Here is a 57399-nt window from a genome sequence, read left to right as displayed (position 1 = left end):
GGGCGAGGTGGCCCCGGCCCGCACGTTGGCGGCGGAACGGGCGATGGCGGCCGTCGCCGTGATGCCGCCGAAGAAGGGGGCCAGAATGTTGCCAAGCCCCTGCCCCACCAGCTCGCCGTTGGAGCTATGTTTGCGACCCGTCATGCCATCCAGCACCACGGCGCAGAGCAAGGATTCGATGGCACCCAGCATGGCCATGGAGAAGGCGGCGGGCAGCAGCCGCTCGATGGCGGCCAGGTTCCACTCCACCGGCGCCCCGTCCGGTCCCGGCAGGGCCCAGGGCATCACCAGGGTCGGCGCTATGGGGGGGATCCCCATCCCCTGGGTGCCATCGGCCAGGGTGTAGCTGAACTTGCTGCCTATGGTGGCCACGTCCACCCCGAACTGATGCAGGCCAAAGCCCAGGCCCACCCCCACCAGCACGGCGGGCAGGTGGCCCGGCACCGGCAGGCGCAACCTGGGCCAGAGCAACAGCACCGCCAGGGTGGCCACCCCAACCAGGGTGTCTCCCCACTGCCAGCTGGGCAGGGCGTGAGCCAGCGCCTGCACCTTACCGACATAGGTCTCAGGCATCTCGGGTACCTGCAGGCCGAAGAAGTCCTTGATCTGCAGGGTGGCGATCACGATGGCAATGCCGCCGGTGAAGCCCAGAGTGACCGAAGGCGGAATGTACTCGATGAGGCGCCCGAGCCGCGCCATCCCCATGGCCACCAGGAAGCAGCCCGAGATCAGGGTGGCCATCAAGAGTCCCCCCACCCCGAATTGCTGGGACACCGGGTAGAGGATCACCACGAAGGCGGCGGTAGGGCCCGAGATGGAGAAACGGGAGCCCCCGGTCACGGCGATCACGATGCCGGCGATGATGGCGGTGTAGAGGCCGTGCTGGGGCGGCACGCCGCTGGCGATGGCCAGCGCCATGGCCAGCGGGATGGCGATGATGCCGACCGTGATGCCGGCGATGAGGTCGCGGCCGAAACGCGCCACGCCATAGGGTTCGTCGATGCAGGATTGGCGCAATGCGATAGCCAGCTTCACGCCTTGTAAGGAAGCTTGATTGTGCATGTCTAGGGTAATACCAGAAGAAGGAGACAAAGGCCGGGGTGAACCGGCACCCGATCATCATCAAGGGCCGGCAGAGCTGTCGACGCGGCGATGGTATCCTGAGCAACCATACCCGAGCCGGCCCGATAATTCGATGGGCGGGATCAAGAAATGGACATGAGCGCGCAATATTGTCGCCTATCCCCTGTATTTGCGCGCCGTTTCCCGCCAACTGCGGCCGCCATCCGTGCTGTTTCTCCCAAGAAAAACCCTGACCTGCACCTCTGGATGAAGGAGGGGACGCACAGGCGTGCATGTTCCCGCAAGGGCATCTCAAGCTGCTGATTGTGCTGAAAATAGTCCACAGCGACCAAGTTTTGGACAAACAGGCCAAAAAGCCATTTTTTACGCAAGCCATCGGGTTGACACCCGTCCCTCAGGCCATTAATATCCGCCCCGTCTCGACGAGACAGGCAATTCCTCCTTAGTTCAGTCGGTAGAACGGCGGACTGTTAATCCGTATGTCACTGGTTCAAGTCCAGTAGGAGGAGCCAATTCCCTCGTAGTTCAGTCGGTAGAACGGCGGACTGTTAATCCGTATGTCACAGGTTCAAGTCCTGTCGAGGGAGCCATCTTCCAAAGCCCAGCCTTATGGCTGGGCTTTTTCATTTCCCCTGCCCCGCCTCGGGGCAAGGGAGCTCGCCTCCCGATGCGCTCGTCCCTTGCCGTCGGGTCCTGCCGCCACAAGATGGCGCAGGCATACCCTCCATGGGGTACCACTCTGGTGCACCCTCGGCCATCCACTGATGACAGAAGAGTCATCCATATGATTTTTCTATAAAAAATTAATGATACAGGCCTCGGCAGCGACTCAATTGGCTGGCACACCCCTTGCAATTCCTGAGATCAGGGACGTCACAAGGAGTTGCCTATGCTGCCCATCAAGCCCCCCGGACCCGGTTGTTACGACGAGATGCTGCTCGCCAACAACCAGTTTCGCGATCATTACCACGCCTACCTGTCGTGGCTGCACCAGACCGACGAGAAGAGCATAGAGCGCAAGCGTGAGGAGGCCGATCTGCTGTTTCGCCGGGTCGGCATCACCTTCAACGTCTACGGGGATGGGGACGGCGCCGAGCGCCTCATCCCGTTCGACAGCATTCCCCGCATCATTCCCGCCCGGGAGTGGCAACATCTGGACAAGGGGATCCGCCAGCGCGTCACCGCCCTCAATGCCTTCCTGCACGACATCTATCACGATCAGCGCATCCTGAAGGCGGGAGTGATCCCGGCCGCCCAGATCCTCACCAATGCTCAGTACCAGCCCTGCATGCAGGGGGTCGACCTGCACCGGGACACCTATGTCCACATCACCGGGGTCGACATCATCCGCAACCACGACGGTGAGTACTATGTGCTGGAGGACAACCTGCGCACCCCCTCCGGGGTCTCCTACATGCTGGAGAACCGCAAGATGATGATGCGCCTCTTCCCGGAGCTGTTTCACAACCAGCCCATCGCGCCGGTGGAGCGCTACCCGGCCCTGTTGCTCCAGACCCTGCGCGAGAGCAGCCCTGTGGACAACCCCTGCGTGGTGGTGATGACCCCGGGGCGCTTCAACAGCGCCTACTTCGAGCACAGCTTCCTCGCCCAGCAGATGGGGGTAGAGCTGGTGGAGAGCGCGGATCTGGTGGTCAAGGATGGTCAGGTGCTGATGCGCACCACCACGGGGCTGAAAAGGGTGGATGTCATCTATCGCCGCATCGACGACGACTTCCTGGATCCCCTGGCCTTCAACCCGGACTCCCTCATCGGCGTGCCCGGGCTGCTGTCGGTCTACCGCGCCGGCGGCGTGGTGCTGGCCAACGCCATCGGTACCGGGGTGGCGGATGACAAGTCCATCTACCCCTATGTGCCGGAGATGATCCGCTTCTATCTGGGGGAAGATCCCATTCTCAACAACGTGCCCACCTGGCAGTGCCGCGAGCCGGCGGCCCTCTCCCACGTGCTGGCCAATCTGGAGGAGCTGGTGGTCAAGGAGGTCCATGGCGCCGGTGGCTACGGCATGCTCATCGGCCCCTGCGCCAGTCGCGAGGAGCTGGCCCGTTTTCGAGAGCTGCTCAAGGCTCGGCCGGACAACTACATCGCCCAGCCGACCCTCTCCCTCTCCACCTGCCCGACCTTCGTCGACGCCGGCATCGCCCCCCGCCACATCGACCTGCGCCCCTTCGTCCTCACGGGGCAGGAGCTGCGCCTGGTACCGGGCGGCCTGACCCGGGTCGCCCTGACCGAAGGCTCCCTGGTGGTCAACTCCTCCCAGGGCGGTGGCACCAAGGACACCTGGGTCATGGAGGGCAGCCCATGCTGAGCCGCACCGCAAGTGAACTTTACTGGATGTCCCGCCATCTGGAGCGGGCGGAGAACACGGCGCGCATGCTGGACGTCACCCAGACCATGTCGCTGATGCCCTCCATCGACGCCGATCACAGCGAGCTGGTGGCGCCTCTCACCATCAGTGGCACCCACGAGCCCTTCCTGGCGCGCTACGGCCAGGTGAACATGGAGAACCTGCTGCAATTTTTCTGCTTCGACGAGGAGAACCCGGTCAGCATCTTCAGCTGTCTGCGCATGGCCAGGGACAACGCCCACGCGGTGCGGGGCAAGATCCCGGGTGAGGTGTGGGAGAGCATCAACGCCGCCTGGATAGAGATCCGTCGGCGGCGCCAGGCGGGCCTCTCCAGCGGCCAGGCCCAGGAGTTCTTCGACTGGATCAAGGAGCGCTCCCACCAGTTTCGCGGCGCCACCCATGGCACCATCATGCGCGGTGACGTGCTCTGGTTCCTGCGCCTTGGCACCTTCATCGAGCGGGCCGACAACACGGCGCGCATCCTGACCGTGAAGTATCAGGTGATCCGGGAGGACGAGGACAGCGTGCGCGAGTTCTACCGCTGGAACGCCCTGCTGCGCTCGGTGGGCGCTTACGAGGCCCACCAGACCCTCTACAAGACGCTCTCCCACGCCTCCATCGCCGAACTGCTGATCCTGCGCAACGAGGTGCCGCGCTCCTTGCGGGCCTGCCTCGACGAGATGGAGCTGATCCTGGCCCAGATCGAGGGCAACGCCGGTCAGACGCCACGGCGTCTCACCACCATACTCAACGCCCATCTGACCTATGGCACCATCGACGATGTCTTTGCCCTCGGCATGCAGGCGTACCTGAGGGATTTCCTCAGCGACATCGGCGCCATCGGCCAGAGCATCCACGCCGCCTACCTGGAGGTATTATGAGACTCATCATCGATCACCAGACCCGCTACCACTATGCCGACGTGGTGCGCCGCAGCACCCAGTACCTGCGCCTGACCCCCCACAGCACGGCCCGCCAGCAGATCCTCTCCTGGGAGCTGGAGCTGCCGGGGGAGGCCACCTGCACCACGGACGGTTACGGCAATATACTGCACGTGCTGAGCCTGGAGTCCCCCCACGAGGGGATCCTGATCCGCGCCCGTGGGGAGGTGGAGATCCGAGACGACGCCCCGGAGGATGAAGAAAGCTCTCTCATCTCCCCCCTGAGCTACCTGAGGCCCACCGCCCTCACCCGCCCGACCCCGGCCCTGCAGGATCTCGCGAAGGCCTGCCTGCCAGAGGAGCCGACCCTGGCCGACTTGCAGAGCCTGATGGCACGCATCCTGGTGCTGATGCCCTATCAGCCCGGCAGCACGGACGCCACCTTCAGCGCCGACGAGGCCCTCGCGTCGGGCAACGGCGTCTGTCAGGACCACACCCATGTCTTCCTGACCTGCTGCCGCCACGCCGGCCTGCCGGCGCGGTACGTGAGCGGTTACCTCTACAGCCAGGACAGCAGCCACGTGGCGATGCACGCCTGGGCCGAGGTGTGGATCGAGGAGCGCTGGCACACCTTCGACGTGACCAACCTCACCAGCTCCACCAGCGAGCACCTCAAGCTCGCGGTCGGCATGGATTATCTGGATGCCTGTCCGGTGCGCGGCGTGCGCTATGGCGGCGGGTGCGAACAGTTGCAGAGCCAGGCGCAGGTGACCCGCCTGGATGGACAGCAGCAATGAGAGCCGGGATCTCGGCCGCGGGGGCCTGCCCATGACCTATTGCGTTGCCATGTGCCTGCAAGACGGCATGGTGTTTGCGTCCGATTCGCGCACCAATGCGGGGGTGGATCACATCGCCACCTTCCGCAAGCTGCACCTCTTCACCGGGGAAGACAGGGTGCTGGTGCTGCAAAGCGCGGGCAATCTGGCCACCACCCAGAGCGTCATCAGCCTGCTGACACAGGGGCAGGAGCTGCTTGCCCTCCCCAGCCTCTACGAGGCTGCCGCCCTCATCGGCCAGACCATACGCACCGTCATCAGCCGGGATGGGGGTCAGCAGCAGGGCCATATCAACTTCGGCTGCAACATGCTGCTGGGGGGGCAGATCCGGGGGGAGCGCCACCGCCTTTTCCACATTTATCCGGAGGGCAACTTCATCGAGGCGAGCGCCGACACCCCCTACTTCCAGATTGGTGAGAGCAAGTACGGCAAACCCATCCTCGATCGCATCATCCACCATGAGACGCCGCTTCAGACCGCCCTGCAGTGCGCCCTCATCTCCATCGACTCGACCCTGCGCAGCAATCTGTCGGTGGGCTTGCCCCTGGACGCCCTGGTTTATGCCGAGGGAAGCTTCTCGGCGGCACACCTGCACCGCATCACCGAACAGAACCCCCACTTCGTGGCGCTGCGAAAGGCCTGGGGCGAGGGGTTGCAGCAGCTGTTCCGGGGCCTCCCCACCCTCCCCCTCTGAGCCGGGCGGGGAGCGCCCAGGCGCTTTCCCGCTCCTTTCTTTCCGGATATTCTGGCTGCCTTCCTTTTCGATGGAGTTTCCCATGCGCCGCTTCAACGTCATGCTCAACGGCAGCCGATTGATGATGTTCCCCTTCTATGTCTGCATCCTGATCTGTGTCGCCCTCCTGATGGTGAAGTTCGCCATGCAGCTCTATGTGCTGTGCCGCGACATCATCGACATCCACTACCTGGATCTCATCACGGGGGTGCTCACCCTGGTGGACTTCGTGCTGGTGGCCCAGATGCTGATCCTGGTGGCCATCTGCGGCTACGTGCAGTTCATCAAGACCCCGGAGCAGCGGGCGGCCCTGGGCGACAACTGGCTCAGCAAGATCAACTTCGCGTCCCTCAAGCTCATCGTCATCAACTCCCTGGTCACCATCGCAGGCATCGAGGTGCTCAAGGCCTTTCTCGACGACGGCACCGGCAACGAGACTGAGATGAAGTGGTCGGTCATCGTGTTTCTGGCCTTCTCCACCGCGGCGCTTATCTATGCGGTGACCGAGCGGCTGGCGGATCACAAATAGGGCCCCATTTCATTCAGGATCTATTCATCAAGGGTCGAATTGATAACTCTTTTCATTACCCTTCCCCCATTGTAAACTTGCCCGCCCCGGGTTGAAGCGCCCGGGTGCTGGAGCACCCATGACGAGTCTTTCCCTCTCACCGCGACAATGCTGGCAATGGCTGGCCTACCACCATCAGGCCGCCGAGGGCGCCCTCTACCTGATGTTTTTCTCCGGTCTGCTGCTGTGGGAACCCCTGACGCCGACCTGGTCCCTGGCGCGCTGGAACCTGTTTTTGCACGTCGCCCTCTCGCTCACCCTGTTTCCCCTGCTGTTTGGCGCCTTCTGGCTCTCCCATCGCAGCCTGCTGCGCAAGAGCCGCAAGCCTTTCCTGCGCACCACGGGGCGCATCATCGAAGCCTTGCTGCTGGTGTGCCTTGCCAGCGGCCTGCTGCTGGTGCTGCACGGCACCCCGGGGGATAGCCTCGGCAACCTTGCCAGCTGGGCCCACTGGCTGAGCGCGCTCGCGTTGACGCCCCTGGTGCTGCGCCACGCCTGGCGCTGGACCATACTGACATGGCGCACCTGATCTTATGTTGAAGCTGTTGTTATCCCTGATGTTGGCTGCCCTGCTGCTGGGGACCGCCTCGGCCCAGGAGATGGGCAGCGCCATGCTTGCCTATGACGAGGGGAGCGCTCCGCGCCTCGTCACCGCCAACCAGAGTGCCGGCTCCGTCACCCTGCTTGAACGCGACAGCGGCAAACGGCTCAAGGAGGTGCAATTGGGGGGGGATCTGCGCCAGCTGGCCCGCGCCGATGACGGCACCCTGCTGGTCACCGATTACAGCGGCGATCGCCTGCTGCTCTTGGACGAAGATCTCGACCTGGAAAAGGCGATCCCCACCGGCCATAGACCCTATGGCGTCATCTTCGACCCCAGGCGGCGCTGGTTCTGGGTCACGCTGTTCGAGGCAGGCCGCCTTCAGGCCTATGACACCACGGGCAAGCTGCAGCTGGATGCAAAAACCGCCGAGACTCCCCGCGGGCTGGCACTGACCGACGACGATCGCCTGCTGCTCACCCACGCCATGACCGGCCAGCTCGCCATCTATGATCTCGCCAAGCTTGGCAGCGGCGCCAAGGGTACCTCTCTGCTAGAGAGCGTCCTGCCCAAGCCCAGGCTCATCACCCTGGCGGAAACCCACAGCGATACCCCAAGCGACTCCCAGGGCTTGCCGCGCCTGCTGGACGGCATCGCCCTCTCTCCCGATGGCAGCGAAGCCTGGCTGCCCCACGTGCTCTGGAGTTTCGACCACCCCTTCCAGTTTCAGAGCACCGTCTTCCCGGCGGTTTCCATCATCGATCTCGATGAAGAGAAGGAGCGGGTCGATGAAAGAAAACAGCTCTTCTTGCAGATCAATCTGCCCAGCGTCGGCAACCGCAGCCAGATCGTCTCCAACCCCTTCGCGGCGCGCTTCGCCGCCGATGGCAAGCGGGTCTATCTGACCCTTGCGGGCTCGGAAGATCTGCTGGTGTTCGACCTCTCCCGCAGCGGCAAATCCAACAACAACCGCCACCGCCGCAAGAAGTTTCAGGGCGGCGCCAAGGCGACCCAGCTCTTGCGTCACCTGCCAGGCCAGAATCCGCGCGACTTGCTTGTCGATGGCGACCACATCCTGGTCCACAACGTCATGGGGCAGGATCTCACCCGTCTCAATAGCGGCGGCAGCGGCCCCTTCGCCCGGGTCACCGTGGATGTGCCCCATTTCGCCAAACTGGTGGAGACGGATCCCCGCTCCGAAGCGCTCAAGCGCGGCGAGCGGTTGTTCAACCTCGGCAACACCACGGCCAACAGTCGCTTCCCCATGGCGGGGGACAACTGGATGAGCTGCAACTCCTGCCATCTGGACGGGTTCAACTTCACCAACCGTCATCTGATGGCGGCTCATCGCCAGCAGAACGGCGACAACGCCATCAACGGCCACGCCAACCTTGCCAACATGGTGGCGGGGGACTTTGTCGGCGAATACCTGCGCATGACCCAGCAGACCCAGGGCGGCATGGGCCACGACACCCGCGATGGCGCAGAACTGGTCGACCCCGCGAGGCCCCAGCCCGAGGTGAAGGCGATGATGGAGGAGTTGCACGCCTTCGTCACCGCCGATGGCAACCTCCCCTATCTTGCCAACTGGCTCAGGCTCGATGCCCCGCGCTCGGATCCCGCCAAGGCGCCGACCACCCATCCTCGCGAGTGGCTCAACTCCGCCTCCTGCCAGAACTGCCACAGCCAAGCGTTCGAGGACTGGAGCGAGAGCAACCACAGACTGATGGGCAACTCCCACCCCTACTACAAGGTGGTGCAGGCGCTGGCCCGGGAGACCGAGGGCGAGGCCTTCGGCCAGTGGTGCCAGGGCTGTCACATGCCCCAGCAGGTGCTGAACGGCCAGACTGATCTGCCCAAGGGCTCCCATATGCTGGAGCGGGGCGGTGCCTCGCTGATCGCGGCCCACCAGGCAGGCGAACCCGTGGTGGAAGAAGGCACCGGCTGCGTGCTCTGCCATCGCATCACCAAAGTGGAAGACGCGGGCGGCAACAGCGCCTTTACCGTGAATCTGAAAGACCGCGAGAGCTATGTGTTCGAGGATGCCCCGGGGGGCAGCCTCCAGCACTGGCTGGCAGAGCGGCAGATCAACGCCCGCCCCGACATGCACAAGGCCTCCTACCAGAAGGAGTTCTATCAGGACGCGGCCCTGTGCAAGTCCTGCCACAACGAGTTTGCCCCGGGCAGCGGCGCCAATATCGTCAACACCTGGGACGAGTGGGAAAGCTCCAGCTTCGCGAAAGCGGAGGATCCCGCCAAGCGGCGCAGCTGCATCGACTGCCATATGAACCCGGAGCCCGGCAATGGCGGCGCCCCGGTGGCAGGCCAGTCCACCGAGAACGGCACAATGAAAGCGCGGCTCTATCGCCACAACTTCACCGGCGCCCAGCACCAGCTGGTGGGGCTGAGGAATGCAACACTCGAGCAGGAGAGCCTGGCGCTCTTGCGATCCAGCGCCACCCTCTCGGCCCGCATTGAAAACCAGAGCGGCCAGCCCGCGCTGGTGGTGCGGATCGCCAACGTCGGCGCAGGCCACGCCCTGCCCACCGGGGTGGCCGATTTCCGTGAACTCTGGCTGGAGCTGACCGTCACCGACGCCAGCGGCAAGCTGGTGCTTGAAAGCGGCCAGCCGGTAGATGGCGCCGTGCCCGACGATGCGCGGCTGTTTCGCAAGGTGTTCGGCGACGCCGAGGGCAAGCCGGTGGGGCTCAAGTTCTGGCGCTATGCCAAACTGCTGGAAGACACCCGCATTCCGGCCGATGGCTGGCGTGATGAAGCCTGGCCGCTGCCCGCAGATGCCCAGGGGCCCTTCAAGGCCGATATCAGACTCAATTTCCGCACCTACCCCAAGTGGGTCAGTGATGCGGTGCGCGCCGCCGAGCCGAACTTGCCGGCGCCACCCATAGTGCAACTCAATCGGCTGCAACTGACCCTGCAGCCCCTCCCCGTCACGCCCGATACGGAGCCTCAATCCTGATGTTCGCAAGTTTTCTCATTACCCTGCGCGAGGGGCTGGAAGCCTTCCTGCTGGTCGGCATCTGCCTCTCCTACCTCGCCAAGCTGGGGGCGAGCCGCTACAACAAGCTCATCTATCTGGGGGTGGGGCTGGGACTGGTCGCCTCCCTTGTGGTCGCCTTCCTGTTCCAGGTGGTGGTGAGCCAGTTCGAGAGCGAGCGTTACAACCACCTCTTGATGGCGGGGATCCTGATGTTTGCCACCCTGGTGCTCACCTACATGGCGGTCTGGATGCAGAAGCAGGCCAAGTCCCAGGTGGGGGCCATGACGGCGCGCATCGATGCCGCCATCGACGGTGGCAACCTGTTTGGTCTGGTGCTGCTCGCCTTCCTTGCTGTGATGCGCGAAGGCTTTGAAACCGTGCTCTTCTTCTCGGCCCTGGTCTACTCCGGGCAAGGGGTGGATCTGCACGAGGGGCTGGTGGGCGCACTGGCGGGACTGCTGGTCTCTGTGGCGCTGGTGTGGGGGCTGCTGCGCTCCACCCGCAAGGTGGCGCTGGCCCCCTTCTTCCGCTGGACAGGCCTGCTCATCATCATCATCGCCGCTGGGCTGCTGTCGTCCGCCATCAACATGTTGCAGGCGGCGGACGTCATCACCTTCTGGACGACGCCCGTGTTCAACATCAGCCACATCCTCGACGATCAGGGGGTCTTCGGCACCTTCCTGCGCGCCCTGTTTGGTTACAATGCCTCGCCGGCCGGCCTGCAGTTGCTGACCTGGGGCGCCTATCTGGCCATCTTCGTCACCCTCTGGCATCGCAGTTATCGCCCGCAGGGGAGCGCCGCCCCGGCCAGGGGGTGAGCCCAGGGGGAGGCCCCTGTTCGGGGCCGCGCCCTGGCGCGGTCCCCTTAGCTATCAAGCCGTTTCGGAACACTCATGAACGACAACAAGAAGAAGATTGCGGTGCTGGGGGCCGGTCCCGCCGGTCTGATGGCCGCCTGGCGCCTGCGCCAGGCCGGTTTTGCGGTCACCCTGTTCGAGCAGGAGAGCGTGGTGGGGGGCATGTGCGCCACCCAGACCTTCAAGGGGCGCGACGGCGAGTATCGCTTCGACTACGGCGGCCACCGCTTCATCACCAAGAACCCCGAGCTGCTCGCCTTTATCGACGAGCTGATGGGGGACGATCTGCTCCACGCGATGCGCAAGAGCGTGATCCGCTTTGGCGGGCGCACCTATGACTACCCCTTGAACCTGCCGAACCTCCTCAAGACGGCGCCGCTGGCCCTGATGGCCGGGGCGGTGAAGGACTTGCTGCTGTTGCCCTTTGCCAAAAAGCCCACCGATTTTGCCAAGGCGAGCTTTGCCGAGTGGATCCAGAGCCACTTCGGCCGCACCCTCTACCGCCAGTTCTTCGAGGGCTATACGGCGAAGCTCTGGGGCATCAACCCGGACAAGCTCTCCGCCGACTGGGCCGGCCAGCGCATCAGCCTCATCGATCTCAAAGACGTGGCGCGCCGCCTACTCCCAAGACGCAGCGGCAGCATGTCGGTGCGCACCTATGCCCGCAAGTACCGCTACCCCAAATACGGCTTCGGCCAGATCTTCACCACCCTGGGGGAGCGGCTGGTGACAGAGGGGGCCCTGCTCAAGACCGGCGCCACCATCACCCGCCTCGAGCAGGTCGATGGCCGCATTGAACGGGTCTATTGGAAACAAGATGACGTTGAGCAGAGCGAGCAATTTGATCAGGTGATCTCCACCCTGCCGCTGCCGCTCACCTGCCGGCATCTGGGCTTGCCGTGCGATCTGCACTACCGGTCGCTCCGCTTCGTCAATATGCCCCTCAAACAGGAGAACCTGTCGGACAACACCTGGCAGTACCTCTCCGACTCCCATATTCTGGCCACCCGTCTGCAGGAGCCGCGCCGGCGCAGCCCCTTTATGGCGCCCCAGGGGCAAACATCCGTGATGCTGGAGATCCCCTGCAATCCGGGAGATACCACCTGGCAGGCGTCGCTGGCCGAGCTGCGCAGCCGGGTCACCGCCGATCTCGCCAGCCTCGGTGTCGATACCCAGAAACTTGGCGATGAGACCTTCGAGGCCCACAGCGAGTACGCCTATCCGCTGATGGATCTCGGCTATCAGGCCCGTCGCAACGAAGCCATCCAGTCGCTGATGCCGATAGGCAACCTCATCATGACCGGCCGTCAGGGGACATTCCGCTACATCTTCACCGACACCGCCATGGAGATGGGGATGATGGCCGCCGACATGGTGATCGACGGGGTGGACAGACGCCACGCCATCTTCAATCATCGCAACGAAAACACCGTGATCGAAACCCAGAGCGTGGCCTGAGGCCTACGCCGTAAGCCAACCCCCTCCCGGCCTCCCCCTTCGAAAGGGGGAGGTGCTTTACCGACATTGTCGGCAAGGCGATCTGCTCCCTCCCCTGACAAGGGGAGGGTCGGGGTGGGGTCCAACGGATCAGGACTGGCGCCATGCCGCCAGGACAAATCAACAAGGAGAACAGGATGACCATACGCCACGGCTTGATCGCCCTCGCGTTGCTGACGGGCCCGCTGCTGACCCTCAACGGGCAGGCGCAGGCTTACTCCTACGCCGCCGCCGGCAAGGAGCCGCTGATCGATGCGCGCGAGGAACTGCTTGGCGCCGCCACTGACGGCAAGGATGCCAGCACCACCTTGAGCGACATCGCCGAGGAGCTGACCTATCTGGAAGAGCACCACAAGGTGGAGCTGCAAGCACCCTTGGCTGCCGCCATCAAGGCCAAAGACGCCGCGGCGACCGCGGCCCTGCTCAACCGGGCCTACAAGGCCGAAATAGAGCGCCGCCTCGAAGGGGCCAGCCAGAATCTTGGCGACTACCAGACCGCCAAGGTGCTGGTGGTCAAGAGCAAGCGCTTCCTGGACCTCATCCTCCCCTCCCTCGGTGAAGGGGATCGCAAGGCCGCCGATCAGGCGCTGGCCAGGGTGCTGGATGCCATCGGCAATCCGGGGGTGTTCGGGGTGGGCGCCAAGCCCGCCGATGCCACCGCTTTCGCCGAGGCCGAGAAAACCCTGATGGCCGTGCTGGCGCCGCTTTGATGACCAACTGCCCATCATTGCGCCATCTCGCTGTGACAAACGGTGGGTTTCGCTTCGCTCTACCCACCCTACGCACTTTGATGACCTCTCATTGATGACGACGGCCCCCCTCATCCCCGACCCTTCTCCCGCAAGGGGGGAAGGGGGGCGTCACCACGGCCGATTGCGCTTCCCCATTCGCCCCTGCCTGCTGCTTCTGCTGCAAGGGGTCTGGCTCGGCTGGCTGCTGGCCTTCCCGGTGGCCCTCGATTCCGACGACGCCCTGAACTTCGCCCACGGGGTGGTGCGCTTCAGCGTGCTGGAGTTCTCCCCCCACTTTCCGGGCTACCCCGCCTTTATCTGGCTGGCGCGGCTGATCAATCTGGCGGTGGACAATCCGACCCGCGCGGTGCTGTGGGCCAGCCTCTTGGGCACAGCCCTGATAGCGCCGCTCGCCGCCTGGCTGGCGGTGAGATTGTGGCAACGGCCAAGCCTGCTGGCGCCGGTCTGGCTGCTAGTGCTGGCCCTGCCGCTCACCCCGACGCTGGCGCTCTCCGGCCTCTCGGACGGGCCGGCGCTCGCCGCCTGGCTGGGCGCGCTCTTGGCCTTGCAGCAGCGCAGAATTGCGCTGGCGGGTCTGTTACTGGGCCTCATGCTGGCGCTGCGTCCCTCCTACTTCGTGCTGGCCCTGCTGCCCCTTTGGCTCGGGATGGCGCAGCAGGGAACGCGCGTCAGGTTTGTGCTTCCCATCGCGCTGGTGGGGCTCGCCTGCCTGCTGTTTGTCTGGCAAGCCGATGGCTGGGCCTATTTCAGCGAGGGACGCCGCTTTACCGACGGTCACTTTACCCTGTGGGGCAACACGGCGGCAGCCCACGGCGATCGGCGGCTAAGCTGGACGAACACCTTCAACGATCAGCTGACTCCGCTCTGGCCCCTGATGATGGGGGCCTTGCTGGTTCTACCGCTCTGGCAGCGCTCAAAAGGCAAGACTGCCGCCCTCTTCCCCTGCTGGACCCTCTACTGGCTTGCCCTGCTGCTCTGGACCCTGTTTGGCCAGAACCCGGACAATCCCCGCCATCTGGCGCCCATTACCCTGTTCGGCCTTGTGCTGCTGGCGGGCAGGCTGCCACACCGGGGCGAGCTGCCGGCAATGGCGGGAGCCCTGTTGCTGCTCTGCACCACACTCACAGCGCCAGCGCCGCCCGCCATGGTGCAGGCCGCACGGCTGGCCGAGCAGGCATGCCCGGCCCTGGTGACCCAGTGGGGGGTGAGGTTGCTGCGCGAAACCACGGCCCTGCCGGTCACCGACGGCTGGTACCAGGGGGATGCCAGGCTTGCGCTCACACGAGGGGCCTGTCGCCTCAGCCGCCGCCCTCTGGCGGCAGGGGATCTGCCCGGCTCTTATGACGCCGTCTGGTTTGTCCCCCGTTTTCACGCCGAGCCCGGCCTCTGGCTCGCCATCCCGCGTCCATAGCCCGCCGGGCGGCGCATCCTGGTGTCATCCGGCTCGACTACACTCACTGCGCATGGGAGAGGCGGGGAGAAGAGGCATGCAGGTAGGCAAGGAGTGGGGACTGGCAGCCCTGGTGCTGACACTGGCCAGCGCACTGCTGATGCTGCCGCTCTGGTTGCAGGGGGGCAGCCAGGGGCACGATCTGTTTCATCATCTGCTCTCCGGCCACTATTTTGCCCGCCAGCTCTGGCAGGGGGAGCTCTATCCCCGCTGGCTGATGGCCATGAACGGCGGCTTCGGCAGTCCCACCTTCTTCTTCTATCCCCCGCTCCCCTACTACGCCAGCGCCCTGTTTGCCGGCCCGCTTGCCCCCGCCCAGCAGGCCGTCTACCCCCTGCTCGGCAGCGCCACCCTGGCGCTGCTGCTCTCCGGCATGTTTGCCTATCTGTGGCTGCGTGCCACCACTTCCCCTGGCCGGGCCCTGGCGGTGAGCCTGCTCTACCTGATCCTGCCCTATCACGTCGCCATGGATCTCTATGCCCGCTTCGCCCTGGCGGAGTTCTGGGCCTTCGCCTGGGCCCCCCTCATCCTGCTTGGCCAGGATCTCGCCCATCGCGGCCGACGCCAGGGGCTCCCCCTGCTGATCCTGGGGCTGGCGCTGCTGGCCTTCTCCCACCTGCCCAGCCTGCTGCTGATGATGGGGCTGGTCAGCTTGCGCGCCCTCTGGTTCGCCTGGCGCACCCGTGCCCTGCGTCCCTGCTGGCTCGCCCTCTGCGCCCAGGGGCTGGCGCTCTGCATGGCGGCCGCCCTGCTGCTGCCCGCCCTGGCGGATCAGGGAGCCATTTCCATGGAGCTGATGCGCGGCGGCATGTTCGACTATAGGCGCAACTTCCTCGACCGTTTGCCCTCGGGCTGGGGAGACTGGCGCTTTCGCGGCCACCTGGCGTGGCAGAGCGTGCTGACCATGGCCCTGCTGCTGCTCGCCTGGGCCGCCGCCCGGGAGCCACGTCACCCCGAGATCGCCTGCTGGGGGGCGATCGGGGTCGCCGCCTTCCTGATGATGCTGCCCCCGAGCCAACCGCTCTGGAGCCTGCTGCCCCCCCTGCAGCGGGTGCAGTTTCCCTGGCGGCTGAACCTTGTCCTTGCCCTCGCCACGGTCGCCGTGGTGGCCCTGGGCACCCCGTCCCATCGCCCCTGGCAGGGGCTCTGGTGGGGCCTGCTCCTGCTGACGCTTCTCTCCACCCTGGCCTACGTGCGCCACGCCCCCCTCACCCAGGCCCCCACCCGGACGGCCATGGCGTTCGAGTTCGACAGCAAGCGCAGCGCCCGGGAATACAGGCCGAGGCAGGTCCCGGGGGGCATGTTCGCCCCGACCCTGCTGGCCTGGAAGGAGGAGTTCCAGCCCCCGGTGAGCGCCGAGCCTCCGGGGGCCCGCTGGGAGCTGGATCGCTGGCAGCCCAGGGAGCTGGCCCTCAGGGTGACGGCCAGGGTGCCGACCCGGCTCGTCCTGCACCAGTACCATTACCCCGGCTGGCAGGCCTGGCTGGACGAGCGCCTGATGCTGACGGTGAGCGCCAATCCCCAGGGTCTGATGCAGGTCTGGGTACCGGCGGGCAGCCACAGCCTCACGCTGAGGCTTGCGGCCCGCTGGCCGGAGCGGGCGGGCAATGCCCTCTCGCTGCTCGGGTGGCTGGCCTGGATCCTGCTGCTCTGCCGGCCCGCCCCCCGGGCGGCGCCGGGGCAGGATGAGCCTGCCCAAGCCCGCCAAAGCTGATAGACTGATCACCTGCTCCCTTGGCCTCTTGCCCACGACACGGATACTCTATGCCTCAAGCCAGCTCCCTCTCCCCCCGTTTTCTCTTCATTCTGCTCGGTGCCCTGGCGGGCCTGACCCCGCTCGCGGTGGACATGTACCTGCCCGCCATTCCAGCCATCGCCCGGGATCTGGCCACCAGCATCGACGGCGCCCAGCTCACCATCAGCGCCTTCCTCGGGGGCTTTGCCATCGGCCAGCTGTTCTACGGGCCGCTCGCCGACAGCTTCGGCCGCAAGCCGGTGATCCTGGCGGGCCTGACGATGTTTGCCGTGGCCTCGGTGGGCTGCGCCATGGCCGACTCCCTGCCCGAACTGCTCGCCTGGCGCATGCTGCAGGCCGCCGGCGGAGCGGCGGGATCCGTGGTGGTCAACGCCCTGCTGCGCGACCTTTTCGAGAAGGATGCGTTTTCCCGGGCCATGTCCTTCGTCATCCTGGTGATGACGCTCGCCCCCCTGGTAGCCCCCGTGGTGGGGGGCTACATCAGCGCTCACGCCGACTGGCGGGTGATCTTCTGGCTGCTGGTGGGGATCAGCCTGCTCATCTGCGTGGTGATGCAGTGGAAGATAGAGGAGACCCTCAAGCCCGAGCACAAGCAGCCCCTGCGGCTCGGCCAGGTGCTTGGCAACTACTGGGGCGTGCTCTCCCACCGCGGCGCCATGGGCTATGTGCTGTGCGGCGCCCTGTCGAGTTCGGGCATGTTCGCCTTCCTGAGCGCCTCCCCTTACGTCTATATCGAGTATTTCAAGGTGCCGACCGAGCACTACGGCTGGCTGTTCGGCCTCAACATCCTGCTGATGATGGTGGTCACCTTCGTCAACAGCCGCCTGGTGAAAGGGGTGGGCGCCGAGCGCATGCTGCAATACGGTCTGACGGTGCTGCCGCTGGCCGGGGCCCTGCTCATCTACAACGCCTGGAGCCAGACCGGAGGCCTGTGGGGCATCGTCATCCCGGTGGTGCTCTTCGTCGGTCACATCAGCCTGGTGGGGGCCAACGCCATGACCGGCCTGATGGGCCACTTCCCCCAGTCTGCGGGCACCGCCTCGGCGCTGGCGGGCACCCTGCGCTTCGGCATCGGTGCCCTGGTGGGCGTGCTGGTCAACCTCAATCCGCCCGAGTCCCCGCTGCCCATGGCCGTCGCCATCGCCGGCTGCGGTCTGGGCTCGGCGCTTTGCTACTGGCTGCTGACCGGCAAGGGCCGCGCCTGAGGCGGCGTCGCTGCAGTCCCAAAAAGAAGCCCTGTCCATGGACAGGGCTTCTTGCATGGAGGCGGGCTGACCTTCAGGGGTCCGGCGGCAACCCGCTACGCACCAGGATCTCGCTCTCCAGCCCATCCAGGCTCACCTGGTTCTTCTTGCGCCAGTAGGCTGCGATCCCCTCCTGCCCCTGGCGGGCCGACCAATTGGCGAGATCCTCCCTGTCCCCCTGATAGTCAAACAGGGGCACCGACATGCCGCAGGAGGCCTGGACCCGTTCAATGTCCAGCAGGAAGATCTGGCGAGCCGCGACGCTTGGGGGAAAGCGTGCCAGCGCTGCCGCCCAGTCGCCGTCCCCCCGGTGCAGCACCCGTGCCCGGCCATAGGCCCGCAGAATAAGCGGCGCCCCCTCGAAGGCGCAGAACATCACCGTCATGCGCGGATTGTGCAGCACATGGGCCGCCGACTCGTTGCCGCTGCCGGTCAGATTGAGCCAGGACAGGGTGTTGGCATCGAGGACGCGCAGCGAGTCCCCGCCCTTGGGGGAGACGTTGACCGTGCCCTCGCCCGCCGCCGTGCCGACGAAGAAGATCTTCTGCGCCTCGATGAAGGCCACATGGCGCGGCGAGAGTCCCCCGAACAGTTGTCCCATCTTCCCTCCTCAAATCCCTCAGAACAGGGCGCTGTTGAGCCACAGGTGCGCCCCTATGCCGACCATATAGCCAAGCAGAATGGCGGGCAACCACTTGAGATGGCCGACGAAGGTATACATGCCCCTGGCCTGCCCCATCAGGGCCACCCCGGCGGCGGAGCCGATGGAGAGCAGGCTGCCCCCCACCCCGGTGGTCAGGGTCACCAGCAGCCACTGCCCCGTGCTCATCTGCGGCTCCATGGACAGCACCGAGAACATCACCGGAATGTTGTCGATGAGGGAGGAGAGCAGGCCGATGGCCACGTTCGCCAGGGTCGGATCGCCCCCCTGATAGAGGAGCTGGGAGGCGAGCGCCAGATAGCCCATGAAGCCGAGGCCGCCGACGCACATCACCACGCCGTAGAAGAAGAGCAATGTGTCCCACTCCGCCTTGGCGATCTTGTTGAACACATCGAACGGCACTATGGAGCCGAGGCGCAGCAGCCTGGCCTCGTCGCCGGTGCGCTCGTACAGCGCCCGTTCGCGAGCCAGGGAGACGGGCTGGGTCTTGCGCAGGTAGAAGCCGAAAAACTGCAGGTAGCCGAGCCCCGTCATCATGCCGAGCACGGGGGGCAGCGCCAGGAAGTGATGGCAGGCGACGGCGGTCACTATGGTGAGGAGAAAGAGCAGCACTATGGTGAGGGCCCCGCGCCTGAGCACCAGGGCCTCTCCGGACATGGCGGGCACCAGGCGCGGCACCATCAGGCTCATCAGGCTGGCCGGCACCAGAAAGTTGAGCAGGGCGGGGAGGAAGAGCAGCAGAAACTGCGTGAAGGAGACCTTGCCCGCCTGCCACACCATCAGGGTGGTGATGTCGCCAAAGGGGCTGAAGGCTCCGCCCGCATTGGCCGCCACCACTATGTTGATGCAGGCCAGGTTGATGAAGCGGCGCTCCCCGTTGGCCACGTTGAGCACCACGGAGCACATCAGCAGCGCCGTGGTGAGGTTGTCCACCACGGGGGAGATGAAAAAGGCGAGAAAACCGGTGAGCCAGAAGAGCGTGCGCAGGCTGAAGCCCGCCTGCACCAGGCGCACCCGCAGCACGGCGAACAGCAGCCTGTCCTCCATGGCGTTCACATAGGTCATGGCCACCAGCAAAAAGAGCATCAGCTCGGCATACTCCAGCAGCGTCTGCCGAAAGCCCGCCTGCGCCAGCGGGCTCAGCCCCTGCCCCGCGTAGACCAGGCCGATGACTATCCAGATGATGCCGGCGGCCACCAGCACGGGCTTGGATTTGCGCAGCTTCAGGTACTCTTCGGCCATCACCAGGGCATAGGCCAGGGCGAAGAGGGCGAGGGCAAAGAGGCCGATGGCGGTGTGCGTCAGGTTGAGGGGACCGCCTTCAGCGAAGGCGGGGGCACAGAACAGGGCCAACCCGGGCAGGGGGGCGAGGCGCAGGAGTCCAGACATGGGTGCTTCTCTTGAGAACCGTCTGGCATTGAGGCTAGCAGCACAGAGGGAAGCCGCCCTCCCCCTGCCATCTGACCTGCCCAGGGCGGGCGCTCACATCAAGGGAGCGAGGCCCGGCACCGGGCCCCGTCGTCAGGAGGCCTTCTTGCCAAAGCCGGACTGCTTGAGGGTGTAGCCTGCGCTGTTTTGCCAGGCATCCAGGCCGCTTCGGTTGTTGCCCGCCACCAGGCTGGCGGCCAGGCTCGGGCTGTTGAACAGCTGATCGGCGGTGAAGACGAAGCCCCCTTCGGGGCGAGGGCTGAGTACCCCCTTGCCCAGGAGCTCCTGACGCAGCTCGATCACCGCCTCGCGCAGGGAGGCGGCATCCTCGCCGTTGGCGGTGGAGCCCGCCTGCACCATGAAGCCGGGGTTCTGCCGCTTGCCCACCGGATAACCGTGAGCCTCGGCCCCCTTGCCGTTGAAGTGGTAGAGCTCGCGCTCCCCCGGCTTGTTGTCGGAGAGCGCCTTTTGCAGGGTCATCAGCTCGTTGTAGATATCGATGGGAACCACGGCAGCCTGCTTGACGCCCTTGCTGTCGACGATAAAACTGACTTGCTTGTGTAACATCCTTGCTCATCCTGTGACCCATGGAGGGCCCTATTCTAACCACCACAGGCGAGCGGGATCCAGCGAGGATCCTCATCCCTTTTGCAGGCGCGATCACTAACTGGCATAGTGACTGACATTGTGAAAGCCATTGGCCATCAACCGGTTATCCCATGCTTAGCCTGCGCAACCTCAGTAAACGCTTCGCCAGCGGCGGCGAGACGCTCCCCCTGTTTGCGGGGCTGGATCTCCAGCTCGCCGCCGGGGAAACCTGCCTGCTGCTGGGGCAAAGCGGCTGTGGCAAGTCCACGCTGCTCAACCTCATCGCCGGCCTCATCCCCCCGGACGAGGGGGAGATCTGGCTGGGACAGACCCGTCTCGACACCCAGCCTGCGGACGAGCGGGCCCGGCTGCGCGGACGCCATTTCGGCATCGTCTATCAGGATTTCAACCTGCTGCCGACCCTGACCGTGGAGGAGAACCTGCGCCTGCCCCTGGAGATCAACCACCTGCCCCGGGACGACGCACACCTCGATGCCCTGCTCGAGCGCCTTGGCATGAGCCACAAGCGCCACGCCTGGCCGGAGCAGCTCTCCGGCGGCCAGCGCCAGCGGGTGGCGCTGGCCCGGGCCCTCATGCACAGACCCCGGTGGCTGCTCGCTGACGAACCCACCGGGAGTCTAGACGAGCACAACGCCGAGCAGGTGATGGCCCTGATGATGGCGGCGGTGCGCGATACCGGCGCAGGCCTCCTGCTGGTGAGCCACAACCCGGGCTATGGCGCCCTGGCGGATCGGGTGCTGCGCCTGGAGGGGGGCCGGCTGGTCGAGATCAAGGGGCACCGCCATGAGTGACGCCCGCCGCCCGGGGGCGCCATGCTGCCGCTGAAGGCGCTGCTGCGCCTCTATCGCGCCCACCCCTGGCTGCTGCTGATGAGCCTGGCCGGGCTCACCCTCGGGGTCACCCTGGTGGTGGCCATCGAGCTGCTCAACCACAGCGCCCGCACCAACTTCGTCGCCGCCCGCAGCCAGCTCGCCGGGGAGGCCAACTACCGGCTGGCGCCCCGGGGCGGGCTGGATGAGCGGCTCTACGTGCACCTGGTGCGAAGCCAGTCGGGCCTTGATGCCATGCCAGAGCTGCACGCCTGGCTCAAGGACGCGCAGGGGCGCAGCTTCCAGCTCCTGGGGATGGATCTCTTCAACCCCGGCCCCTTGCGCCGACTCTTTGGCGAGCAGCCGACACGCGAACCCGATTTTTCCTTGAGCCGCGCCGACAGCGTCTGGCTTTCGGCCCCCGAGGCCAGACGTCTCGGCTGGCAGCCGGGCCAGTCGCGGACCTTTGTGCTGGGCGACGAGTCGACGCGCCCCCTCACCCTCACCCTGGCGGGCACCTTCGAGCCCGGCGCCATCCCCATGGAGCGGCTGCTGGTGACCGACATCGGCCTCGCCCAGCCCCTGCTTGGCAAGGCCGGAAGGCTGGATCGCATCGTCTTCAAGCTGAGCGACGCGCAGGCCAATGCCTTACAAAGTGCCTTGCAGGCCGCGCAGGGATCCGAGTTCACCCATCAGCCGCTCTGGCTCGAACCCATCAGCCCGGCCCTCGATGCAAGCCAGCTCGGCGATGCCCTGGCCCTCAACCTCACGGCCCTCTCCCTGCTCGCCATGGCGGTGGGACTGTTTCTGGTGTTCAACGCTCAGCGCTTCGTGCAGAGCGTGCGCCGCCCCCAGCTGGCCCAGCTCATCATCCTGGGCATGCCGCCGCGCCGGGTGCTTGGCTGGCTCATCCTGGAGCTTGTTATCCTCGCCACCCTCGGCATCCTGCTCGGGCTGCTGCTGGGGAGCCTGCTGGCCCTGACCCTGATGGGGCAGCTCACCCAGGCGCTGGCCGACCTTTATGGCCCCAACCCCATCGATATGCTGCGCCTCTCCCCGACCAGCCTCATCAAGGCGTTGCTGATAGGCCTGGCTGGCGCCCTTGCCGCCAACCTCCCCGGCTGGTGGCAGTTGCTGCGCCAATCCCCCCTGGCGCTTCGGGAAGGCAACAGCCGCCCGCCGGCTCACCCCTGGCAACGCCGGGGGCTGGCCATCGCCATCCTGCTGCTGTGCGCCCTCTGCCTCTTGTTGCCGCAAACGGGGCTCGGCGGCGCCCTCTTCGTCGCCGGCGGCTGGCTGCTGGCCATGGCGCTCGCCCTGCCCGATGTGCTGCGCGCCGTGCTGGGACGGCTGAGATCCCGCCCCGGCGGCCCCCTTACCGCCCGGCTCGCGGTGGCCGAGACCCAATACCATCTGGATCGCACCGCCATCGCGGTGATGGCGCTGCAACTCGCCATCGCGGCGGCCATCGGCATCGGGGTCATGGTGTCGAGCTTTCGCTCGAGCGTGGAGATCTGGCTCGGCCAGCGTCTGGCCGCCGATCTCTATGTCAGCGCCCCCAGAGGGGTGGCGGGCAACCGCGGCGCCCTGGGCGAGCAGACTCTCAACACCATTCTTGCTGCGCCAGACGTGCGCGCCGCCTCCCGCCGCGCCGTGCATCCCGCCCGCTGGCAGGGGCAGCCCATTGAGTGGGCACAGATGGACTTTATCCCCGAGCTCAAAACCGCCTATCCGCTGCTGGCCGGGCGCTGGCCCGCCGCCCCCGACGAGGTGCTGGCGAGCGAACCGCTGACGGTGCGCCTAGGGGTCAGGGTGGGGCAGACACTCGAAGTCACCGGCGAACAGGGCCCAAGGGCACTCACCGTCACCGGTGTCTATCAGGATTACGGCAGCGACAAGGGGCAGATACTGCACGCCTTCGAGGACGGGGCCGTGCAATCCCTCGCCCTCTTTAGCAACCAACCGGAGCGCCTCGCCGATCGCCTGCGGGCGCAGTTTGGTGAGGGGGTGAACCTCCTGCCCGCCCCCGCCATCCACGCCGCAGCCCTTAAGGTGTTCGACCAGACCTTTGTGGTGACCGAGCTGCTGAAATTGCTGATCCTGGGGATCGCCTTCGTCGGCATCGGCTCGGCCTTCATGGTGCTGGGGCTGGCCCGGCGCGGCGAGTTGCAGACCCTGCAGAGCCTTGGCCTGAGCCCCCGCCACTGCCGCCGGTTACTGGTGTGGCAGGGGGCGGGATTGGGGCTGCTCACCGCGCTGTTGGCCCTGCCGGTGGGCTATGGCCTTGCCTGGGTGCTCATCGAGGTGGTCAACCCCCGCGCCTTTGGCTGGCGGCTGGCCTTCGAGGCCGCCCCCCTGCACGCCGTCACGGCGCTCCTGCTCGCTCCCGTCTTTGGCGCGTTCGCCTCCTGGTACGCCGCAAGGAGAGTGGTATGAAAACATTCAACATCTGCTCGCTGGCGCTGATCTGCACCCTGTATGGCACCGGGATCAGTGCCAACGATCTGGGCGCCATCCTGGGTGGCAGCAGCGATCACTTCAAAAAGGCCCTGCCGGGTCAGTCCATCCGCCTGCCCGCGGATCACGGCGCCCACCCCGACTACCGCTCCGAGTGGTGGTATCTCACCGGCAACCTGAAAGACGAGCAGGGACGCGGCTACGGCATGCAGTGGACCCTGTTCAGGCAAGGCATCGAGCAGGAGATAAAATCCGACAACCCCTGGCTCACACCCCAGCTCTGGCTGGCCCAGTTCGCCATCACGGATGTGAGCAAAGGCAGCCACCAGCAGGACGAGCGCACCAGCCGCCAGGGGCCGGGCCTCGCCGGTGCCAGCGGCGGTGAGTATTGGCTGAAAGAGTGGGTGCTGGCCTCCCAAGGGGAAGCGCTCTTTCCCGCCACCCTCAAGGTGCAAAGCAAGGCGGGAGATCTTGATGTGAAGGTGAGCGCCGCCAAGCCGGCGGTGCTACAGGGCGAAGCGGGTTACAGCGAGAAGAGCCCGGGCAACGCCTCCTTCTACTACTCCTACCCGCGCCTGACCATAACCGGCACCCTGACCCTGGATGGGGAGACCCGCAACGTCAGCGGTGAGGGTTGGTTTGATCACGAGTGGAGCAGCTCGGTATTGGCCGAGTGGCAATCGGGCTGGGACTGGTTTTCGCTGCAATTTGACGATGGCCGCGAGCTGATGCTGTTTCGCCTGCGCACCAAATCGGGCCGCACTGAGCCCGAGAACCGCTACGGCATCCTGATCGAGCGGGACGGCAGCAGCCGGGTGCTGAACCCAGAGCAGATCCACCTCACCCCCGGCAAGACCTGGCGCGGCCCCAAGGGGCAGCCCTACCCCATCGAGTGGCAGCTGGCAGCCGCCGATTTGAATCTCGTCATCAAGGCCCGCCAACCCAATCAGGCCATGACGGGGCGTTTTGACTACTGGGAAGGGGCGGTCTCCGTCTCGGGAGACGCCAAGGGCGTCGGTTATCTGGAGATGACGGGGTATTGAACCCAAGGCCTCCCCCATTTTCTCGCTGCGTCTCTTTTTTGTGTTGCGGGGCGAAGTCTACGCCCCGTTACCATCTCTACGGTTTGGTTCTGAGACAGCCTCCCAATAACAGCCATCACCAAATTTCCTGCCCCCTCCAATTTCTGATCCCCATCAAAAATACTCACCAAACCACACCCAAAGTAAAACGTTTTGCTCAACATAGACTGCTGCACTTGGTACCCTGTCCATGCGACCCTCATAGCCCTAAAGGCAGCCAGGGAGCGGCGATGGTTCGTACCTCTTCAATCGGTTAACCGCAGCACAACGGAGGCTATATTCCGTGCGGTAGCCGTGTGATTTAATGAGTAATGAAATAGGACTGGACACCAGTAAACATCTTTGTCTGATAGTTAGGCAGGGGGTCATATATCCACAACATCAAGATTGAATGTGGTATACGATATAAAAATCACAGTGAGACCTTTCTCTATATAGAAAGCATCTAGGGACACAAGAATAAAAAATCACTTTCTTTGTCAATCCCTCGAACATTAACACAGTCAATTCAACATTCGACACCCAGGGAAGAAAATGAAAGGAAAAATTACTCAATGGAATGATGACAAGGGCTTTGGATTTATTACGCCAGAAGATGGTTCAGAAAAAACATTCTTTCATATTTCTGCTGTAAGCCCCAAAGACAGAAGGCCACAGATTAATGACGAGGTATTGTTTGAGACTGAAACCGATAGTCAGCGACGAGTGAGAGCTACAGAAGTTTACTATGAAGGTTGGACTCTTCGTCCTATCACACAGCCTTCCAAACAAAGCCATCGTGCTAAGGGAGGGTCAAGTGATAAAAAAATCATCCTTGAACCAGTCAGAAAAACACCTCTGGATTATGTTTTTTTAATCCTGGCTATAGTTTTGATAACGTTAGCTGGCTTTAACTATTTTAAAGAAAAAGACCTTACAACATCACTTCCAATTGCATTTTTTGCAATAATACCACTGGCTCTATTTAGTCGTCCAAAAAAACCTTCAAACAAATTTTTTACCTGTTCTCGCTGTCGCTGCAATGCTCCGTTTGACAATCGCACCATTCGTGCTTGGAATACGGGCACAATAAAACTCTATTGCTCAAATTGCCATGCTGAATGGTTGAATAACCGAGAAAACACAAGTAATAATTTCCACTCATCATCAAGCCGGGGTAGCGGCTGCCTTGGTGTTCTAGCAATGATGATCGTTATTCCAGTAGGGTTAGTGTCTATTGCATCCTGGCTGAGTTGAACATTACATAATGAGAACTTGGTGTGAAGCAGCTAGCGGCCATAGGCGTTAAAAATAGACGTCAGACTCTTGCTCCTATTTTTCCAACAAAGAAAGCCCCGTCAGAACTTGTTCTGCCGGGGCTTTCTTTATCTCGCCGCCTGATCCACCAGATAAAGGATGCTGTGATAGGGAATGCCGGCGTGCTGGCTGAGCCCCATTTCGCAGGTGCGGCTGTTGCTGAAACCCTGACGGCAATCGCTGGGCACCTGGGCTGGCAGGCTGGCAAGCGCCGCGGCGTTGAGCTCCGGGGTCATCAGCCCCTTGTCGCCGGCAAAGCCGCAGCACTGGATATGCTCAGGGATTATCACCTCACGGGCGCAGGCGCGGGCCACCGCCAGCATCGTCTCCCCCAGCCCCATGCGCCGGCTGCTGCAGGTGATATGGAGCATGACGGTCTCGTCGATGGGGGTCAGCTCAAGGTGGGGTAGCAGGTGTTCCAGCACAAAGGCGGAGGGCTCGAACACCCGAAGCCCCTTGCCGAGCGCCCCCGACAGCAGTCGCTGCACGCAGGGGCTGGTATCGAGCAGCACGGGCCAGCGCCCCTGCTCGCTTGCCTGCCACAGCGCCGCCACCAGCTCACTGCGCTTGGCGGCAGCCACCTCGACCATCCCCTTGCTGTCATAGGGCATGCCGCAGCAGAGCCCCTCAACTCTCACCGGCACTATCACCCGGCAACCCGCCTTCTTGAGCAGGGATAACACCACGTCCGGCAGTGACGGGGCATCCTCCTGCTGGCCGAATACCCGGCTGGCGCACGACGGCAGATAGACCACGGCGCGCTCGATGGATCCATCATTGCTCCCCTCCCCTTGCGACCACCGGTAGCGGCTCGGGCCCGGCAGGGTCGGCAGCCAGGCGGGTGTGCGCTGGCCGCTCAGATGGCGAACCCCGTTCACCAATCCGGCCAGCGCTTTGTCCCCCAACAGCTTGCCGGCAATCCTTTTGAGGCCGAGGGCTCCGCGAGCCGTGCGGGTGACGCCGGCGAAGTGATCGGCGCTCCAGCGGGCGATGGGCACGAAGCGCCGGTATTTGTCAGTGCGCAGCTTCTTGATGAGCGCACCGGTATTGATGCCGACCGGGCAGCGATCGGCGCAGAGCCCGGTGGCGGCGCAGGTGTCGATGCCCTGATAGTCAAACAGCCGGGCCAGCTGGTTGGAGGGCTCATCGGCACGATTGCGGCGGGCCAGTTCGCGGTAAAGCACGATGCGCTGGCGCGGCGAGAGCGACAGGGTGCGCGAGGGGCAGACCGCCTCGCAAAAGCCGCACTCGATGCACGGATCGACGATAGCATCGCTCGCCGGCATGGGCTTGAGGTGGGCCAGATGGGCCTTGGGGTCGTCGTTGATGATGACGCCGGGATTGAGCAGGCCATCGGGGTCGAGCAGCGCCTTGATGCGGCGCATCAGCGCCATCCCCTCCGGCCCCCATTCCAGCTCCACATAGGGGGCCATGTTGCGGCCGGTGCCGTGCTCGGCCTTGAGCGACCCGCCAAAGCGCACGGCGACGAGTTCGGCCACCGCATCCATAAAGGCGCCGTAGCGGGCCACCTGCGCCGGATCCTCGAACCCCTGGGTAAAAACGAAGTGCAGGTTCCCCTCCAGCGCGTGGCCGAAGATGATGGCCTCGTGATACTCAAACTCGTCGAACAGTTGCTGCAGCCCCGCAACCCCTTCGGCCAGACGCTCGATGGGAAAGGCGACATCCTCGATGATGACGGTGGTGCCGGTGGTGCGCACCGCCCCCACCGCCGGGAAGAGCCCCTTGCGAATGGCCCAGAGCCCGGCGCTATCGGTAGTAAAAGGCACAGAGGCGACCTGGGCGAACTCGGCCGCCATGGCCGTCACCTGCTCGCAGCGAGTCACCAGCTCCTCTTTCGATTCCCCATGCACCTCGACAAGCAGGGCGCAGGCAGCCAGGTCCAGCGTCTTGATAAAGTCCGGCAGGCCGGGCTTGCCCGCGACCGAGCGAAGGGAGCGCCCATCCATCAGCTCCACCGCCGCCACCGGCGCACTTTTCAGGCGCGAGGTGGCCAGACAGGCCTGCTCCGCATCCCGAAACACCAGCAGGGCCGAGGCCTTGTGGGGGTATTCGGGCACGGTATCGAGCACCACCTCGGCGATAAAGCCGAGGGTCCCCTCCGAGCCGATCATCAGGTGGGTGAGGATATCGATGGGGTCTTGATGGTCGAGCAGGGCATTGATGGCGTAGCCGGTGGTGTTCTTGAGCCGGTACTTGTGGCGAATTTTGGCGGCAAGCTCGGCGTTCGCCAGCACTTCGGCGCGCAGGGCGGCGAGCCCGGCCAGCAGCTCCGGGCGTCTGGTCGCCAAGGCGGCGCGGCTGTGGGGATCACCGCTCTCCAGCACGGTGCCATCGGCCAGCAGCAGGGTCATGGCGTGCAGGGTGTGATAGCTGTTGTGGGCGGTGCCGCAGCACATGCCGCTCGCGTTGTTGGCGGCGATGCCGCCCAGCTTGCAGGCGTTGATGGAGGCGGGATCCGGCCCAATCTTGCGGCCCAGAGGCGCCAGATAGCGGTTGGCATCGGCGCCGATCACCCCGGGTTGCAGGGCGATGCGCTTGCCCTCGTCCAGAATGCGGTGGCCGCGCCAGCTATCGGTGAGAGTGATAAGCACCGAATCGCTCAGGGCCTGACCCGAGAGGCTGGTGCCGGCGGCGCGAAAGGTGCACGGCAGGTGCAATTCGCGGCACACCCCCAGCACAAAGCGCACTTCATCGAGGGAGTCGAGGCGCACGATGCGCTCGGGCACCAGCCGGTAGAAGCTGGCGTCCGTGCCGTGGGCGAGCCGCAAGTCCGGGTCGCTCACCAGCCGCTCCGGCGGGATACGCGAAAGCACGGCGGCGTCAAATTCATTCCAGCCCATCAGCAATCCTCCACCAGCACTACCAGCAGGCGGCTCGGGCCGTGGGCGCCGTAGGCCAGGGTCTGCTGGATGTCGGCGGTCTTGGAGGGGCCGGAGACCAGCAGCAGATTGGTGGGCATGGCCTGCTGCCAGCGTCCGGCCTCCACCAGCCCTGCCAGGTTGTCGGCGATGGTGGAGGCCGCCAGCAGGGCGATATGGCAGGGGGGCACCAGGGATAAGGTGCGCGGCTCGCCGCCGTCCGGCAGCAACACCAGCGTCCCGGTATCGGCGATGGCCCCCGCGCAGTGGGTGATCCCCGCCTGACAAACGTCAAACAGCTCGTCTTTCCAGCCGGCGAACTCCCCCGCCGGGGTCAACACAGAGCGCCCGGCGCAGGCGGCCGTGACCTCATCCTGCCAGCGGCCGCCCTGGCCACAGGCCAGACTCGTCACGCCTTCTTCATCCAGCCAGGCGCTCAGATCACGGGCCAGGTTTGCCTGTTGGACAGTGAGGATCTCGGCGTGGCTGGCGGTGATCATGCCAAGAAAGCGCTCACGCCGCGCGTTGTCATCTTCCCCGCGCCAGGGCTGCCAGGCGTGCGGAGCCTGGGCAATGGGGGTAGCGGCGCCGCGCAGGCGGTTCAAGATAGCCTCTTTGCTCGACATCTCAGGACTCCTTCTTCTTCTGGCGCAGCAGGGCGTGCAGGCTCTGGGGGGCGGGTTTGGGGGCCTCGCGGCACTGGGTCCAGGGGCCCAAGTGTTTGGGCATCAAGCCCCGCAGGCGACCGGCCACACCGGTCGCGGCGTGATAGAGGCGCGGATGAGTGGCGGCAAAGGCAAAGCCCTGCATGGCCAGGGTCTCGAGCCGGCTCCTGGCCGCCCCCTGCCCCGCCAGCGGTTCGTGACCGGGCTCTGCGTCGTGTTTGGCCTCCCGGCGCAGGCGCTGCAACATGTCGGGAATGGGGATACGCACCGGGCACACCTCGCCGCAGGCCCCGCACAGGCTCGATGCGGTCACCAGATCGCTCGTGCTTTCCAGCCCCAGCAGGTGGGGGGAGATGATCTTGCCGATGGGGCCCGGGTAGATGGTGCCGTAGGCGTGGCCGCCGATGCGGGTGTAAACCGGGCAGTGGTTCATGCAGGCGCCGCAGCGGATGCACTGCAATGTCTTGCGCAGCTCCTCATCCCGGTAAGCCTGGCTGCGGCCGTTGTCGAGCAGCACCAGGTGCACCTCGTCCGGGCCGTCCAGCTCCCCTGCCCGGCGCGGGCCGCTGATGACGTTGAAGTAGGTGGTGATGGCCTGGCCGGTGGCCGAGCGGGTCAGGGCGCTGTAAAGAGGCGGTACGTCACTGAAAAACTCCACCACCTTCTCGATGCCGGTGATGGCCACGTGCACTTTCGGCACAGTGGTGCACATGCGCCCGTTGCCCTCGTTCTCGACGAGGCACAGGCTGCCAGTCTCGGCCACCGCGAAGTTGACGCCGGAGAGCCCCATGCCGGCGCGGCGAAACTCTTCGCGCAGGGCCCGCCGCCCGGTCTGGATCAGGGCGTCCACGTCCGTGGTGGGGGTAAAGCCTTCCAGGTTGCTTGCGAAGGTGTCGCTCACCTCCTGCTTGTTCTTGTGGATGGCGGGCATGATGATGTGGGACGGGGTGTCGCCGTCGAGCTGGACGATAAACTCCCCCATGTCGCTCTCAAGACAGCGAATGCCGTGGCGCGCCATCTCGTGGTTGAAGCCCACCTCCTCGCTCACCATGGACTTGCCCTTGGCGATGCTGCTCACCCCATGCTGCTGAGCGATGCCGAGGATGATGGCGTTGGCCTCGGCCGGCGTCTGGGCCCAGTGCACCCTGATACCGTTGCGCTCGCAGTTGGCTTCGAGCTGCTCCAGCAGCTCCGGCAAGCGCGAGAGGCAGCGCTGGCGAATTTGCTCGGCCGCATCGCGCACCGCCGCTTCTTCCTGCGGGTCGGCGAAGGCGTCGCGCCGCTTGCCGCGCAGGTAATCCATGGCGCCGCGAAAATTCTGGCGCAGCACGGGGTCGGCCAGGGCCGCCTCGGCCTGGGGGTGGAAGCGGCGCGGCGAATACTTGGCGTGATCACTCATGATGGGCCCCCTGTTTTTGCAGGGCCTGAGCCCCTTGTTTGTCTGATACCGGCTCGCTATGGGCGAGCAGGAAGCTGGCCAGATGGGTGGCGGGGAGCGTCTTGCCCTGATAGGCCAGGGATCCCTTGATGTTCAAGAGGCACCCCCAGTCGGCGCTCACCAGGGTGTCGGCGCCGGTCGCCAGCAGGTGGCGGGTCTTGTCCTCCACCATGGCCTGGCTGATGTGGGGGTGGCGCACCGAGAAGGTGCCGCCAAAACCGCAGCACTCGCTCTCGTAAGCCTGTTCGTGCAGGGTGACGCCGCCCAGTTGCCCCAGCAGGCTGCGGGCCGTGGTGTGCACCTGCATCTCGCGCCGGGCCGAGCAGGAGGTGTGCATGACGATGTTCGCCTCCCCCACGGCGCGCCAGCGCACCCGGCAGACCCGGGCCAGAAACTCGGTGAGCTCGAACACCCGCTCGCAAAACGCCGCCACCTCGGGGCTGTCCGGGAAGAGGCGGCGGTAGTGATGGTGCATCATGCCGCCGCAGGAGCCCGACAGCACCACCACCGGCCAGGGCTCGGGGAAGAGCGCCATCTGACTTTGCGCCACCTTGCGCGCCTCCTCCTCGTGACCCGAGGTGTAGGCCGGCTGCCCGCAGCAGGTCTGTTTCTCGACAAAGTGCACCCTTATCCCTTCCCGCTCGATCAGGGCGATGGCATCGAGTCCCGCCACCGGGTCGAACAGGTCCACCAGACAGGTGGCGTAGAGATAGACATCGGCCGGCTTGGCCGGATAGACCCGCATTACCTTCATCACTTGCTCTCCTTTACTTCAACTGCAGCAGTGCGTCCGAGACGTGGAAGCTGTACATGAGCGCCAGCCCGATAAGGCCGGTGGCCAGCAGGTAGTAGAGGGTCGGCAGCGCCGTCTTGCGCAGCGTCGCCCCCTCGCGCCCCAAGAGGCCCACGGTGGCCGACGCCGCCACCACGTTGTGGATGGCAATCATGTTGCCGGCCGCGGCACCGACCGCCTGCAGCGCCAGCATGGCGGCGGTGGAGACCCCCAGGGTCTGGGCCACCTCGAACTGGAACTGGCTGAACATCATGTTCGACACCGTGTTGGAGCCGGCGATAAAGGCCCCCAGCGCGCCGATAGTGGCGCTCAGGGCCGGGAAGAACTCCCCGACGAGCCCTGCGGCAAAATTCGCAGTGGTCACCGGCATGCTGGCGAGATCCGCCCCGTTGACGCCGGAGTTGATGAAGATGCGCACCATGGGCACGGTGAAGATCAGCACGAAACCGGCGCCGATCAGGGTGCGGCTCGACTCGCTCACGGCGCGGCCGAGGGGCGCCAGGGCACGGGCTTGAATCAGGGTGGCGAGCAGGGCGCAGAACACCAGCAGGCCCCCCGGCAGGTAGAGCGGCTCAATGGAGGCGCTGACCCCCTTCTCACCCAGCAGATCCGTGAAGGCGAGGCTCACCGACAACAGGCTTGCCTTGAATTCCGGGCTCACCCGGCTCGCCACCAGCAAGAGGGCCAGCGCCACATAGGGGAGCCAGGCCAGCATGAGCGACATGGGGCGGCCGGCAGCCTCTTTGAGATCGAGCTTCAAGGAGCCCAGCCACTCGGCGGGCCACTCTTTCTCGGGGGCGAAATCCCAGGTGTTCTTCGGCACCAGAAAACCGTGGCGCGCCGCCGTCACCACCAGAGCCAGCCCCACCAGGCCGCCGATAAGGGACGGGAACTCGGGGCCGAGCAGCATGCCGGTGAGGGCATAGGGCACGGTGAAGGCGAGCCCGGCGAAAATCGCGAAGGGCAGGATGGAGAGCCCCTCGGTCCAGCTGCGGTTGCGGCCGAAGAAGCGGGTCAACATCATCACCATGAGCACCGGCATCAGGGTGCCGACGGTGGCGTGAATGAGGGCCACGTTGGTGGTCACCTGCTGCAGGTAGATGTCCCAGCTGCTGCCGCCGGCGCTCAGGGTGTGGCCGATGGCCTGGTTATCCAGCCCCTTGTTGATGCCCACCAGGATGGGGGTACCCACCGCACCAAACGACACCGGGGTGGACTGGATCATCATGCCGAGCAGCACGGCGGCCAGCGCCGGGAAGCCGATGGCCACCAGCAGGGGGGCGGCGATGGCGGCCGGGGTGCCAAACCCTGAGGCTCCCTCGATAAAGGCACCGAAGCACCAGGCGATGATGATGGCCTGGATGCGCCGGTCCGGCGAGATATTGGTGAAACCGCCGCGGATCGCGGCGATGGCACCGGTGTGTTTCAGGGTGTTGAGCATCAGGATGGCGCCGAACACTATCCAGAGCACGGTCACCGTGATGATGAGCCCCTGCAGGCTGGAGGCGAGCACCCGGGTCGGGCTCATCTGCCAGCCCCAGAGGGCGATGAATACGGTCAGGATAAAGGCGATGGGCATGGCGCGCTTGGCGGGCCAGTTGAGGCCGACCAGCAGCACGGCGGCCACCACGATCGGCGAGAAGGCCACCAGGGCCAACAGGGTGTCTGTCATCATTGCATCCTTGTCCAGAGGTCGTGCGACGGGCGCACCTTGTTGTTGTTTTGTTAAGCGAACGTGACCTTACCCTGTTCCTTTTTCGCGATATATGGAAATAATGAACAACATTCATTCCTAAAATCGACAAATATGGCCAGTACCGACGACCTCATTCTCTTCGCCCAGGTGGTGGAGGCAGGCTCCTTCAGCAAGGTGGCCGAACAAAATTCCCTGACAAATTCAGTGGTTAGCAAACGGATTGGGCGCCTGGAAGAGGAACTCGGGGTGCAGCTGCTCTATCGCACCACCCGCCGGCTGACCCTGAGCGAGGCGGGCAAGGAGCTCTATCAGGGTGCCAAAAATGTGAAGGCCGCCGCACTGGACGCCTTCGATGCGGTGGCGGGATTCGGTGAAAAGGTGAGCGGTCATGTGCGGATGTCGGTGCCCACCATCTCGGGGGAGCTGCTGCTCGCCGACGCCGTGGCCGATTTTTGCCAGCAGCACCCCGGGCTCACGGTGGAGATGTCGCTCGACAACCGCTTCGTCAATCTGGTGGAAGAGGGGTTCGATCTGGTCATTCGCACCGGCTATCTGGATGATTCGAGCCTGATTGCCCGCCACATCCTCGACTCCCAGTGGGTGATCTGCGCTGCCCCCGCCTACGTGCGTCGCTTCGGGGCGCCGCGCGAGCCGTCAGACTTGCTCACCCACAACTGCCTGCGCTACGCCTACCAGAGCACGGGGGCCTCGGAGTGGGCCTTCAAGGGGGAAGATGGCAACTACCTGGTGTCGGTGTCGGGGAGCTTCTCCACTGACAACGCCGGGGCCCTGCGCAAGGCGGCGCTGGGGGGGCGCGGCATCGTCTACGTGCCGCGCTGTCTGGTCTATCACGACCTGATGAACGGAGATCTGGTGGACTTGTTTCCGGACCGGGTGGGCAAGAAGCTCGGGATCTACGCCGTCTACCCCTTCACCCGCCAGCCGCCGCGCAAGATAAGGTTGCTTATCGAGCATATCCGCCAGCGCTACCTCGACATCGCCCACTACTTCGTGTGAGCAGGCTCGCGGCAACGCCTGGAGTCAGGTGGCAGGCTGTGTCCCCGCCTGGCGGGAGAGAAACGCCAGGGACTGGCGGTTGAAGAGCTCCGGCTGCTCCACGTTGCAGACGTGGCCGCACTTCTCGATGATCTCGAGCCGGCTGAAGGGGTCCCGGGCCACCTGCTCGCGCACCGGGGCGAGGAACATGTGATCCTCCTCCCCCATCACGTAGAGGGTGGGAATGGGCAGGGCCCGCTCGCGAAAATAACGCATCAGGGGATTCACCTCGGTGGCGAGGCGGAACCAGCGCTTGAACTCTTTCTGGCACAGCTTTCTGGCCTCGCGCACGAAGAGGTTGCGGGACTCCTGATGGTGCTGGCGCGGCATGATGATGAAGGCGAACAGGCGGTAGAGCCACATGTAGGGCAGGATGTGCTGGCCGAGGCGACCCAGCTGCACCAGCACCCGGGAGCGGATATCGAGGCGCAGGATGGCGCCGCCCAGCACCATGCTCTTGACCCGCTCGGGGCAGAGCTCCGCCAGGTGGCGGATGAGAATGGTACCGAGCGAAATGCCGACGAAGTGGGCATGGGGGATGCGCAGGTGATCCAGCAGACGCAGGATGTCCTCGGTCACCGCCCGGAAGCTGTAATGGCCCTTCACCACCTGCTGCAGCTGGTTCGACTGGCCGTGGCCGCGCAAGTCCAGCAACAGCACGTTGAAGTGCTCCCGGTAGGCGCGCAGCTGCTTGAACCAGATGGAGGAGCTGCCGCCCGCTCCGTGCACGAACACCACCCAATCCCGATCGGGACCCAGTTCAAAGGTCTTGTGGTACAACATCTCATGGGCTCCCGGGGTGATGGGGGGTATACTCGCCGCGCATATTAACAGATGGCTCACCCCGGTGAACATGCTTCCTCCATGATCGGACCAGAGCGGAGTCCTCCATGACACTCGTGCAATTGCGTGAATTTTTGCTCAGCCAGCCCGGCGCCACCGAGGACACCCCCTTCGGCCCGGAGATCCTGGTCTATCGCATCGCCGGCAAGATGTTCGCCCTGGTGGACTGGCAGGCCGAGCCGCTCTCCATCAACTTGAAGTGCGAACCCGAGCTCGCCCTGCTGCTGCGGGAGATCCATCCCGAGGTCAAACCGGGCTGGCACATGAACAAGCAGCACTGGAACACCGTGACCCTGAGGGAGAGCCTGCCGGACGATCTCTGGCAGGGCTGGATAGTCCACTCCTACGAGCGGGTGGTGGCGGGTCTGCCCAAAGCCAGGCGGCCCCAGGCGCCGGCATCATCCGGTCAGGCAGGGTAGCGGGATGCCAGCGACGCGACAGAGGCGGATTGTCCCCCTGAACGAGCAGCACCTTCCTGCACTGCTGACCCTGTTCGAGCAGTCGGTGCGCCGCCTGGGCCCCGAACACTACAGCCCGGAGCAGGTGGAGCAATGGGCCCTGGGAGCCCATCATCCGGGGCTGGTGAGCCAGCTGCGCGAGCATCACGGCTGGGTCATCGAAGAGCTCACCCAGACAGGCCCCCTCCCCCTCGGCTTTGCTACCCTGAGCGACGACGGCCATCTCAGCCTGCTCTACGTGAGCGCGGATCACCAGCGCCAGGGGCTCGGCACCCAGTTGCTGGAGACGGTGCTTCAGGGCGCCGTCCGGCTTGGGTTGTCTCTTCTGACCACGGAGGCGAGCGCCTTCAGCCTCGCCCTCTTCCTGCGCCACGGCTTCGAGCTGGCCGGATTGGAAACCGTGGAGCGGGGCGGCGTCCGTTTTATCCGCCATCGCCTCTACTGCCGCTTGCCAAGCGGGGGGCAGCCACTAAAATACGCACCATTTCCTCAAGGCAATGGATAGAAGGCAGCCATCATGGTGGTAGAGAGCGACGGCTACATAGCGCTGGTCGAGTATCTGGTAGAGAGTCTGGGTCTGTTCGAGAGCCAGCAGCAGGGCAGCGGCACCCAGACCATCGAGGATCTGGTGAGCGGCCGGGTGGCCGAGAACCTGATGACCATCTGCGAGCAGAATCCCCAGCTCGATCCCAAGGTGCGTTTCATGATCATGCAGGAAGCCGACGCCGTGGTGGCCGATCTGGAGGAGGTGCTTTCCGCCGTCTGGCTGCGCGCCCCCACCCCGGCCCAGCACGCCTTCCTCGACGAGTTCATCAGTCTCATCAAGAACCTGTTCGACAACACCATAGGCTAGGCCCTTCCCGCCCCTCGTCCGTGCCGCGTCGAGACGCCAATGAGGCGAGACGCCAATGAAAAGGGCCGCCTCATCGGGCAGCCCTGCTTGCTAGCATTGTCAATTCATCGCGCTTGTCAGTTGAATGAATATCGGAGCAACAAAGGTGTCTGGTCTTGGCTTCCATCCATGGTAGCTAACCTGTTGGTCAGCCCTGGTTCAGTTTAGTTCCCCGCCAGACAGTATTTTCTCGATATTTATTTCACCCTTCTTTCAAAAATGTGACACGGGGCCAGCTGGCCCCGTGTTGCGCGACGACGCCTCAGCGATTGAGGCTGGGCGGCAGGCAGACGCCTATGCCCCCCAGACCGCAATAGCCTTCCGGGTTCTTCTCCAGATACTGCTGGTGATAATCCTCGGCGTAGTAGAAGGGCGCCAGCGGCAGGATGCGGGTGGTGATGGTGCGCCCGTCACCGCTCGCCGTCATGGCCTGCTGGTAGGCGGCCAGGCTCTGCTGGGCGATAGCCTCCTGGCTCTCGTCGGCATAGAAGATCACCGAGCGGTACTGGGTGCCGATGTCGCCGCCCTGGCGCATCCCCTGGGCCGGATCGTGGTGTTCCCAGAACAGCTTGATGAGATCCCCATAGCCGATGACCCTGGGATCGAACACCACCTGCACCGTCTCGGCGTGGCCGGTCAGCCCGCTGCACACCTCCTTGTAGGTGGGGTTGGGGGTCAGCCCCCCCTGATAACCGGCGGCGGTGGAATAGACCCCGGGCTGCTGCCAGAACAGCCGCTCGACGCCCCAGAAACACCCCATGCCAAACCAGGCCAGCTCCATCCCCTCGGGCCAGGGCCCCTGGGTCGGATGACCGTTTACCGCGTGCTGCTGGCCAATCTCCAGCGCTTCCCGCCGTCCCGGCAGGGCCTCTGCCGGTGAAATAATCTGCTCCATATGCCCTGTCCTTGTATAAAACCCCGCGCGATGCGGCTGACGAAAAGGAACACCGAAGATAACAGGTTCCTAGCCCGGATCAACCGAGGGCGGCCTCCCGCGGCGAGGGCCGCCCTCCGGTGCCCCTCGCGGCCCCTCTCCCTCCCCCTGGTCAAAATCACGGCAAAAAATCACTAATGCAATATTTAGTCTTGATTTGTGAATTAATTTTCATATATTGAGCAAATTGCTGCTTTTTTATGGAATGAAACACGTGCGTGAACGCGAACCCAGCCTGGTCCATGCCTTTCGGCAGTCCACCCCCTATGTCAACGTGCATCGGGGTGCCACCTTCGTCCTGATGATCGGCGGGGAAGCCATCTGCCACCCCAACTTTGCCAACATCGTCAGCGACATCGCCCTGCTGCAGACCCTCGGCATTCGCCTGGTGCTGGTGTTCGGCTCGCGGCCGCAAAATGACGAGGCCCTGGCCCGCGCCGGCATCCAGGCCCAGTACCACAGGCGGGTCCGGGTCACCGACGACCAGAGCTTCGCCATCATCAAGCAGGTGTGCGGCGGTCTGCAATACGACATCACGGCCCAGCTCTCCATGGGGCTGGCCAACACCCCCATGCAGGGGGCGCGCATCAGCGTGGTGAGCGGCAACTTCGTCACCGCCCAACCGCTGGGGGTCGACGACGGCATCGATTTTTGCCACAGCGGCCGGGTACGGCGCATCGACGTGGAGGGGATCACCCGCCAGCTGGATCAGCATGGCCTGGTGCTCATCTCCCCCATCGGCTGCTCGGTCACCGGCGAGAGCTTCAACCTGAGCTCGGAAGAGGTAGCCCGCCGGGTGGCGGTGGATCTGAAAGCGGACAAGCTCATCTGCTTCAGCAGCACCCAGGGGGTCATGGACAGACACGGAGAGGCCATCTCCGAGCTCTTCCCCGAGCAGGCCGAGGAGCTGCTGGCGGAGCTGGAGCAGGCGGGGGAAGAGATGTCCGGCACCGCCCGCTACCTGCGCGCGGCCATCGCCTCCTGCCGGGGTGGCGTGCCCCGCTCCCACCTGGTGAGCTATCAGGATGACGGCGCCATGCTGCAGGAGCTGTTCAGCCGCGAGGGCCTCGGCACCCAGATAGTGCGCGAAAGCGCCGAGCGGGCGCGGGCCGCCACCATAGAGGACATCGGCGGCATCCTGGATCTCATCCGCCCCCTGGAGGAGGAAGGCATACTGGTGCGCCGCTCCCGGGAGCAGCTGGAGATGGAGATAGACAAGTTCACCATCATAGAGCGCGACGGCCTCATCATCGGCTGCGCCGCCCTCTACTGCTTTATGGAGGAGGCGATGGCCGAGATGGCCTGCGTCGCCATTCACCCGGAGTACCGCAACTCCAACCGGGGCGACACCCTGATCGCCAAGGTGGCCGAGCGGGCCAAGCGGCTCGGCATCCGCCGCCTGTTCGTGCTCACTACCCGCTCCATCCACTGGTTCCGGGAGCGGGGCTTCGATCCCCTGGAGGTGGAGGATCTGCCGGTGGCGCGCCAGCGCCTCTACAACTGGCAGCGCCGCTCCAAGGTTTTGTCCAAGACCATTTCGTAACTTGTTGATCTTGTGTCTGGTTGCCGTCAATTGTGTACTTTTTTACAAACTCGATTGACAGTGCAATCCAGTGCAGGGTATTTGTACATGTACGCCACCCCAGGGTGGCACCAGAAGAGGAGCGCTGCCCAGGCAGCCCAAGGGAGGACACCAGAATCCGGTGAACTTGGGTCAGGGGGAGCAGCGCCGAGACGAGGCGAGTGACTGGACACCGCCACGTCGGCTGCGGGGGCTGAATCCCCCGGGTTGTCATCGGTCGTGTGCATCCCACAGGCATCCAGCAGGATCCTTGCGGGATGGGCACCACGGGTGGAGTGCTTCTGGCCGGGATCCTCACGTTTTCCTGCCATTTTTTGCCTCCTCCTCTCTTTTGCCCGATGAAACCGGATTTTCACCTTGAGACAGGAGTATGCAATGAACCTCATCAACGTCGCCAAGTTTGGCGGAACCAGCGTCGCCGATGCCGCGGCCATGAACCACTGCGCCGACGTGGTGCTGGCCAATCCGGCGACCCGGGTGGTGGTGCTGAGCGCCAGCGCCGGCGTCACCAACCTGCTGGTGAGCCTGGCCCAGGGCGAACTGGACGAAGCCGGGCAGGACACCCTGCTCGACAAGCTGACCGGGATCCAGCAGGCCATCCTGACCGCGCTCGGCAACCCGAGCGACGTGAGCGCCCTCATTCACGCCCAGCTCGGCGACATCCGCACCATGGCTCGCCAGGCCTGCCAGCACACCGACGCCGAGATTGCGGACAGGCTCATCGCCTGCGGCGAGCTGATGTCCACCCGCCTCTTCACCGAGCTGCTGCACCAGCGCGGCGTCAAGGCCCAGTGGCAGGATGCGCGCCAGCTGCTGCGCACCGACAGCCGCTTTGGCAAGGCCACCGTGGATCTCGCCGCGACCCGCGCGCTCTGCCAAGCCACGCTGGGCCCCCTGCTGGGTGACCACCTCGTCATCACCCAGGGCTTCATCGGTGCCGATGGCGACGGCCGTACCACCACCCTCGGCCGCGGCGGCTCCGACTACAGCGCGGCCCTGCTCGCCGAGGCGCTGGACGCAGGCAGCATAGAGATCTGGACCGACGTCCCCGGCATCTACACCACGGATCCGCGCCTGGTCACCCGGGCCCGCCCCATCCCCGAGATCAGCTTCGTGGAGGCGGCGGAGATGGCCACCTTCGGCGCCAAGGTGCTGCACCCGGCCACCCTGCAACCGGCCCTGCGCCAGGACATCCCGGTGTTCGTCGGCTCCGCCAGGGATCCGGCCGCCGGCGGCACCTGGATCCGCGCCAGCACCAGCACCAATCCCCTGTTCCGGGCCGTGGCCCTGCGCCGCCAGCAGGTGCTGGTCACCCTACACAGCCTCAACATGTTCCACGCCTACGGCTTCCTGGCCGAGGTGTTCGGCATCCTGGCCCGCCACCGCATCTCGGTGGATCTCATCACCACCTCCGAGGTGAGCGTATCGCTGACCCTGGATCACACCGGCAGCCAGAGCAACGGCGAACCCATCCTCAATGACAAGGTGCTGGCGGAGCTCGGCCAGCTGTGCAAGGTGGAGGTGGAGACCGGCTTCGCCCTGGTGGCCCTCATTGGCAACCGCATGAGCGAGGCGGCCGGGGTGGGCAGCCAGGTGTTCGACGCCATCCGCGAGCACAACATCCGGATGATCTGCTACGGCGCCAGCGCCCACAACCTCTGCTTCCTGGTGAAAGAGGACGAGGCGGGCCACATCGTCAACTGCCTGCACCGGGAGCTGCTCGACTGAGCAACGCTCTTCTCCTGGCCTGGACAAACCTGGCGGGCCCCCCTGCTTCCCTCGCGGGAGCAGGGGCTTGAGGGACATCCATCCTCCCTCTCTGGAGCCACCACGAGACCGACAACAAAGAGGGGCGCCGCGGCGCCCCTCTTGTCGTTCAGGTATGCCCTAGGATCGCGCGGGCGGCAGCAGGTTGGCCCGGATCTGCTCGCGCAGCCCCCCCAGCCGCTGCAACAGACCGGCCTGACCGAGCCCGGCCTCATCGTGCTCCAGGTTCTCGGCAAGCGCCGGGAAGTGATCCCGCACCGCCAGCTCCAGCCAGTCGAGGCGGCGCAGGGTGAGCGGGCCGCAGCTCTTGCCGCTGAGATCGTCCTGGATGTCGAGCCGGTGGCTGCGGTACATGTCGCGCCACCAGTTGGCCGCCAGCGCCTCGTCGCTTGCCAGCGCCGCACTCCACTCCCCCACCAGCCCCTGCATGCGGGCCAGCACGGGGGCGCTCGCCCCCTCTCGCGACAGGTATTGCAGCTCCCCCTTCGCCCAGGCGAAGCAGAGCTCGCGCCAGTGGCGAAACAGCGGCAGGGGGTCGGCCACATCCAGCCAGAGCCCGGAGAGGGTGCGGGTCTCGAGCCGCTCCGGCACGTGGAAGCCGGGGTCGGTGAGACCGTTGGAGTTGAATTCGTGCAGGGGATCGAAGGGCCACATGTAGCCAAAGTCGAACACCGAGATCTGCTGACCGTCGTCGAGCAGGTTGCCCGGGCTCGGATCCCAGTCAAACCAGCCCCAGCGTGCCAGCTCGGCCTCCACCGCCAGCATCTGCGCCAGGTTGCGCTTGCAGAGCTCGCGCACCGGCTCGCCCCGCAGCCAGGGGGAGACCAGCACCCCGGCCCGGGCTGAGCCGAAGCTGGTACAGACCACGTTGGCGAGGATGGTGGGGTGCAATTCCCGCAGGGACTCGATCTCCCGGCGGCGCTCCAGCTCGGTGAGAAAGGCGGTCTTGCCGTCCACATTGGCCACCAGGGAGTCCTGCCGGCACCGTTTCAGGCACCAGTGATGGCCCTCCACCTTGAGATGAAACACCTCGGCGGTGAGTCCGTGGCCATAGGCCCTGATCACCGCCGGGTGATCCTCGGTCAGCCTGATGAGCTGGGCCAGCGGCAAGGGACAGTCCCGCTCCCGCCCGATCCGGATCTCTTCTTTGTTCTCCAGCATCTGGAGCAACCTGGCCTGACGCGCCGCAACCTTGGGATTCATACATGTACCTCCAACCGTTGCTCTGAGACTAAACAGCGGTACGGCGGCAGACCAGCGGCAAAGCCCCATGATGACGCTTTCATCACAGAATGAGCCCCCCTGGCGGATCGGGATCACATTTTGCAAGTCACGGTCGTCACGAAATATTCATCCCCTTGTCATTGAATTGACATCGAGGAACAAGCCCCTCACCATCTGGTCAAAATAGATGCAGCGTTGCTGCCGTGCCCGCTCCAAGGATGAGCCCCTATGAATGCCCCCGTCTCCGGTCACTGCCCCTCCCCGTCCCGGCCCCTGGCCGGATGGCTGCTTGGGGGACTGACCGCCCTGCTGCTGCTGACCCTGACCCTGCCGCTGCTCAACCCCGTCGGTTGGCTCGGGCGGGCGCAACCGCTGATCCTGGGGCCCGCGGATCAGCCCATCGCCACCCTCTCCCGCTACAGCCTGCTCTACAAGAGCGACAGCCGTGGCCTCTATCTGGTGGTACGCAGCCAGTGGCAACTGTTGAAGCCGCTGCAGGAGGGGGACAAGGTGCGAGTGGAGCTGCTCAACGACAGGGGTGTTCGCATCGATCAGCTGAGCCAGGCGGCAGAGAAGCGCCAGAAGTGCCGCCAGGAGCGCTGCACCCTGGATCTCAACAGTGCGCTGCGGGCGCCGGATGATGCCCTGGACAGCCGCTATCAGCTGCGCATCGGCCTCTTGCTGAAAGATCGGCCGCAGAGCGGGGAGTACAGCCAGATCCTGCAGACCCTGCCGGAACGCGGCTTCAACCTGACCTATCTGATGACCAGCCTGCTGCTGGTGCTGCTGATGAGCGCCGCCATGCTCAGGGTGTTGATGCCGCGGCTGCGCCGCAGCTACCGCTCGCGGATCCTCGGCAGCCTGCTGCTCGGCAACCTCACCTTCGTGCTGCTGCACGGCTTCGTGGTGTTCAAGCTGGGGGAGTTTCTGTTCTGGTCCGGCTTTCGGCCTGAACACTACTATCTCGCCTGGGGCAGCATGGTGCTGGGCTGGAGCCTGTGCGCCCTCGCGGGCTTCAACCTCTACATGGGGCTGGTCTTTACCGCCCTCTCAGGCATAGGCCTGCTGGCGAACTTCATGAAGATCGCCATCTACGGGGTGCCGCTCGGGGGGGACGATCTCGGCAACCTGCTGGCCCTGCTCCACATCCTGCTGGATCAACACCCGGTGCTGCCGGTGCTGGCCGTGCTGGGGCTGCTGTACCTGTGCTGGCGCTTCGCCCTGTCCCGCTGGATCCTGCGCACGGCCGCCGCCACCGCCGCCTTCTTCGCCCTGTGCGTGTTCGCCACCCAGACCGGCAACAAGCTGCTCGGGGCGAACATCCGCTACGTCGACAGGGCGGTGAACTACCACAGGGACATCATCCGTGCCGGTCCCGGCCTCTACCTGTTCAACCTGGTGGACGAGATGCTGCAAAGCGGCAACGTCTTTCGCTACCCCCTGCAGATCAACGAGCGCACTCCCGAGCTCAGCCAGCCGGCCCTGGGCCAGCCACCGCGCTTCGATCTGGTGATAGTGCTGCAATACGAGTCGCTCTGGCTCGACTGGCAGGGCCGGATCTGCGCCCCCGCCCCCACCCTGAACCTGCCCGCCGGGGTGGCGCAGTGGCACAAGACCATCCACTCCCCCACCACGGGGGGCATGACGGTGCTGGCGGAGTTCGAGATGAACACCGGGCTGCCGGCGGGCCTGCTCAAGCAGGGGGTGGTGCCCTACTACTACCTGTCAAACCAGGTGCCCGGGCTGGCCCAGAGCGCGAAGCAGAGCGGCTACCAGACCCTGTTCGCCCACCCCTATGTGGAGAAATTCTGGGGCCGTGCCAAGGCGATCCCGTCGCTCGGCTACGAGGAGCGCTGGTTCGACACCCGCTTCACCAGCCTGGAGCACAAGGGGCTCTATATCTCGGACGATGCCCTCATCGATCACCTGCTGAAACGCACGGCGCAGGACGACGGGCCCCTCTTCGCCTACGCGGTCACCATGCAGGGGCACGGCCCCTTCGACGGGGATCGCTATCGGGCCCAGCAGATCGATCGGGCCTGCCCGGATCAGAGCCCGGCGGAGCGGCAGCTGCTCAACACCTACTACACCGGGGTGGTGGATGCCATGGCCTCCCTGGAGCGGCTGCTCAAGACGCTCGATCGCTCCGGCAAGCGCTACCTGGTGGTGGCCTTCGGGGATCACCAACCCTTCCTGATGTCGGCGGGCAAGGGCATCCACGGCGCCAAGCCGCCCCGGGACGCCGCCTACCAGATCCCCATGATGGCCTTCACCCGCGCCGATGAGGGGCTCGATCTCGCCCGCCAGTTCGCCCCGGTGCGCCAGCTCTACCAGATGGGTCAGGCCACCCGAGCGCTGCTGGCGGGGGACTTCACCCCCATAGAGGACAAGCCCCTGCTGCACCCTGTGCTCGGGGAGGAGAAGGGCTTCGACCCCTCCCCCCTGGTGCCACAGATCCGCGCCAGCTTCCGGGCCGATGCCCTGCCTTGAGCCCTGCTACCGCGGCACATAGACAAAGAGGTCGCCTGGGCGACCTCTTTGTCTATGTGCCGATGCGACTATGGCAGCCGGGGCTGGCTCACTCGCCGAGCCAGGGCTCCAACAGGGTCAGGCTCTGGCCATCGAGATCCAGCTCGGCCTGGATGCCGAGCGGCAGCGTCAGCATGGGGTGGGTGTGGGCACAGTCGAACTCCGCCTGTATGGGGAAGCCCGGCTCCCCCACCACCTCCAGCAGGATATCGAGGGGCCGCTTGCCGCTGCCCTGGCTGTTGAACTGCTCATGTTTCCCGAGGATCAGACCGCCAATCAGATCAAAGACACCGCATAGCTTGAGATGGGCAAAGGCCCGCTCCACCGTCTCGGCTGACTTGAGGCTGTCTTCGAGCAGTAGAATGTCCCCCTGTTTGATCTGCGGCATATAGGGGGAGCCCCAGATCCCCGCCATTGTGTTGAGGTTGCCGCCCATCAGCCGGCCCCGCACCCTGCCCGCTCCCACCGAGACTAACCGATTGGGATGGCACCGTTTGGCACGCGTCTGGTGCTCCCAATCGAGCCGCTCCTCGCTCCAGTGCGTCGGTGTCGGCAGCCGGTGGGGCACCTCTGCACCACCGGCCATGCAGATCGGCAGGAAGCCGGCCAGGGTCTCGTCCACCAGCGGGGGCAACTCGCCGAACGAGGCCACCAGCGCCGGACCGTAGAAGGTGACCAGCCCGGTTCTGGCGTGGATGCCGAGCAACAGCGCCGTCACGTCGGAGTAGCCGATGAGGATCTTGGGATCCCGTTTCAGCGCCTCGTAATCCAGATAGGGCAGCAGGGAGTTGGAATTGTTGCCGCCGATGACCGACATGATGGCGCGCACCTGCGGGTCGCGGATCAGCGCGTTGAGCTCGGCGGCCCGCGCCGCGATGGAGCCGGAGCGCCAGTGATCCTGCGCACCGGTCAGGGCGCCGGCCTTGAGCCCGAAGCCTTGCGCGGCCAGGAAGTGCTGTGCGCGTTCGAAACGGTGGGGGGCCCAGGCGGTCGCTGCGCTGGAAGGAGAGAAAAAACCTATGGTGTCACCGGGTTTGAGCCCCGGCGGCCTGAGTAAGGTCATGGATAGATCTCTGTAGCCAAGAGGGGGCGCCGGGAAAACCCAGGTAAGAGGTCTCATCCTAATCCATCTCTCATTCACCAGACCAGTGGAAAACACGCACAAAAAAGCCGATCTCAGGATCGGCTCGGGGCGCTGGCTGGCAAGGGGTGAAAACGGGCTCACACCACCACGGCGGTGCCGCTGATGCTGACCATCAGCATGCTGCCGTTCTGGCCCACCACCTCGTAGTCGATGTCGATGCCGACCACGGCGTTGGCCCCCAGGGCGGCGGCACGCTCCCTGAGCTCCTCGAAGGCGATCTCCCGGGCCCGGGCCAGCTCCTTTTCATAGGCGCCGGAGCGACCGCCGATGATGTCGCGGATGCCTGCGAACAGATCCTTGAAGATGTTGGCGCCGAGGATGGCTTCGCCCACGACGATGCCGCGGTACTCGCGAATGCTCTTGCCTTCCAGGGTGGGGGTGGTTGAGAGGATCATCTTGCGCTCCTTGGGGTGAAAACGGGTTTCAGACTACCCCAAACCGTCGCCAAGGGACATCCCCCTGCCGCGCCACTTCGGGATCTGCCGCACCGCTTCGGCCATAAAAAAGGAGAGGCCTGGCCTCTCCTTCTGATCTGAGTGTCTACCAATACCGCTCAGTGCAGCTTCATGCTCGGGCGCAGCACCCGGTTGATGCGGCCCACCAGCATGATGAGGCCGGTCTTGATGTAGCCGTGCAGGGCCACCTGGTGCATCCGGTACAGGGAGATGTAGACGAGGCGGGCGATGTAGCCCTCCACCATCATGGAGCCCCGCATCAGGTTGCCCATCAGGCTGCCCACGGTGGAGAAGCGGCTCAAGGAGACCAGGGAGCCGTGATCGTGGTAGCGGTAGGGCTTCATCTCGCCGCCGTTCATCTTGGCCAGGATGTTCTTGAACGCCTGGGTCGCCATCTGGTGGGCGGACTGGGCGCGCGGCGGCACGAACTTGCCGTCCGGTTGCGGGCAGGCGGCGCAGTCGCCGATGACGAAGATGTTCTCGTCGCGGGTGGTCTGCAGGGTCTCGTGCACCACCAGCTGGTTGATGCGGTTGGTCTCGAGGCCCGCGATCTCCTTCATGAAGTCCGGCGCCTTGATGCCCGCGGCCCACACCATGAGGTCTGCTTCAATCAGCTCCCCATCCTTGGTGTGCAGACCCTCGGCGGTCGCTTCGGTGATCATGGTGGCGGTGCGCACGTCCACGCCCAGTTTCACCAGCTCCTGGTGGGCGGAGCCGCTGATGCGCTCCGGCAGGGCCGGCAGGATGCGGGGGCCCGCTTCCACCAGGGTCACCTTGAGGCTGTCGGTGGTGAGATTCTTGAAGCCGTAGGCATAGAGCTGCTCCACCGCGTTGTAGAGCTCGGCGGAGAGTTCGACGCCGGTGGCGCCGCCGCCGACGATGGCGATCTTCACCTTGTCACCGGGCTGGTATTCGGTGGCGAACTGCAGGAAGCGGTTCATCATGCTGTTGTAGAAGCGGTGCGCCTGGGAGGGGCTGTCCAGGAAGATGCAGTGATCCTTGATGCCCTTGGTGTTGAAGTCGTTGGAGACGGAGCCGATGGCCATCACCAGGATGTCGTAAGGGACTTCCCGCTCGTTGACCACCAGGGCGCCACTGTCGTCGTGGATGGGGGCCAGCACGATGCGCTTCTCGTCGCGCTTGATGTCGGTCAGGCTGCCGAGCTGGAATTCGAAGCCGTGGTTCTTGGCGTGGGACTGGTAGCTCAGGGCATCGATGCCCGCATCCATGGAGCCGGTGGCCACTTCGTGCAGCAGGGGTTTCCACAGGTGGGTGCGGTTGCGATCCACCAGGGTGACCTTGGCCTTGTTCTTCTTGCCCAGCTTGCGACCCAGGCTGGTCGCAAGCTCGAGACCGCCGGCGCCACCGCCTACAACGACAATATTCATCATGATGATTTTCCTTGGTTCCTCAAAACGAAAGGGAGCCATTGGCTCCCTAAAACGAAATCGGTTGACGTGATGGCTCAGGCTTCCTTGAAGGCCTTCATCCGTTGCAGATGGTGCGAGATGTTCTTGAACTTATGGGTCTCGCGCTCATCCCATACGATGTCGTAATAGTTCTTCAATTCACGTTCAGTGTCCCGATTATCGCGGATTTCATCCCGGACGGAAAGGATGCACAGGCAGTTTCCTGAATTTTTATTACGAAATTCGGTTACACACTTGGTGCCGATGTCCTCGTACTCCTCCGGCCTGTCGATCTTGCCCTGCATGTTCTCTTCCGGGTGCAGATTGGGGTTGAAGATCACCTGCTTGATGCCGCACAGAAACCCGATCCGCTCGCTCCAGTAGCCGCCAAGCCCCACGCCGCAGATGAGGGGCTTGGGGTCCGTGCTCATGTCGAGCTGTTTCTTCACTTCCTTGAGCAGGTGGCTCATGTCGTGGCGGGGATGAACCGTGCTGTAGTGCACGAAGCGCACATCATCATCGATAAACTGCAACTGCAGCACTTTTTCATGATTGCCGGGGCTGGTGGCATCGAAGCCATGCAGATAGATGATCATGGACAAGACCTCAAAAACTGTGTCGGTTCTATCGAAACTACCCCAGCGACAGGGCCTTGCGCCACCAAAACATCTGACTTTCTTGCTTTGGATCACGCCCGTCCGGGCCGGAAAACCGCGGGACAGAACCCTTTGCCCCGCCATGCCCCTGCAAGGAACATGGCGGGAACCGGGTCTGTCGTGACTCAGCCGCCGCTTTGGGCGAAGCGCTCCACCGCGCCGGCCACCAGGGCCAGGCTCCCCTGCCAGAAGGCGCTCTGGCGAATGTCCTGCCCCAGGTGTTTCTCCACCAGCGCCTCGGCGCTCATGCGGCCGGTGTCCCGCAGCAGGGCGCGATAGGCCCCGGCTACGTTCTCCTCCCCCGCCGCCTGGCGGCCCATCAGCTGCTGATAGACCCCGAGGCTGAACAGATAGCCAAAGAGATAGGGGTAGTTGTAAAAGCCGAAGCCAGCGATGGAGAAGTGCGCCTTGGCGGCCCAGAACATAGGGTGATAGCGGCTGAGGCTCTTTTCATACCAGCGTCCCCAGGCCTCGTCGGTCAGCGCCTTGAGCCGCGCCGGCGAGACATAGCCCGACTCGCGTTCGGCCACCAGGGCGCGCTCGAAGTCGAAGCGGGCCGGGATGTTGACCAGGAAGGTGGCGGCGCCGTCGGCCTCCGCCCAGGCGATGGCAAGGCGCTCCTCGGGGCTCTGCGCCTGCTCGAACAGGGCGCTGCGCACCAGGGTCTCGGCGAAGATGGAGGCGGTCTCGGCGAGCGTCATGGGGTAGCTGCGCTGGCTCATGGGCAAGTCCCGGATGAGCCAGTTGTGCCAGGCGTGCCCCAGCTCGTGGGCGAGCGTGATGACGTTGTCCATGGTGCCCGCATAGGTGATGAAGACCCGCGGCTCCACCGGCTCGGCAAACTTGGTGCAATAGGCACCGGTGCGCCGGTTCGGGGTGGGGGCGGCATCGATCCAGCCGCGCTCGGCCATCATGCGGGCAAAGTCACCCATCTCGGGGTCGAAGCGGGCGAAGGCCTCGGCGATGATCCCGATCGCTTCCTCGAAGGGGATCTCCCGGCGGCTGGCGGCGGGGGGCGGCGCAAACAGATCCTCGGGCCCCAGCACCTCGAGGCCGAGGCGCCCGGCCATCAACCCCAGGGCCCGCTGGCCCAGGTGGCGGGCCTGCCAGGTCTCCTGCATCAGGGTATCCAGGGTCGCCCGCTCGATGTGGCTCTGGTGGCAGGAGAGATCCAGGGCATCGAGGGTCCGAACCTTGCCGCGCTGGCGCGAGAGCTCCAGGCGCCAGCCGTTGAGGGCGTTGAGGATGGCGGCCACCGTCTCCTGCTCCCCCTCCCAACCGGCGCTGATGGCATCGAAGGCCTCTTTGCGCAGGGCCCGATCCGGGCTGGAGAGCAGGTTGCTCGCCTCTGCCAGCCCCATCTCGCGGCCGTCGATCACCAACCGGATCTTGCCCACCAGATCGTTGTAGAGGTTGCCCCAGGCGTGCAGGCCGTCGGTGCCCAGGCCGATGACCAGTTGCTCCGCCTCCACCGGCAGGCGCTGATCCTGCAATCGGCGCTCATGGCGCAGCCGGTACGCCTCCTCCCCCAGCAGGGGATCGGCCATCAGCTGCTCAAACTCGGGCGCAGGTAGCGCCAGCATCAGATCGTCGATGGGGGCAAGCGTCTTGAACAGATCGGCGTTGAGGGCGCGGGCGCGGGAGGCCTGCTGCTTGGCCAGCCCGTCCCGGGCATCCTGGCTCCCCTTGCAGGCCGCCAGCACGGCGATGTTCCAGCCGATGTCGCGAATGCGCCGGGCCCGCAGGCGCACTTCCCGCAGGAAGTCCTGCAGGGCCGGCAGGCTGGTTTGCGCCTGCGCCAGCCCCTCGATAAAGCCGCCAAGCTCCGCCAGGCTGGCGCGGGCCAGGCTCATGTCCGCCTCCAGCACGCTGCTGTCGAGGGAGGGGTAGATATGCTCATTTTGCCACTGCTGTGGGTAGACTCGTTGTTGCATCGAACGCTCATCGTCAGGGACGGGCCAGGCCCGTCGTGAAACCGGGGTGACCCGAGGGCCACGAACTTCGCGGGCTGGCCTCACACCAGCCGCTCGAGGCGCTCCACCGCCTCTTCCACATAACGCAGGCTCTCCTGCCAGAACCCGGGCGCACGGATGTCGACCCCCAGGTGCTTCTCCACCAGCGCCTCGGCGCTCATGCGGCCGGTATCTTGCAGCAGGGCGCGATAGGCGGGGACAAACGCCCGCCCGGCCCGCGCCTGCTGGGCATAGAGCCCCAGGCTGAAGAGATAGCCAAACAGATAGGGGTAGTTGTAGAACCCGGACTCGGCGATGGAGAAATGGCCCTTGCTGGCCCAAAACAGCTCGTCATACTGGCTGAGGGCGTCACCATACCACTGCTGCTGCGCCGATTTCATCATCTCCCGCAGCTGGCCCGCCCCCACATACCCCTGCTCCCGCGCCGCCACCAGGGCCCGCTCGAAGGTGAACCGGGCTGGGATATCGAGCAGCAGGCTCGCAGCCCGCTCCCCGTCCAGCCAGGCGATGGCCCGGCGCTGCTCCACCTTGTCGGTGGCGGCCAGCAGGGCATCGCGCACCAGGGTCTCGGCAAAGAGGGAGGCGGTCTCCGCCAGCGTCCTGGGGTAGTCGCGCTGCTCCAGGGGCAGGTCTCGCAAGAGCCAGCTGTGCCAGGCGTGGCCCAGCTCGTGGGCCAGGGTGATGACGTTGTCCATGGTCCCCTCGAAGGTGAGGAAGACACGCGGCTCCGGCGGGTCGGCATACTCGGTGCTGTAGGCGCCACTGCGTCTGTGGTCGCTCGGGGCGGCATCTATCCAGCCCCGATCCGCCATCATGCGGGCGAAGGCCCCCATCTCGGGATCGAAGGCCGCAAAGGCCTCCACCACCAGAGCCAGCGCCTGCTCGAAGCTCATCCTGCCTTGCACGGCGAGCGGGGCCGGGGCATAGAGATCCCAGGGGGCAAAATCGGTGATCTGCCGGGCACAGGCCATGGCCCGCAGGGCGCGGCGCCCCAGCGCCTTGTGCTCGTCGGCCGCCACCATCAGGGTCTCCAGGGTGGCGCCCGTGAGGTGCTCCTGATGGCAGGAGACCGCCAGGGCATCCAGCCTGCCTCCCCTGCCGCGCTGACGGACGATCTCGTTGCGCCAGCCGTTGATGGCGTTGAGGATGGCGGCCACCGTCTCCTGCTCCGCGGCCCAGGCGGTCTGGATGGCGTGCCAGGCGGCGGCGCGGCGTGCCCTGTCCGGGTGGGCGAGCAGGTTGTCCGCCTGGGCCAGCCCCATGGGAACCCCCTCCACCACCGGCATCAGCCGGCCCACCAGGTTGTCGTAGAGATCCCCCCACCCCTGCAGGCCGTCCACCGCCAGCCCCTCGATGAGCTGCTCGCTCTCGAGCGACAGCCACTGACCCTGCTGCGCCCTGTCGTGATGGATGTGGTAGGCCAGCTCGAACAGCTCGGGATCCTGCAGCAGGGTGCGCACCAGCGCCTCGGGGGCACGCACCCAGAACAGGGCCACCGGCTTGCAGCGCTGGGCCAGGGTCGCCTGCAGCTGCTGGCCCCGGGAGAGCAGCACCCTGGCGGCCTCGTCGCGACCGTCCCGGCTGAGGCGGTTGTAGCCATAGGTCTGGCTGTTCCAGGCCAGGGTCTTCACCCCATTGGCCTGGCGTCGGATGGCCCGCAGCAGGTGGCGCAGGGCGTTGGGGTCAGGGATGGGGTGAGCGGGATCCGGCAGGTCAGCCAGCAGGGCGTCGAGCCCGGTGAGGGCGCGGGCGGCCTGCGAGAAAGCGGCGTCGATGGCCGTATCGTCGGGGGCGGCATAGATGTGATCATCCTGCCAAACGGGTGGTTTCATGGTTGTCCTTGTCTGTTTGCGTCCATATCGGGGCCCCGCCTCTGCGGGCGGGTGACAGCCCGGATAGTACGAAGGGGGCCAGGCACTTGCCTAGCCCCCATTCGAGGCAACCGGAATCACGAGGAAGGCGCGGTGCGACGGCCCCTGTCGGCTGCCCCGCACAACAACGCCTTACTTGGCGGGTTTGAGCTTGCTCACCAGGGTCATGGCCAGCACCAGCAGCAGGCCAGCCAGCCCCCCCACCAGGGCGTTCAGCAGGGTCGGCGTCACCAGGGCGAGGGCCGCCCCCATGCCGGGCAGGGAGGCGACAGCCGCCGCGGCCCCCTCGATCAGGTGGTGGACGAAGGGCCAGCCGTGGACCAGGATGCCGCCGCCGACCATGAACATGGCGATGGTGCCGACCAGGGCCAGCAGGTGCATCAGGCGCGGCGCCGTGACCAGCAGACCTCGCCCCAGGGCGCGGCGCAGGGCACTGGCATCGGGGGCCTGCAGCAGGTGCAGGCCGATGTCGTCCAGCTTGACGATGAGCCCCACCAGGCCGTAAACGCCTATGGTCATCAGCAGGGCGATGCCCGCCACCACGGCGATCTGCAGCCCCAGGCTCGACCCCTGTACGGTGCCGAGGGCGATGACGATGATCTCGGCGGAGAGGATGAAGTCGGTGCGGATGGCCCCCTTGATCTTCTGCTGCTCGAAGGCCGCCAGATCGTCGGGGATGGGGACGGCCTGGGACTCCTCTCCGGCCTCATGGGGCAGGAACTTGTGCGCCAGCTTCTCGGCCCCCTCGAAACAGAGGTAGGCCCCCCCCAGCATCAGCAGCGGGGTGATGAGCCAGGGCACCAGGGCGCTGATGGCGATGGCGGCAGGCACCAGGATGAGCTTGTTGCGAAACGACCCCTTGGCCACCGCCCACACCACGGGCAGCTCCCGCTCGGCCCGCACCCCGGAGACCTGCTCCGCATTGAGGGCGAGATCGTCCCCCAGCACCCCGGCGGTCTTCTTCGCCGCCATCTTGGTCATCAGCGCCACGTCATCGAGCACGCTAGCAATATCGTCGAGCAGGGCCAACAAACTGGTTCCGGCCATATCAGAGAATCCTTATGTCAGTGGAAGAGAGCTTCCCGAAGCACACCGCGCCCTTGTTGGCCACGACCTTGGTCATCAGCGCCACGTCGCCCGGCACGCTGGCAATGTCGCCCGGCAGGACCGGCAAGGGTTCCGGCCGAAGGGGGATCCCTATTTCGGGAAAAGATGGCACAGTGTAACGGGAAGCCACCATGTCGGCAGCCCCCCATGGCAGGGTTCCCCTGCCCCATGTTCACTTCAAGGCCCCGGGCCCGAGGAGTTTTCCATGCAACCCTGGCAACCTCTGATCGATTTCTGGTTTGGTGACGATGCCGATGACGCCCGCCGTGCGGCGCGCCAGGCCCCCCTCTGGTGGGGCAAGAGCAGCGAGACCGACGCCCTGCTGGCCCGGCGCTTCGGCGAGCTGGCGGCCAGCGCCGCGGCGGGCGAGCTCGCCCACTGGGCGGATCACCCCGCGGGCCGCCTGGGGCTCATCCTGCTGCTCGACCAGTTGCCGCGAAACCTCCATCGCGGCACCCCCGCCGCCTTCACCCAGGACGACAAGGCGCGGGCTCTGTGCCTCAAGGGGCTGTCGCTCGGGGCGGACAGGGGGCTCTCGCCGCTGGCCCGGGTCTTCTTCTATCTGCCCCTGGAGCACGCGGAGTCCCGGGAACAGCAGGCCAGAAGCGTGGCCCTGTTCGAGGCGCTGGCCGCCGAGCAGGCACAGGACCCGGCCCGGGAGACCTTCGAGGGGTTCGCCGACTTCGCCCGCCGCCATCAGGTCATCATCCAGCGCTTTGGCCGCTTCCCCCACCGCAACGCCATCCTGGGGCGCGAGAGCACCCCGGAGGAGGTGGAATTTCTGCGCCAGCCGGGCTCCGGCTTCTGAGCCGCGCGGCCAGACGCGCATAAAAAAACGGGCCTTAGGGCCCGTTTCTCATGGCTTGGCCTGCGGTCATGCCGCCTCTGCCAGCTCCTCTTCCTGTTTCTGGTAGGCCTGGGGGGAGAGTCCCAGCAGCTCCTGCACGGTGGAGGCCACCGTGATGGAGGAGAGGGTCCCCACCAGGATGCCGGCGAACAGGGTGAAGGAGAAGCCGTAGAGGGCGTCCCCGCCGAACAGGAGCAGAGCCCCCACGGTGAAGAGGGTGGTGCCCGAGGTGATCATGGTGCGGCTGAAGGTGGCCTTGATGGCCACGTCCGAGCACTCGTGGATCCCCATGGGGGTGCGCGAGCCCAGCAAGTCCCGCAGCCTATCCGAGATGACGATGCTGTCGTTGAGGGAGTAGCCTATCACCGCCATCAGGCCCGCGATGACGTTGAGATCGAACTCGATGTCAAAGAGCGCGAGAAGCCCGATCGCCACCAGGCCGTCGTGCAGTACGGACACCAGGATGCCGATGGCCTGCCGCCACTCGAAGCGCACCGCCAGGTAGGCGGAGATGGCCAAGGAGGCCACCAGCACCGCCAGCATCCCCTGCTGGAACAGCTCAGCGCCCACCTGGGGCCCGACTATGGTGGTGCGCAAGAGCTCCACCGGCAGGGCGAGTTGCTGCCCCAGCATGGTCGCCAGATCCTCCGCCGCCCAGGGCAGCGCGTGGGGGGGCAGCTTGATGAGCCACTCGCCGGGCACACCGGCGCCGTGCAGCTCCACGACGCCCGCCAGGGGCGCCGTCAGCAGGGCGTTGAGCTCGTGGGCCTCCTTCAGGGTCTGGATGCGAAACTCCAGCAGGATGCCGCCGGTGAAATCGAGCCCGAGGGCAAGCCCTTTTGCCGCAAGGACGGCCACGCAGGCCAGGGTCAGCAGCACGGAGGCCCACAGCCCGATATAGCGCCAGCGGGTCAGCCCCATGGCCAGGATCATTCTCAGCATTGTTCTTCCCTCGACGTCAGGTGGTTCAGGCTTCCCGGCAGGAAGCGGTCGGTGCGCAGGCCAGGCAGGCTCACAGGCGCGGCGTCATGGTGATGAAGTCGGTTCATGGTCATACCCTCAGCAGCCTGGCGCGGCTGTTGCCCCACAGGGGGTTGATGATGGCGCGGGTGCCCCAGATGCCGGTCACCATGCTGGAGATGAGGCCCAGGATCAGGGTGATGGAGAAGCCCTGCAGCGGCCCGGAGCCGATGGCATAGAGCACCACGGCGCAGATGAGGGTGGTGATGTTGGCATCGAAGATGGTGCGAAACGCCGAGCGATAGCCAAAGTCGATGGCGTTGGCGAGGGTCCCCCCCTCCCGCAGCCGGTCCTTGATCCGCTCGAAGATGAGCACATGGGTATCCACCGCCATGCCCACGGTGAGCACCAGTCCGGCGATCCCCGGCAGGGTCAGCACGGCCCCCGGCAGCACCGCCAGCATCCCCACCTGCATCAAGAGGTTGGCGACCAGCGCCGTGATGGCGACCCAGCCGAACTTGCGATACCAGGCCATCATGAACAGCATCATGCCCGCCATGCCGAACGCCAGAGCGGTGAAGCCCGCCTCTATGTTCTGCAGACCCAGGGTCGGGCCAATGCTGCGCTCCTCCAGGATCTTCAGCGGCGCGGTGAGGGCACCGGCCCGCAGCAGCATGGCGAGCTCCTGGGCCTCTGGCAGGCTGCCAATCCCGGTGATGCGGAACTGGTTGCCAAGGGCGGTCTGGATGGTGGCGACGTTGATCACCTCGCTGCGGGCGCGCAGCTTGCCTTCGGCGTTGGTCTTGTACTCGGTGAAGACGGTGGCCATGGGCTTGCCCACGTGCTGGCGGCTGAACTGGTTCATCTTGCTCCCCCCCAGGGTGTCGAGCACTATGTTGACCTGGGGCTGCCCCATCTCCCCCATGTTGGCGCGGGCATCGACGATGTGCTCGCCGCTCAGCACCGGCTGGCGGGCCAGTCCCACCGACTGGCCGTTGCGATCCGCCATCACGAAGCGGCTGTCGGCCTTGGCCTCGTAGAAGGCCAGGGACGCGGTAGCGCCGATCACCTCTTTCGCCTGCCTGGGGTTGTGCACCCCCGGCAGCTCGATGCGGATGCCGTCCTGCCCCTGGCGCACCACCGAGGCCTCGACGATGCCGAGCTCGTTGATCCTTTTTTTCAGGATCGACAGGTTCTGGGTCACGGCGTTGTTCACCAGCAGGGTGCGTTCAGATTCGCTCAGCACCAGGGTCAGCGCGTTGCCGGAGCGGGCCAGGGTCCACTGATCCTGGCGGGTACCGGCGCTCTCCTTGATGATGGCGAGCCAGGCCTCCTGCCCCGCCACGTCGGGCAGGGTGACGGCCACGCTCCCCTGGGCGGTGCGCATCACGCTGGCACCGCGCAGGTTTGCCTCGCGAAAGCGGGTGCGCAGGGTATCCACCAGGTTCTTGGTCTGGTTGTTGATGACGAAATCCACGTCCACCCCTATCAGCAGCTGGGAGCCGCCGCGCAAGTCCAGCCCGAGCTTGATGGGGTCTGCGCCGAGCCGGCTTATCCAGGTCGGGGCATTGGAGTAGAACTCCAGGGTGAGGGCGGCGCTGTCCAGCCCCTGCTGCTCCAGCAACTGCTTGGCCAGTTGCTGCTCCCCCTGGCTGGCGAACACCAGCTCCATCCGATTGCCCTGGGCGACCTGCTTGAGCGGCTCGATGCGGTTGTCGGCCAGCAGGGTGCGCTGCGCGTCGCTCAGGCGCGACTGACCGTGCAGGCCGAGGGAGGGCTGCTCACCGAAGAAGGTGGGCAGGGAATAGAACGCGAAGGTGACCAGCATCAGCAGCAGCAGGGCGTACTGCCACAGGCTCATGCGGTTCAGGACGGTATGACTCTTTTTTCTCATGAAATCGGCCTCTGTCAGGCGATGGCAGGGGGCGACGCGACGTCGCACCGTGCAAAAAATGAAACAAGACAGCCTAGCCGTTCACTGAAGGTGAACAGCAACAGAGAGAAGATGAGGCAACAGGTGGCAAGCTGACCCCATCGGGATCAGGCGAGGAAGCTCTGGGCGAAGCGATACTGCAGATGTCGGCGCTGCAAGCGCCGCTGATGAAGGGTGGCAAACCTGTCGCGGAAACTGGTGCGGGGATACGACAGGGCGGCATAGAGCAGCAGGCCGCACAACAACAGCAGGATGGCCTGCTGGGACCAGCTCGTCACCAGCTCGTAGACTACGCTGCCAGGCTGATGATCGCGACTCAGGGAGTGCTCGAGGCGCAGCAGGTGATTCTGGTGGGAACCGACGAACTTGACGATGCCGTCGTCAC

Annotated in this window: 47 protein-coding genes, 2 tRNA genes and 1 riboswitch (2 of these 50 cut by a window edge); of the genes, 27 read left to right on the top strand and 22 right to left on the bottom strand. The window is 65.1% G+C overall.

All coding sequences use genetic code 11. From position 1 onward, the window contains the following. Positions 1–1062, bottom strand: partial view of a C4-dicarboxylic acid transporter DauA gene (dauA, locus tag BN1132_RS04150; protein ID WP_042075287.1) — the 5' portion only. 675 nt of this gene lie to the left of the window's left edge; only the first 1062 of its 1737 coding nucleotides appear in the window; its start codon is at positions 1060–1062; its stop codon lies off the left edge, out of view. A 457-nt stretch (positions 1063–1519) separates the two neighbouring features. On the opposite strand from dauA, the gene BN1132_RS04145 reads away from it, so the two are divergent. From BN1132_RS04145 to BN1132_RS04075, 15 genes are all read left to right on the top strand, one after another. Next, positions 1520–1595 (top strand) — tRNA-Asn (locus BN1132_RS04145). A 2-nt stretch (positions 1596–1597) separates the two neighbouring features. Beyond that, positions 1598–1673: transfer RNA gene (locus tag BN1132_RS04140), tRNA-Asn, on the top strand. Between the two features lie 299 nt (positions 1674–1972). Next, positions 1973–3409 carry a circularly permuted type 2 ATP-grasp protein gene (locus tag BN1132_RS04135; protein WP_042075286.1) on the top strand — a complete coding sequence of 479 codons (1437 nt, stop codon included), beginning with the start codon at positions 1973–1975 and terminating at the stop codon, positions 3407–3409. Beyond that, positions 3403–4329, top strand: coding sequence for an alpha-E domain-containing protein (locus BN1132_RS04130; RefSeq protein ID WP_042075284.1), 927 nt, complete (start codon positions 3403–3405; stop codon positions 4327–4329). The genes BN1132_RS04135 and BN1132_RS04130 overlap by 7 nt, the downstream gene beginning before the upstream one ends. Continuing rightward, on the top strand, positions 4326–5126 hold the full coding sequence (locus BN1132_RS04125) for a transglutaminase family protein (protein ID WP_042075282.1): 801 nt from the start codon (positions 4326–4328) through the stop codon (positions 5124–5126). The genes BN1132_RS04130 and BN1132_RS04125 overlap by 4 nt, the downstream gene beginning before the upstream one ends. After that, positions 5110–5859: a proteasome-type protease gene (locus BN1132_RS04120; protein ID WP_244462907.1), complete on the top strand. Its 750-nt coding sequence runs from the start codon at positions 5110–5112 to the stop codon at positions 5857–5859. The genes BN1132_RS04125 and BN1132_RS04120 overlap by 17 nt, the downstream gene beginning before the upstream one ends. A gap of 82 nt (positions 5860–5941) precedes the next feature. After that, on the top strand, positions 5942–6427 hold the full coding sequence (locus BN1132_RS04115; protein ID WP_042075281.1) for a YqhA family protein: 486 nt from the start codon (positions 5942–5944) through the stop codon (positions 6425–6427). 118 nt (positions 6428–6545) lie between these two features. After that, positions 6546–6995 (top strand): hypothetical protein, encoded by a 450-nt coding sequence (locus tag BN1132_RS04110; protein ID WP_042075279.1) that lies wholly within the window; start codon positions 6546–6548, stop codon positions 6993–6995. Between the two features lie 4 nt (positions 6996–6999). After that, positions 7000–9984, top strand: coding sequence for a YncE family protein (locus BN1132_RS04105; protein WP_042075276.1), 2985 nt, complete (start codon positions 7000–7002; stop codon positions 9982–9984). Continuing rightward, entirely contained in the window at positions 9984–10823 is an 840-nt protein-coding gene (locus BN1132_RS04100) for an FTR1 family iron permease (protein ID WP_042075273.1), read from the top strand. The genes BN1132_RS04105 and BN1132_RS04100 overlap by 1 nt, the downstream gene beginning before the upstream one ends. Positions 10824–10898: 75 nt before the next feature. Continuing rightward, positions 10899–12320: an FAD-dependent oxidoreductase gene (locus BN1132_RS04095; protein WP_042075272.1), complete on the top strand. Its 1422-nt coding sequence runs from the start codon at positions 10899–10901 to the stop codon at positions 12318–12320. A gap of 176 nt (positions 12321–12496) precedes the next feature. Further along, a complete protein-coding gene (locus tag BN1132_RS04090; RefSeq protein ID WP_042075270.1) occupies positions 12497–13069 on the top strand; it encodes a hypothetical protein in 573 nt (190 codons plus the stop codon). Between the two features lie 187 nt (positions 13070–13256). After that, positions 13257–14522, top strand: a complete 1266-nt coding sequence (locus BN1132_RS04085) for a hypothetical protein (RefSeq protein ID WP_042075584.1) — start codon at positions 13257–13259, stop codon at positions 14520–14522. 76 nt (positions 14523–14598) lie between these two features. Then, a complete protein-coding gene (locus tag BN1132_RS04080) occupies positions 14599–16275 on the top strand; it encodes a hypothetical protein (RefSeq protein WP_042075267.1) in 1677 nt (558 codons plus the stop codon). 50 nt (positions 16276–16325) lie between these two features. Continuing rightward, complete coding sequence (locus tag BN1132_RS04075; protein WP_042075266.1) at positions 16326–17522, top strand: Bcr/CflA family multidrug efflux MFS transporter; 1197 nt, start codon at positions 16326–16328, stop codon at positions 17520–17522. Between the two features lie 73 nt (positions 17523–17595). Here BN1132_RS04075 and BN1132_RS04070 read toward each other — a convergent pair whose 3' ends face one another. From BN1132_RS04070 to BN1132_RS04060, 3 genes are all read right to left on the bottom strand, one after another. Then, a complete protein-coding gene (locus BN1132_RS04070) occupies positions 17596–18162 on the bottom strand; it encodes a pyridoxamine 5'-phosphate oxidase family protein (RefSeq protein ID WP_042075263.1) in 567 nt (188 codons plus the stop codon). Between the two features lie 18 nt (positions 18163–18180). Further along, positions 18181–19611, bottom strand: a complete 1431-nt coding sequence (gene nhaD / locus BN1132_RS04065; protein ID WP_042075261.1) for a sodium:proton antiporter NhaD — start codon at positions 19609–19611, stop codon at positions 18181–18183. A 132-nt stretch (positions 19612–19743) separates the two neighbouring features. Next, positions 19744–20217, bottom strand: coding sequence for a DUF4357 domain-containing protein (locus BN1132_RS04060; RefSeq protein WP_042075259.1), 474 nt, complete (start codon positions 20215–20217; stop codon positions 19744–19746). Between the two features lie 152 nt (positions 20218–20369). On the opposite strand from BN1132_RS04060, the gene BN1132_RS04055 reads away from it, so the two are divergent. The 4 genes from BN1132_RS04055 to BN1132_RS19310 all read left to right on the top strand — a co-directional run bounded on the left by BN1132_RS04055 (position 20370) and on the right by BN1132_RS19310 (position 25843). Continuing rightward, a complete protein-coding gene (locus BN1132_RS04055; protein ID WP_042075257.1) occupies positions 20370–21050 on the top strand; it encodes an ABC transporter ATP-binding protein in 681 nt (226 codons plus the stop codon). 21 nt (positions 21051–21071) lie between these two features. Next, the gene (locus BN1132_RS04050) at positions 21072–23504 is read left to right on the top strand and encodes an FtsX-like permease family protein (RefSeq protein ID WP_042075254.1); all 2433 of its coding nucleotides are present in this window, start codon (positions 21072–21074) and stop codon (positions 23502–23504) included. Beyond that, positions 23501–24568, top strand: a complete 1068-nt coding sequence (locus BN1132_RS04045; protein ID WP_042075251.1) for a lipocalin-like domain-containing protein — start codon at positions 23501–23503, stop codon at positions 24566–24568. The genes BN1132_RS04050 and BN1132_RS04045 overlap by 4 nt, the downstream gene beginning before the upstream one ends. 573 nt (positions 24569–25141) lie before the next feature. Continuing rightward, positions 25142–25843, top strand: coding sequence for a cold shock domain-containing protein (locus BN1132_RS19310; protein ID WP_084202573.1), 702 nt, complete (start codon positions 25142–25144; stop codon positions 25841–25843). A gap of 128 nt (positions 25844–25971) precedes the next feature. Here BN1132_RS19310 and BN1132_RS04040 read toward each other — a convergent pair whose 3' ends face one another. Genes BN1132_RS04040 through BN1132_RS04020 form a run of 5 tightly spaced genes read right to left on the bottom strand, consistent with a single transcriptional unit; the run spans position 25972 to position 33350 of the window. Then, a complete protein-coding gene (locus BN1132_RS04040) occupies positions 25972–28764 on the bottom strand; it encodes an FAD-binding and (Fe-S)-binding domain-containing protein (RefSeq protein ID WP_042075249.1) in 2793 nt (930 codons plus the stop codon). Then, positions 28764–29408: a LutC/YkgG family protein gene (locus BN1132_RS04035; RefSeq protein WP_042075247.1), complete on the bottom strand. Its 645-nt coding sequence runs from the start codon at positions 29406–29408 to the stop codon at positions 28764–28766. The genes BN1132_RS04040 and BN1132_RS04035 overlap by 1 nt, the downstream gene beginning before the upstream one ends. A 1-nt stretch (position 29409) precedes the next feature. Next, positions 29410–30846 carry a LutB/LldF family L-lactate oxidation iron-sulfur protein gene (locus tag BN1132_RS04030; protein WP_042075244.1) on the bottom strand — a complete coding sequence of 479 codons (1437 nt, stop codon included), beginning with the start codon at positions 30844–30846 and terminating at the stop codon, positions 29410–29412. Further along, the gene (locus tag BN1132_RS04025) at positions 30839–31639 is read right to left on the bottom strand and encodes a (Fe-S)-binding protein (protein ID WP_084202572.1); all 801 of its coding nucleotides are present in this window, start codon (positions 31637–31639) and stop codon (positions 30839–30841) included. The genes BN1132_RS04030 and BN1132_RS04025 overlap by 8 nt, the downstream gene beginning before the upstream one ends. 13 nt (positions 31640–31652) lie before the next feature. Continuing rightward, positions 31653–33350 carry an L-lactate permease gene (locus tag BN1132_RS04020; protein ID WP_042075241.1) on the bottom strand — a complete coding sequence of 566 codons (1698 nt, stop codon included), beginning with the start codon at positions 33348–33350 and terminating at the stop codon, positions 31653–31655. Positions 33351–33413: 63 nt separating this feature from the next. Between BN1132_RS04020 and BN1132_RS04015 the strand changes: the two genes are divergently transcribed. Beyond that, the gene (locus BN1132_RS04015; RefSeq protein WP_084202571.1) at positions 33414–34391 is read left to right on the top strand and encodes a LysR family transcriptional regulator; all 978 of its coding nucleotides are present in this window, start codon (positions 33414–33416) and stop codon (positions 34389–34391) included. Between the two features lie 24 nt (positions 34392–34415). Here BN1132_RS04015 and BN1132_RS04010 read toward each other — a convergent pair whose 3' ends face one another. After that, positions 34416–35213, bottom strand: a complete 798-nt coding sequence (locus BN1132_RS04010; RefSeq protein WP_042075237.1) for an alpha/beta fold hydrolase — start codon at positions 35211–35213, stop codon at positions 34416–34418. 107 nt (positions 35214–35320) lie between these two features. Here BN1132_RS04010 and BN1132_RS04005 point away from each other — a divergent pair, with 107 nt between their 5' ends. The 3 genes from BN1132_RS04005 to BN1132_RS03995 are packed head-to-tail and all read left to right on the top strand — an operon-like array spanning position 35321 to position 36584. Further along, positions 35321–35692 (top strand): MmcQ/YjbR family DNA-binding protein, encoded by a 372-nt coding sequence (locus BN1132_RS04005; RefSeq protein WP_042075234.1) that lies wholly within the window; start codon positions 35321–35323, stop codon positions 35690–35692. Positions 35693–35696: 4 nt separating this feature from the next. Next, on the top strand, positions 35697–36236 hold the full coding sequence (locus BN1132_RS04000) for a GNAT family N-acetyltransferase (protein WP_042075232.1): 540 nt from the start codon (positions 35697–35699) through the stop codon (positions 36234–36236). 12 nt (positions 36237–36248) lie between these two features. Beyond that, on the top strand, positions 36249–36584 hold the full coding sequence (locus BN1132_RS03995) for a DUF3802 family protein (RefSeq protein WP_042075230.1): 336 nt from the start codon (positions 36249–36251) through the stop codon (positions 36582–36584). Positions 36585–36885: 301 nt separating this feature from the next. On the opposite strand, the gene msrA is transcribed toward BN1132_RS03995, so the two are convergent. After that, on the bottom strand, positions 36886–37518 hold the full coding sequence (msrA, locus tag BN1132_RS03990) for a peptide-methionine (S)-S-oxide reductase MsrA (protein WP_042075228.1): 633 nt from the start codon (positions 37516–37518) through the stop codon (positions 36886–36888). A gap of 253 nt (positions 37519–37771) precedes the next feature. Between msrA and argA the strand changes: the two genes are divergently transcribed. Both argA and lysC read left to right on the top strand, forming a co-directional pair. Further along, on the top strand, positions 37772–39100 hold the full coding sequence (gene argA / locus BN1132_RS03985; protein ID WP_042075580.1) for an amino-acid N-acetyltransferase: 1329 nt from the start codon (positions 37772–37774) through the stop codon (positions 39098–39100). Positions 39101–39206: 106 nt separating this feature from the next. Further along, positions 39207–39428, top strand: a riboswitch (Lysine riboswitch). A gap of 86 nt (positions 39429–39514) precedes the next feature. Then, the gene (gene lysC, locus BN1132_RS03980) at positions 39515–40867 is read left to right on the top strand and encodes a lysine-sensitive aspartokinase 3 (RefSeq protein ID WP_042075227.1); all 1353 of its coding nucleotides are present in this window, start codon (positions 39515–39517) and stop codon (positions 40865–40867) included. A 159-nt stretch (positions 40868–41026) separates the two neighbouring features. Here the strand turns inward: lysC and BN1132_RS03975 are convergent, their stop codons facing one another. Then, positions 41027–42109 (bottom strand): protein kinase family protein, encoded by a 1083-nt coding sequence (locus BN1132_RS03975; protein ID WP_042075224.1) that lies wholly within the window; start codon positions 42107–42109, stop codon positions 41027–41029. Between the two features lie 249 nt (positions 42110–42358). Here BN1132_RS03975 and BN1132_RS03970 point away from each other — a divergent pair, with 249 nt between their 5' ends. After that, positions 42359–44620: an LTA synthase family protein gene (locus tag BN1132_RS03970; protein WP_042075222.1), complete on the top strand. Its 2262-nt coding sequence runs from the start codon at positions 42359–42361 to the stop codon at positions 44618–44620. 88 nt (positions 44621–44708) lie between these two features. Here the strand turns inward: BN1132_RS03970 and BN1132_RS03965 are convergent, their stop codons facing one another. From BN1132_RS03965 to BN1132_RS03935, 7 genes are all read right to left on the bottom strand, one after another. After that, positions 44709–45722, bottom strand: a complete 1014-nt coding sequence (locus BN1132_RS03965; RefSeq protein WP_042075220.1) for a S66 family peptidase — start codon at positions 45720–45722, stop codon at positions 44709–44711. Positions 45723–45880: 158 nt separating this feature from the next. Then, positions 45881–46198 carry a heavy metal-binding domain-containing protein gene (locus BN1132_RS03960; protein ID WP_042075218.1) on the bottom strand — a complete coding sequence of 106 codons (318 nt, stop codon included), beginning with the start codon at positions 46196–46198 and terminating at the stop codon, positions 45881–45883. Positions 46199–46356: 158 nt separating this feature from the next. Further along, complete coding sequence (locus BN1132_RS03955) at positions 46357–47649, bottom strand: NAD(P)/FAD-dependent oxidoreductase (RefSeq protein ID WP_042075216.1); 1293 nt, start codon at positions 47647–47649, stop codon at positions 46357–46359. A 74-nt stretch (positions 47650–47723) separates the two neighbouring features. Beyond that, the gene (gene ycfP, locus BN1132_RS03950; protein WP_042075214.1) at positions 47724–48263 is read right to left on the bottom strand and encodes an alpha/beta hydrolase YcfP; all 540 of its coding nucleotides are present in this window, start codon (positions 48261–48263) and stop codon (positions 47724–47726) included. A 185-nt stretch (positions 48264–48448) separates the two neighbouring features. Further along, the gene (locus tag BN1132_RS03945; protein ID WP_042075212.1) at positions 48449–50257 is read right to left on the bottom strand and encodes a M3 family oligoendopeptidase; all 1809 of its coding nucleotides are present in this window, start codon (positions 50255–50257) and stop codon (positions 48449–48451) included. 80 nt (positions 50258–50337) lie between these two features. After that, entirely contained in the window at positions 50338–52128 is a 1791-nt protein-coding gene (locus tag BN1132_RS03940; RefSeq protein WP_042075211.1) for a M3 family oligoendopeptidase, read from the bottom strand. A gap of 171 nt (positions 52129–52299) precedes the next feature. Continuing rightward, on the bottom strand, positions 52300–53214 hold the full coding sequence (locus BN1132_RS03935; protein ID WP_042075209.1) for a DUF808 domain-containing protein: 915 nt from the start codon (positions 53212–53214) through the stop codon (positions 52300–52302). A gap of 265 nt (positions 53215–53479) precedes the next feature. On the opposite strand from BN1132_RS03935, the gene BN1132_RS03930 reads away from it, so the two are divergent. Then, positions 53480–54082, top strand: coding sequence for a DUF924 family protein (locus BN1132_RS03930; protein ID WP_042075206.1), 603 nt, complete (start codon positions 53480–53482; stop codon positions 54080–54082). A gap of 66 nt (positions 54083–54148) precedes the next feature. Here the strand turns inward: BN1132_RS03930 and secF are convergent, their stop codons facing one another. From secF to BN1132_RS03915, 3 genes are all read right to left on the bottom strand, one after another. Then, positions 54149–55063 (bottom strand): protein translocase subunit SecF, encoded by a 915-nt coding sequence (gene secF, locus BN1132_RS03925; protein WP_209428946.1) that lies wholly within the window; start codon positions 55061–55063, stop codon positions 54149–54151. 109 nt (positions 55064–55172) lie between these two features. Next, the gene (secD, locus tag BN1132_RS03920; RefSeq protein WP_042075205.1) at positions 55173–56975 is read right to left on the bottom strand and encodes a protein translocase subunit SecD; all 1803 of its coding nucleotides are present in this window, start codon (positions 56973–56975) and stop codon (positions 55173–55175) included. Between the two features lie 146 nt (positions 56976–57121). Beyond that, on the bottom strand, positions 57122–57399 hold the 3' portion of the coding sequence (locus BN1132_RS03915; RefSeq protein ID WP_042075203.1) for a hypothetical protein. The gene runs 190 nt beyond the window's last position; 278 of the gene's 468 nt are visible here — the last part of the coding sequence; its start codon lies off the right edge, out of view; the stop codon is at positions 57122–57124.

The organism is Aeromonas sanarellii (assembly GCF_000820085.1).
Lineage (GTDB): Bacteria > Pseudomonadota > Gammaproteobacteria > Enterobacterales > Aeromonadaceae > Aeromonas > Aeromonas sanarellii.
This window is presented reverse-complemented; position numbering and strand designations above follow the sequence as displayed.

Excerpts from the sequence above, each read along its gene's own strand:
- BN1132_RS04135 (WP_042075286.1), top strand. The coding sequence starts at position 1,973 with ATGCTGCCCATCAAGCCCCCCGGACCCGGTTGTTACGACGAGATGCTG.
- BN1132_RS04130 (WP_042075284.1), top strand. The coding sequence starts at position 3,403 with ATGCTGAGCCGCACCGCAAGTGAACTTTACTGGATGTCCCGCCATCTG.
- BN1132_RS04125 (WP_042075282.1), top strand. The coding sequence starts at position 4,326 with ATGAGACTCATCATCGATCACCAGACCCGCTACCACTATGCCGACGTG.
- BN1132_RS04120 (WP_244462907.1), top strand. The coding sequence starts at position 5,110 with ATGGACAGCAGCAATGAGAGCCGGGATCTCGGCCGCGGGGGCCTGCCC.
- BN1132_RS04115 (WP_042075281.1), top strand. The coding sequence starts at position 5,942 with ATGCGCCGCTTCAACGTCATGCTCAACGGCAGCCGATTGATGATGTTC.
- BN1132_RS04110 (WP_042075279.1), top strand. The coding sequence starts at position 6,546 with ATGACGAGTCTTTCCCTCTCACCGCGACAATGCTGGCAATGGCTGGCC.
- BN1132_RS04105 (WP_042075276.1), top strand. The coding sequence starts at position 7,000 with ATGTTGAAGCTGTTGTTATCCCTGATGTTGGCTGCCCTGCTGCTGGGG.
- BN1132_RS04100 (WP_042075273.1), top strand. The coding sequence starts at position 9,984 with ATGTTCGCAAGTTTTCTCATTACCCTGCGCGAGGGGCTGGAAGCCTTC.
- BN1132_RS04095 (WP_042075272.1), top strand. The coding sequence starts at position 10,899 with ATGAACGACAACAAGAAGAAGATTGCGGTGCTGGGGGCCGGTCCCGCC.
- BN1132_RS04090 (WP_042075270.1), top strand. The coding sequence starts at position 12,497 with ATGACCATACGCCACGGCTTGATCGCCCTCGCGTTGCTGACGGGCCCG.
- BN1132_RS04080 (WP_042075267.1), top strand. The coding sequence starts at position 14,599 with ATGCAGGTAGGCAAGGAGTGGGGACTGGCAGCCCTGGTGCTGACACTG.
- BN1132_RS04075 (WP_042075266.1), top strand. The coding sequence starts at position 16,326 with ATGCCTCAAGCCAGCTCCCTCTCCCCCCGTTTTCTCTTCATTCTGCTC.
- BN1132_RS04070 (WP_042075263.1), bottom strand. The coding sequence starts at position 18,162 with ATGGGACAACTGTTCGGGGGACTCTCGCCGCGCCATGTGGCCTTCATC.
- nhaD (WP_042075261.1), bottom strand. The coding sequence starts at position 19,611 with ATGTCTGGACTCCTGCGCCTCGCCCCCCTGCCCGGGTTGGCCCTGTTC.
- BN1132_RS04060 (WP_042075259.1), bottom strand. The coding sequence starts at position 20,217 with ATGTTACACAAGCAAGTCAGTTTTATCGTCGACAGCAAGGGCGTCAAG.
- BN1132_RS04055 (WP_042075257.1), top strand. The coding sequence starts at position 20,370 with ATGCTTAGCCTGCGCAACCTCAGTAAACGCTTCGCCAGCGGCGGCGAG.
- BN1132_RS04050 (WP_042075254.1), top strand. The coding sequence starts at position 21,072 with ATGCTGCCGCTGAAGGCGCTGCTGCGCCTCTATCGCGCCCACCCCTGG.
- BN1132_RS04045 (WP_042075251.1), top strand. The coding sequence starts at position 23,501 with ATGAAAACATTCAACATCTGCTCGCTGGCGCTGATCTGCACCCTGTAT.
- BN1132_RS19310 (WP_084202573.1), top strand. The coding sequence starts at position 25,142 with ATGAAAGGAAAAATTACTCAATGGAATGATGACAAGGGCTTTGGATTT.
- BN1132_RS04040 (WP_042075249.1), bottom strand. The coding sequence starts at position 28,764 with ATGGGCTGGAATGAATTTGACGCCGCCGTGCTTTCGCGTATCCCGCCG.
- BN1132_RS04035 (WP_042075247.1), bottom strand. The coding sequence starts at position 29,408 with ATGTCGAGCAAAGAGGCTATCTTGAACCGCCTGCGCGGCGCCGCTACC.
- BN1132_RS04030 (WP_042075244.1), bottom strand. The coding sequence starts at position 30,846 with ATGAGTGATCACGCCAAGTATTCGCCGCGCCGCTTCCACCCCCAGGCC.
- BN1132_RS04025 (WP_084202572.1), bottom strand. The coding sequence starts at position 31,639 with ATGAAGGTAATGCGGGTCTATCCGGCCAAGCCGGCCGATGTCTATCTC.
- BN1132_RS04020 (WP_042075241.1), bottom strand. The coding sequence starts at position 33,350 with ATGACAGACACCCTGTTGGCCCTGGTGGCCTTCTCGCCGATCGTGGTG.
- BN1132_RS04010 (WP_042075237.1), bottom strand. The coding sequence starts at position 35,213 with ATGTTGTACCACAAGACCTTTGAACTGGGTCCCGATCGGGATTGGGTG.
- BN1132_RS04005 (WP_042075234.1), top strand. The coding sequence starts at position 35,321 with ATGACACTCGTGCAATTGCGTGAATTTTTGCTCAGCCAGCCCGGCGCC.
- BN1132_RS04000 (WP_042075232.1), top strand. The coding sequence starts at position 35,697 with ATGCCAGCGACGCGACAGAGGCGGATTGTCCCCCTGAACGAGCAGCAC.
- BN1132_RS03995 (WP_042075230.1), top strand. The coding sequence starts at position 36,249 with ATGGTGGTAGAGAGCGACGGCTACATAGCGCTGGTCGAGTATCTGGTA.
- msrA (WP_042075228.1), bottom strand. The coding sequence starts at position 37,518 with ATGGAGCAGATTATTTCACCGGCAGAGGCCCTGCCGGGACGGCGGGAA.
- lysC (WP_042075227.1), top strand. The coding sequence starts at position 39,515 with ATGAACCTCATCAACGTCGCCAAGTTTGGCGGAACCAGCGTCGCCGAT.
- BN1132_RS03975 (WP_042075224.1), bottom strand. The coding sequence starts at position 42,109 with ATGAATCCCAAGGTTGCGGCGCGTCAGGCCAGGTTGCTCCAGATGCTG.
- BN1132_RS03970 (WP_042075222.1), top strand. The coding sequence starts at position 42,359 with ATGAATGCCCCCGTCTCCGGTCACTGCCCCTCCCCGTCCCGGCCCCTG.
- BN1132_RS03965 (WP_042075220.1), bottom strand. The coding sequence starts at position 45,722 with ATGACCTTACTCAGGCCGCCGGGGCTCAAACCCGGTGACACCATAGGT.
- BN1132_RS03960 (WP_042075218.1), bottom strand. The coding sequence starts at position 46,198 with ATGATCCTCTCAACCACCCCCACCCTGGAAGGCAAGAGCATTCGCGAG.
- BN1132_RS03955 (WP_042075216.1), bottom strand. The coding sequence starts at position 47,649 with ATGATGAATATTGTCGTTGTAGGCGGTGGCGCCGGCGGTCTCGAGCTT.
- ycfP (WP_042075214.1), bottom strand. The coding sequence starts at position 48,263 with ATGATCATCTATCTGCATGGCTTCGATGCCACCAGCCCCGGCAATCAT.
- BN1132_RS03945 (WP_042075212.1), bottom strand. The coding sequence starts at position 50,257 with ATGCAACAACGAGTCTACCCACAGCAGTGGCAAAATGAGCATATCTAC.
- BN1132_RS03940 (WP_042075211.1), bottom strand. The coding sequence starts at position 52,128 with ATGAAACCACCCGTTTGGCAGGATGATCACATCTATGCCGCCCCCGAC.
- BN1132_RS03935 (WP_042075209.1), bottom strand. The coding sequence starts at position 53,214 with ATGGCCGGAACCAGTTTGTTGGCCCTGCTCGACGATATTGCTAGCGTG.
- BN1132_RS03930 (WP_042075206.1), top strand. The coding sequence starts at position 53,480 with ATGCAACCCTGGCAACCTCTGATCGATTTCTGGTTTGGTGACGATGCC.
- secF (WP_209428946.1), bottom strand. The coding sequence starts at position 55,063 with ATGCTGAGAATGATCCTGGCCATGGGGCTGACCCGCTGGCGCTATATC.
- secD (WP_042075205.1), bottom strand. The coding sequence starts at position 56,975 with ATGAGAAAAAAGAGTCATACCGTCCTGAACCGCATGAGCCTGTGGCAG.